We start from the raw sequence: 57,671 nt of genomic DNA, 5'->3' as shown, positions 1-57,671 counted from the left end.
TGTCGACCCGAACTCGATTTTCGATGTTCAAGTCAAACGTCTGCACGCGTACAAGCGTCAGCTCATGAACGCGATGCATATTCACGCGCTCTATCAAAAGATTCAAGCAGACCCGACGTTCACGATGGTCCCACGGACGTTCATCTTCGGAGCGAAAGCGGCGCCAGGTTATTATTACGCGAAAGAAGTCATCCGCTACATCAATGCCCTCGCGTCGATGATTAACAAGGACAAACGGGCGAGTCAGTTCATCAAGATCGTTTTTCTTGAGAACTACCGCGTCTCGATGGCCGAACGGATCTTCCCGGGCTCGGACGTTAGTGAACAGATCTCGACGGCGAGCTACGAGGCGTCAGGAACCGGAAACATGAAGTTCATGATGAACGGAGCGCTCACAATCGGTACGCTTGACGGGGCGAACATCGAGATTCGCGATGCGGTCAGTGACGACCATATCTTCATTTTCGGATTGGCGCCGCAAGAAGTCATGAACTATAAGAAATTCGGCGGGTATCATGCGGCCGACATTTATCATGCCAACACCGAAGTACGTAACGTCGTCGACAGTCTCGTCAACGGGACGTTCGATAAGGTCGGGGAGTATCAATTCCAAGCGATCTTTGATTCGCTTCTCGTCTATAACGATGACTTCCTCGTCTTGAAAGACTTTATGTCCTACATGCAGGCACAGCGACGCGTCGATGAAGCGTTCGCAGATAAGGCGCGTTGGGCGGAAAGTTCAATCGTCAATACGGCTAAGTCTGGTATTTTCTCGAGTGACCGAACCATCACGGAATATGCGAACGCGGTTTGGAACATCAAGCCGACGAGTGTGAATTGAACTACCCCCACCTAGGCCTTGCTTAGAGGTGGAGGATTCCTGAGTTATCCGGCCTAACGACCGGAACATTATCAGGCTACCCCCGTTGTCCCGACGGTTGAAAGTTGATCTTGTTCGTTTCTTTAGTGCGGATGCCTACTTTGCTTGGTTTTCGCTACTTCGGTCATCCGCTAGGTGAACGTTGAAGATTTTACGTGACAGACGAACTTCCTGTCACAACCCTATATCTTCAGTTTTCAAGGAACGTGACACTTATTTTTTTACCTGATTTCAGGAAGTTCAAACACGATGTCGAACCATTGACGTATCGAAAGACACGCCTGGTTCGAAGGCGATTCATCTCCCACTTTCACTAGGGCTTCGCCCGCGTCGTTTAGAAGTGGGAGTATTCTCGCCTAATTTTGATAAAAAAATCCACCCGTTATGGGTGGACCTTGTTGTCTGGATAACTGATCCAGTCAGAGTATGAACCGGGATAGAGACGGACATCGTCTTTACCGAGCGCGTGCAACGCCAAAATGTTCACGCAAGCGGTGACACCGCTGCCGCAATAAAAAATCGGGTTCGGGACATCGAGCACGTTGGTGTAAAGTTCGCGCAAATCGTGAAAGTCTTGAAGCGTCCCGAGCTCCGTGACAGCGTCTACGTATGGGCAGAGCAGGGCGTTCGGAATATGCCCGGCTTTTTTATCGATCGGTTCGTGGCTTCCGTCGTAACGGTCGGCCGTTCTTGAGTCATATAGGCCGCCTGTTGTCGTTGCGGCGCGCACGTCTTCGATCGTGGCGATCATATCGTCGTGGAAATCAGGGACGTATGTCGAAGCAGGGTACGTCGGAATCTCGGTCGTTGTCTCACCACAGTAAGTGATGCCGGCCTGAATTCCGCCTTCGAGCACGATGACGCGCTCATGGCCGGCCCACTTGAATAACCACCAAGCACGTGCGGCGTATGGGAAACCGTCGTCGTAAATAATGATCAAGTCGTCCTTTTGGATGCCGATGCGTCGGAGCGTCTCCGTCCACGCTGCTTTTGACGGGAGCGGGTGACGTCCGCCGTGAACGGACACAGGGCCTGACAAGTCTTCCATCAAGTCGAGATGGACGGCATTCGGGAGATGTCCTTGACGGTACACGTATTTTCCGTATGAAGCGTCGTTCAATGAATAGCGGCAATCAATAAATCGGATTGAGTCCGTATGGACGATTTGTTTCAATTCTTGGGCACGCATAGTTGGAAACATAGTATCACCTCGAAGTTTCGTTACTCCCATCGTATACAAGATGGAACAAATTGGCGAGTACTTCGATTGAATTTGAACGTCGAAAGGGGAATTGACCATGGCATGGCAACAAACATATGAGCGTTGGAATCAATATGAGGAACTTGAACCTTATCTTCGGACCGAATTAGACGAGATGGCAAAAAATGAGACGACACTCGAAGAAGCGTTTTATAAGACGCTTGAATTCGGAACGGGTGGTATGCGCGGTGAGATCGGACCAGGTGCCAATCGAATGAACGTCTATACGATTCGTAAAGCGGCACAAGGATTTGCCGACTTTATTTCGGCGTCAGGCGAGGAAGCGAAACGGCACGGTGTCGTCATCGCCCATGATCCACGTCACTACTCACCTGAATTCGCGCTCGAGGCGGCACGGACGTTTGCATCGAACGGGATCAAGACTTACTTGTTCCCGAGCTTACGGACAACGCCAGAGCTGTCATTCGCCGTCAGACGCTTAGGCGCGTTTGGAGGAGTCGTCATCACGGCGAGTCATAACCCGCCTGAGTATAACGGCTTTAAAGTGTATGGCGCCGACGGCGGGCAATTACCGCCGGCCGAGGCGGACGAGCTCGTGTCTTACGTCAACGCGATCGAGGACGAGTTAAGCATCCCGGTCCAAGACGAAGCAACACTCCGCGCCGACGGGACGCTCGTCACTGTCGATGAGTCTGTCGATGCTGCTTATTTGGAAGCTCTTCAAGCGATTCGAATCCATAAGGACGTCCCAACAGACGCCCTGAAAATCGTCTTCTCGCCCCTTCATGGCACGGGACGTCGACCAATTATGGAAGGACTCAAGACGTACGGGTTTGACCATGTTACGATCGTCGAAGAGCAAGCCGAACCAGACGGCGCGTTCCCGACGGTCAGTTCCCCGAACCCGGAAGAGCGGGCGGCGTTCAAGCTGGCGATGGAATATGGTGACCGTGTCAGCGCTGATCTGCTCATGGCGACCGATCCCGATGGTGACCGCGTCGGCTTCACCGTGCGTGACCGCGACGGGGAATGGTTCGTCTTGACGGGGAACCAGACCGGAGCGCTCTTGATGGATTACATCCTATCGCAAAAAGTCGAGACCGGCACGCTGCCAGCGAACGGATTCGTCGCGAAAACGATCGTCACGTCCGAGCTCGGGGCGGCCATCGCCAAAGCGTATGGCGTGCATCTCGAGAACACGCTCACCGGCTTTAAATTCATCGGTGAGAAGATTAAACAGTATGAGGAGTCAGGTGAGTACGAGTTCTTGTTCGGTTATGAAGAGAGCTACGGTTATTTGATCGGCGACTTCTGCCGTGATAAAGACGCTGTTCAGGCGTGCGTGCTCGGCGCCGAGATGGCAGCTTTCCATAAGGCGCAGGGGCGAACGTTGTATGACGCGCTCCAAGCGATTTATGAGAAGTATGGCTTTTATGAGGAATCGCTTCAATCGATGACGTTGAAAGGGAAAGCCGGGCTTGAACAGATCGGCCGGATGATGGAAGCGTTCCGTGCCAACCCGCCGCAAGAAGTTGCCGGCTATGAAGTCGTCCGCTTCGAGGATTACAAGCAACAAGTCGCAACCGAGCTTCGTCAAAATACGACCGAGGACATCGACTTGCCGTCTTCGAACGTGCTCAAATTCGTCTTCGAGGACGGGTCATGGTTCTGTCTCCGCCCGTCTGGCACAGAGCCAAAGATCAAGTTCTATTTCAGTGTTCACGCGGATAGTGCCGAGACGACGACGGCGAAACGTGAAGCGATTGAACGAGACGTTATGAAGCAAGCAAAAGCAATCGACTGACTAGTGTACCACCGCTCAACTGGGAGCGGTGGTTTTTGTTTGACTTCTTTTAACCTCGTCAGTATGATGAGTATATTGCTCAAAACCATGTAATCATATAAGGATTATCAGGAAGGCGGAAATAACATGAAAAAATCATTAACGGCAGTTCTCGCAATCGGCGCATCGTTCGGGGTGCTCGCAGCTTGCGGTACAGAGACGGACAGTGGATCTGAAGAAACAGTCATCACAGTCGGGACGGAAGCGACATACCCGCCATTCACGTACAAAGATAAAGGTGAAATCACAGGGTATGACATCGACGTGTTGAACGAAGCGGCAGAACGTGCCGGCTATACGGTCGAATATGAGCCGATGGACTTCAAAGGACTCGTCCCGGCACTCGATGCGGAACGCATCGATATGATCGCGAACCAGATGAGCATCACACCGGAGCGTGAAGAGAAGTATGCGTTCTCGGATACGTACGCGGTCTCAGGTGCACAAGTCATCGTCGCTTCAGATAATGAAGACATCCAAGGCATCGACGACCTTGACGGCAAAGTCGTCGGTTCGACGCAAGGATCGGTCTATGCCCAGATGGCTGAAGAAGCTGGTGCTGAAGTGAAGTTCTACAAAGGCGCGAACCAAGTGCTGCAAGACCTTCAAGTCGGACGTCTTGACGCAGCGCTCAACGATCGTCTCTTCATCTTTTCAGAGCTCGAGAAGACAGGTTATGACGTGAAAGCGGTCGGTGACGTCTTCAACAAGAGCGAGGCGGGTTATATGACGCGTCAAGACAGCGACGTGCTCGACCAGTTGAACGAGGCGCTTGCTGAAATGAAAGAAGACGGAACGATGGCTGAAATCGGTGAGAAGTACTTTGGTGAGGACATCAGTCAATGAATGAACTGATCACGACCGTCATCGAGAACCGTTCGGCCTATATCGAAGCCGTACAATTGACGTTGATCGCCAGTATCCTGTCGATTATCCTCGCCTTGGTGCTCGGTCTGATCATCGCGTTACTTCACAGCAGTCCAATCAAAGTGTTGCGGTTGTTCACTCGGACGTACACCTCGTTCTTCCGGGGTACGCCGCTGCTCTTACAACTCCTCATCTTGTACGTCGGATTGACCGGGTTCGTCCAACTGAGTGGGATGCAGGCGCTCATCTTCGGATTGGGTCTGCACTTTGCGGCTTATATCTCGGAGGCGTTCCGGGCAGCCATCAATTCGGTCGATCGCGGACAAGTCGAGGCGAGTGTCGCCCTCGGGATCCCGCGGGCAAAACGTTTTAAAGACATTATCTTCCCACAAGCGTTATCACGGGCCATACCCCCGGTGTCGAACTCGGTGATTGATATCATCAAGTCGACGTCGCTCGGGTCGGTCATCGCCGTGCAGGAGTTGACGTACGTCTCAGACCAGATTGCAGCGACGACCTACTTGGTCATGCCGCTCCTCTTGTTCTCGGCCTCGATCTATTGGATCTTGTCGACACTCATTCAAGCAGGGCAGCATCGGCTCGAACGTCGTTATGCGACCCGCTAAACGAAAAATCCCCTCGATTCCAAGAATCGAGGGGATTTTGTATTAACGGATGACGAGCTCTGTCTCAGTGTCGAAGAAGTGTGCTTTCGTCATGTCGAGCGCGAGTTCTACGTCGTCACCCATGCGGATGTTCGAGCGGCCGTCGATGCGGGCCGTGAACTGGTGTCCGCCGAGCTCGGCGTAAAGGTACGACTCGGCACCCATGAGTTCAGATACGTCGATGTGTGTTTGGAACGTGTGTGTTGTCGGAGAGTCGATGTAGATCGGCTCATCGTGGATCGATTCTGGACGAATCCCGAGGATGAGCTCTTTACCGATGTAGCCGCGGTCGCGAAGACCTTTCATCTTGCCTTCAGGCACGTTGATTTCTTCGCCGTTCACGACGAACTTGCCGTCTGCGAGTGTTCCGCGGAAGAAGTTCATCGAAGGTGAACCGATGAAGCCGGCAACGAAGATGTTATCTGGGTTGTCGTATACTTCTTTCGGCGAACCGACTTGTTGGATGATCCCGTCTTTCATGATGACGATACGAGTCGCGAGTGTCATCGCTTCCGTTTGGTCATGGGTAACGTAGATCGTCGTCGTATCGAGACGGTTGTGCAACTGGATGATCTCTTTACGCATTTGTACGCGAAGTTTTGCATCCAAGTTTGAGAGCGGCTCATCCATCAAGAACACTTTCGCGTCACGAACGATAGCGCGACCGATGGCGACACGTTGGCGCTGACCACCTGAGAGTGCCTTCGGTTTACGTTGGAGGTATTCTTCAAGTCCGAGGATGCGAGCCGCATCTTGGACGCGACGGTCGATCTCTTCTTTCGGGAACTTCCGAAGCTTCAAACCGAATGCCATGTTGTCATAGACGCTCATGTGCGGGTAGAGGGCATAGTTTTGGAAGACCATCGCGATGTCGCGGTCTTTCGGCGCCACGTCGTTCATGCGTTTGCCGTCGATGATGAAGTCGCCGCTCGAGATTTCTTCGAGTCCTGCGATCATGCGAAGTGTTGTCGATTTACCGCAACCAGACGGTCCGACGAAAACGATGAACTCCCGGTCTTTAATGTGCAAGTTGAAGTCGCTGACGGCTTTCCCGTCACCACCGTCGTATATTTTATCAATGTGATTCAATTGAATTTCTGCCATTGTCGTTAGCCTCCTGAGAATGTGTTCTTGTATAATAGCGCTTACAAGATTGATTATAAGATGAAACCGCTTGCACTAGCTATGTACACGTTGCACAAAAACAGCTACTCAGATTTGTGCAACGTGACAATCAGTTGGAGTAAACTCGCATCATAAAACTGACGAGCGTCATATCCTGTCAGTTCATAGAGCCGATCGAGCCGATAATTGAGCGTGTTCCGATGCATGAACAGCGCCTTCGCCGTATGAGACACGTTCAGCGAGTTGGCGAACAGCGCCTCTAACAATTCTACACTCGTCTTATCGAGTATCGAATACGCCGCCTCGGTCAATTGGAGACGTGTGGCAAAAGTCTCATGGTCTTGTAGCAAGTAATGGTATAATAATTGACTAGCAGGGTAAGTTTTAGTAGGGAGTTTCGCGAACGGGCGCAACGTCATGTGTTGATGGTAAAGCGTCCCCAACACACCGAGCGGCCGTTCACTAAAGATGACGTGCGCTTCGACGTAGCAGTCGCTCGCGCCGGCACGCAATACGTCCTCGAAATCAGACAAGTCGACGAGTTGGTTCATCTCAATGATTTCAACGTGATGTCGCGTCATGACGACAATCTCCGCTTCTGGCATGAAGTCGTGTAAGATCTCTAAAAATTGCTCGAGCGATTCCCTCTCTTGATAGTGGAGCGATAGCGACAACAGACGGAACGGTTGCGCGATCCGATACGAATCGGTGAGCAGGCGGTTTTGCCATTTTTCTTGACGGGGGTCGGCGGTCGTCAAAAACGGTGTCGCCGACCATTCGAGCAGTTGCCGTTCACGCTCGTTCAACTCGGTTTTTGGCAAGCCGAACACTGTCCCGTCATGTGCTTGATACCAAGCATAGTCTCCGGATGCGTCTTCCGACCGATGGACAACGGTCGGGAAAATCGATTTAATACGATCAAACGTAGTCAACACAATCACCTCTTCAACAATGTATCATATTTCAGAACGGGGGCAGGCAGTTTGGATAGTCTACTAAAAATATTCATCATGATCGCCATCGGGGCGACAATCGGGGGAGTAACGAACTTCCTCGCCATCAAAATGTTATTTCGGCCCCACGAGCCAAAGTATATCGGAAAAGTCCGAGTACCGTTCACACCGGGGTTGATTCCGAAGCGCCGCGATGAGCTGGCGACGAGTCTCGGCAAGACGGTCGTGAAACACTTGTTGACGCCTGAAGGGATGCGGAAGCGCCTGCTCGACGAACAAGTGAACGGCCACATCACCTATTTCGTCCAAGAGGAAGTCCGGACGATGCTCCGTTCGGACAAGACGATTCGTACACTAGTCGAACCGCTTTACCCGGACGCCGAGTCGCGTGTGTTGACGGAAGCGGACACGAAACTCCGTCAAGAGCTCCGGCTCGTGCTTGCTGACGTCAAGTCACGCAAGCTGTACGAACTGCTCGGTGAGGACGGGATGGACCGTGTCCGTGACGTGATCCCGGAAATCGTCGACGCGATGCTCGTCAAATCAGAAGAGTATTTCTATTCGGCGGAAGGAGAGGCTCAATTGCGGTATATGGTCGACTCGTTCGTCCAACGCCGGCTCGGTTTTATCGCCGGGTTCATTCAAAATATGAACTTCGTCGAGATGATCCGCCCGGAGATTGTCAACATTTTACGTGGCGGATCGACTCGGTCCGGAATGGCGACGATGATCACGCGCGAGTTCGAACGGTTCAGTGAGCGTACGGTCGACACACTCTTAGATGAGCGGTTAGAAAACCGATTGATCGATGGGGTGACGACAGAAGTCATCACCCGTCTTCCGATCGGCGAATTGCTCGACCGGACCGTCTATTCGTATACACGAGACGTCGAGACGCGCATCGTCGACGATCTCGTCCCGAACGGGGTTCGGCTCGTCATCGAACGGTTCACCGATCAAATGGAGACGGTGATGGACCGTCTGAAAATCGATCAAATCGTGCAAGAGCAAGTCCAGTCGCTCGATACGTCGTACCTCGAGGAGATTGTTTTGTCGATCTCGAAACGGGAGTTCCGGGCAATAACATGGCTTGGGGCGCTGTTAGGTGGTATGATTGGGTTGATTCAAGGGTTGATTGCCATCGTTTGATCGGCCACGGCCCTAATAGTATTTAGGAGGACGTCACATGTCACAAACAAACTTGTACGATCATGCTAACCAATTGGAAAAAGCACTTCGCGAATCTGAGGAGTTCACAAATCTCTCTTCATTATACGATCGTGTCAATGCGGATGCAGAAGCGAACCAGTTGTTCGCTGACTTCCGTGATATCCAAATGAAGCTTCAGCAAAAGCAAATGCAAGGCGAAGAAATCTCAGAACAAGAGATGATGGATGCTCAAACGAAAATGATGAGCGTGCAACAGAACGAATTGATCATGGAGCTCATGCAAGAAGAGCAACGCATGCATCAACTGGTCACAGAAGTGACAAAAATTATCATGAAGCCACTTGAAGAGCTATACGCTCCGATGGTTAATGAAAACGAAGTTCAATAACACCTGTGCGGATGGCTTTCGAGCCATCCGTTTTTTGTTGACCGACTTGTCATATTCCTAATGATAGCGTTTACATAATGTGGGGTATAATAGCCTTGTACATCAATTCACAAGAGAGGGTGGGCGTCATGGTCACCTTGTTCATATTAGCGGTCATGATCATCTTTTTCATCGGGGGCTGGTTGCGGGCCGATCTCGTCGCACTCGTCGGGCTCGTCGCGCTCGTATTGACGCAGCAACTGTCGCCTGTCGAGGCGATGGCAGGTTTCTCGAATCCGGTCGTCTTGATGATCGCCGGATTATTCATCGTCGGAGCGGGCCTGTTTCATACAGGACTCGCCGAACGGCTTGGCGCTGGGCTCATTCCTTATGCGAAAGGGAGTGAGGTGCGTCTATTTCTCGTTCTGATGGTCACCGTGACGTTTCTATCTAGTCTCATGTCGAACACGGGGACGGTCGCGCTCTTGATCCCGGTCGTTCTCGCCATGTCGAGACAAACCGGTACGAATCCGGCAAAACTGTTAATGCCGCTCGCGTTCTTTTCAAGCATCGGCGGGACGATGACACTCATCGGCACCCCACCGAACCTTGTCGCCGCTGAGGCGCTCCGTGGTGCCTCAGTCGGAACGCTCGGTTTCTTCTCGCTACTACCGATCGGGTTCGCCGCCGCCGTCGTCGGGCTGCTCTACTTTTATGTCATCGGGAACCGGCTGCTCGATGCGGGCGAGGTTCGTTCGGTCGTCGTCGCTCGTCTGCCGATGCCTGACTTGAACATCTACGCGCTCACGCTCACGAAAGGTCATCCGCTTGTCGGGAAAGCACTCCGAGACGTGAAGTGGTCACGTGACGGTTTGATCGTCCTCGGCGAAAAGCGAAAAGGGCTCGCGCATCGACTCGTCACGGCTCGAGCCGATACGGTGCTCTATGAGGGACGTGTCCTCGTCAGCGGGGCAGAACCGGATGTTCGACGCGTCGCCCGTCAAGAAGGGTTGATCGTTGAACCGATGGAGCTGAAAGACGTCTACGGGAAAGGGTCAGGCGTCGCCATTTTCACCGTCCCATCTGATAGCCCGCTCATCGGTCACTGTCTCTCGGAAAGTCGTCTGCGAAATGACTACCGCTTGAACGTGCTTCAAGTCATCCGCCCGAACGAAGAAATTGCGATGACACGGCTGAAAGACGTCCCGTTAGAGCGAGGTGATATGCTCGTGGCCCAAGGCGAGTGGAGCGATTTAGAAAAAGCGGGTGACGAGACACACTTGTTGCTCGCGAACGAGCGCGTGACCGATGTCGCCAACCGAGCTGTGTCCGAGCGCCATCAACTCGCAGCCGGTCTCATCATGCTCGTCATGGTCGTGCTCCTCGTCTTCGAATGGGTCGACCCGACCGTTGCCGTTTGGCTTGCGGCCATCGCGATGGTGCTGACGGGAGCGGTCCGGCATATGGACGTTGCCTACGAGTCGGTCCAATGGTCGTCGCTACTGTTGATTGCCGCCATGATTCCAGTCGGGACCGCACTCGAAAACGCGGGTGTCATGGCCTGGCTTGTCACATGGATCAGTGAGTCGTTCGGGCGCGCTGGTCCGGTCTGGGTGCTTGTCGCCATCTTCGTCGCAACGATGGTGCTCAGTCAAATCATCTCCAATACGGCAACGGCCGTCTTGTTCGCACCGCTCGCCTTATCGCTCGCCGCGTCACTCGAAGTCAGTCCGGTGCCGCTCGTCGTCGCGGTCGCCGTCGCGGCATCACTCGCGTTTATGACGCCGTTCGGCTCACCGACGAACGCGATGGTGTTCAGTATCGGCGGCTATCGCTTTTTCGATTTCGTTAAAGTCGGTTTGCCGCTACAAATGATTGTCGCGGTCGTCGCGATGTTTTCGATTTTATTCCTCTTTCCATTCTGAAAGAGGAAATTTTTGTTAGTTGACGAATAAGACGAATAAGTTGAAAACAATGAACTAATGAGGTGAAGAGATGATGTGGAAACGAATCGGTATCCTCCTGTGCGTCTTCTTCCTGGCAGCTTGCTCGAACGCCAGTGAAGAACCGACGCTCGGAGAGGACGCGTTGCTGGCCAAAAGGTATTTGGAGGAGAAAGGTTATGAGATCGTCTCTTACAAGGGAGGGGACACGTCACGTTTCGAGAAGGAAGACCTTCTCGATTCACCTGTGCGAGATACTTGGAGCGTCCAGACGACGCCACCGGACGACTATATCGGGCGTGACATTAAGCGAGAGCATTTCGTCGTCCGTAACCATCTGCTCGATGATCAGTACGAGCTCGGACAGACGAACGTCTTGGTCCTAATTGATGACGGGGACATCATCGGCGGGACCTCATTCCCTGATTCAAAGGAACCGCTGATGGGGGCACCTTATTCACTGGATGGGAAGACGGCGGAAGAGCTACATCCCGATTATTGGACGTGGCGCGAACAATGGGAGACTAAATATAGCGAATAAACAAGCGCCTCGGGGTTCCCGAGGCGCTTCTGTTATGAGGCTGTGCTTTTCAGTTTTCCGGGAAGTTTGCACCGCTCGAAATAGATGAGTTGTCCTTGGCGGACGATGCGCGCCCCTTTATGGTCGTGACCGGCCTCCTGGAGCATCGCTAGCCCTTTCGCTTTTCCTTCTTCGTCGTTCGCTGCCTCGAATGAATCATTAAGTAAAATCGTGCCGTCATTCTCGAACGCGGTGACTGTGTACATGTTCAAACGGATCCCCCCCTTTTTTTCATTGTACTGAATCACCATTCATTCTTCAAGCGGTGGTTTCGTCAGTTCGTCGAACGTGAGCTGACGGGCTGTCTCCGTTCGGGGGATCAAATCGGAGACGGTCATGCCGATCAGACGGACCGGCTCGTTGATTGACATCTCATCGAACAAGCGTCGGGCGAGCCGTTTGATTTCGTCATGGTCATGGGTCGGATGGTTCAGCTTGATTTGGTGGCTGCGTGCTTGGAACTCGCTCGTCTTGATTTTGATCGTCACGGTTTGACAACTCAATTCACGGCGGTCGAGCTGTTGCAATACGTCTTCGATTTCAGGGATGACGCGCTCATACACTTCCTCCGGGTCGTCGAGGTCAAAGGCGAACGTCGTCTCCGAGCCGATCGACTTGCGTTCACGGGTCGGGACGACGGGACGGCTGTCACGTCCGTGGGCGAGTTCGTATAACTGGACACCACGGTCATGGCCGAGGATGGCCTTCAACTGTTCAGGTCGCGCCTGCTGGATGTCGGCAATCGTTTCAAACCCGTGCTTGAACAAAGTCTGGGCGGTCACTTTTCCGACACCGTGCATCGTCGTGATCGACAGCGGGGCGAGGAACGACTCGACTTCGTCCGCGGCGACGATAGTGAGGCCGTTCGGTTTGTCGAACCCGGAGGCGATTTTGGCGACGAACTTGGACGGGGCGACGCCGGCGGAAGCGGTCAGTCCGGTCCGGCGTTTGATCTCGCCGAGAATGTAGCGCGCCACGTAAGGAGCCGACGTGCTCATGAGCGAGTTCTCGGTGACGTCGAGGTACGCTTCATCGAGCGATAGCGGCTCGACGAATGGCGTCACAGACTTGAAGATCTTCATCACGTCTTGGCTCACTTGCCGATACGCCTGAAAGCGCGGCTTGACGAACGTCGCTTGCGGGCACAGGGCGAACGCACGGCGTGACGACATGGCGCTATGCACGCCGTATTTCCTCGCCTCATACGAACAGGTGGCGACCACTCCACGACTGTGAGGGGCGCCACCGACGATGACGGGCTTATTTCGCAAATGAGGACGGTCTCGTTGTTCGACGGATGCATAGAACGCATCCATATCGACATGTATGATTAAACGTTCCATCGGCATCTCCTTTCTGTTTCAATCGACTCCTTTCATTATACCGAACTTTTGTTCGTTTTTTTACTTCTTTGTTTATCGAGACGTTGTTGAGTTCGAGGCTGACTTGGGAATTGGAGCAATGAGCCGATCCAATTTTTTCGCTTTAACCAAATTTGAATCAACAGCGTGAACAGGATAATCATGAACCAAGCGAACAAATAGCCGAGCGGCCACTCGAGTTCAGGCATTTGTTTAAAGTTCATGCCCCAAACGGCACCGAAGGCGACGACCGGCGTCGTCAGTGCCGTGAAGACGGTCAACGCCTTCATGATCTCGTTGCCGCGAAAGTTTGACAGCGTCGAGGCGAGATCGGTCATCGCGATGACATCTTCCTGGTAGTGTTCAATTAACGTTAACAGCCGGTCGACACGGTACTCAGCAAGGCGATAAGACTTCAGCTCATTCAACTCTATGTCGAGGAACGCCTCTCGTCCCGCCATCAGTAGCTCGCGGTACGGGACGACCGTATCTGACCAACGTTCAATCTCACTCCGCAGCCCAAATATCTCGTTCATGAATTCAGGCGGAACTTGACCGCTCATTTCACGCTGTGACATCATCAGGCGTTCCTCATATTCATCGATCCCATGGAAGTAATAGTCCATCTTTTCGGCGAGCAGGTCATAGAACGCTTCAATCGGTGTGGCATATTGTTTCGCTGCGACGATCTCGCAGTACAAATCGTCAAACCCGATCGTCCATAAAAAGTCGCGCGTCACGAAATAGTGACCGATTTTCTGCGGTTCGCGTTCGAGCTGCTCATAGTCGAGCGTGAGCGAACCATACATATAGTCCTGCTCGACGATGATTTTCGTCACTTTGGCCGTCGTCAGTTGTTCGAGCCAATACGTGTACGCCTCCGCATAGTGGTCGTCAACGTGTACGATTTCCTCAGGTCGCGTGTACCAAGTCCAATTCATCCTTCATTCCCCCAATGTTCTTCTCTCCTCAAGTATTCCCGATTTACCGAGAAAGTTGGCATCTGGGGCGAACTTTCGTTAAGATGGAAGTACTGACAAGAAGAGAGGTGCTTTCATTGACGACTAAAATCGGTCAGCTCAAAGTGGGCGACACGTTAAACCAATATGTAATGATCAAACAATCATATCGAGGGCTCGCCGGGAACGGGAAGCCTTATCTGACGCTCGTTTTATGCGATGAGAGCGGCGAAATCGAGACGAAGGTGTGGGATAGCGCTGATACCGAGAAGTACGGGACGAAAAAGATCGTCCACGCCTCAGGAGAAGTCATGGACTATCGGGGCCGGACGCAGCTCAAACTGAAGCAGATCTCGATTATCGAAGGGGAGACGGACATCGCACCGTACGTCCGCTCTGCGCCGATCCCGAAGTCGGAGCTCGAGACGACGATCCGGGCGTATATCGACGCGATCAGTCACGAGGGCATGCGGGAACTCGTGACGACGATTGTCGACCGAAACGAAGAGGCATATTTCACGTATCCGGCGGCGGTACGTCATCATCATGCGGTCTATTCAGGGCTCGCGTTCCACGTTATGTCAATGCTCAAACTGGCCGGAACGATGTGTGACTTGTATCCACAGTTGAACCGGGACTTGCTCGTCTCAGGTGTCGTCTTGCACGATTTGGCGAAAGTCATCGAGCTGTCGGACGCGATCACCCCGGAATATACGCTCGAAGGCAAACTGCTCGGTCATTTGTCGCTCATGGCGTCCGAGATCGAAGTCACAGCCCGCGAGCTCGGGACAGATCGTGAAGTCACGACGCTGTTACAACATCTCGTCTTAAGTCACCACGGGAAGCCGGAGTGGGGCTCGGCGAACGCGCCGCAACTTCCGGAGGCCGAGATGCTGTTCTTCATCGATAACATCGACGCGCGGATGAACATGTTCGATAAAGCGTTCGAAGGTGTCGAGCCAGGAACGTTCACAGAACGGGTCATGGCGCTTGATAACCGGGCGTTCTACAAACCGAAGCTATAAAAAAAGGCAGGCATCCCGCGGGATGCCTGCCTGTTGCTTATTGTTCTGTCGACTCTTCAGCCGGTGCTTCTTCTTCCGCTTTGAGAGCGTCTTTTACTGCGTCGAATTGTGTTGAGGCTTTCGCGTCTTTCACGTCAACGTTGTATTTTTCGATCAACTCAGCGTAGATTTTGTTGGCGTCGACTGAAGCTGCTTTTTCAGTCGCCAATTCTTCACGGATGCGGTCTTTCTCGTCCTCGAGCTTGAGGTCTTTTTCTTTACGGTCTACGACTTTGATGACGTGGAATCCGAATTGTGATTGGACCGGCTCTGAGACTTTACCGACGACATCTTCTTGGAACGCGTATGCTTCGAATTCAGGAACCATGGCACCGGCTGAGAAGTAACCGAGGTCGCCGCCTTTTTCGCCTGAACCAGTGTCTGTTGATTTTTCTTTCGCAACGTCTGCGAAATCAGCGCCATCGTTCAACTCTTTGATGATCGCTTGCGCTTCTTCTTCCGTCTCGACGAGGATGTGGCTCGCCTGGACTTCGACGTTCTCTTTGGCGAATTGTGCTTCGATTTCTTCATCCGTCACGTCGACGAGTTCAGACTTGGCAGCATCGACGAGCATCTGCCCACGGAGCGCTTCTTTGAATTCGTCTGTGTCAGCCATACCAGCCTGTTGGATCGCTTGTTCGAACTCTTCTTTCGAGTTGAACTGCTCTTCCGTCTTGCTGAACTCTTCGTCGACTTTCTCTTGCTCGACTTTGTCGCCATACTCTTTTTCAAGAAGTGCGTTCATCGTTTCTTGGAAAGCGAGTTGTGGGACCATACGGTCGTAGCTCATGTCCGCGATTTCACCGCGCGTGATTTCGCCACCTTCGAAAGAGACAACAGCTGAGTTGTCAGAAGATCCGCCGCTCGTTGCAGCGTACGTACCGCCTACACCGATGAGAAGCGCGATTGCCGATGCGCCGACAAGGGCACCAGTTGAAAACTTTTTGTTTTGTTTGTTTGGTTCATTCGTCATTCCGTTTGACATATATTCCACCCCTAAAAATCTATAAGTTTCTATGTTCGACTATACCACATTTTGTTAATGCTGACAGCTGTTCGATTACCTGTGTAGTATCATAGCACAGAAACGTGTCGTATAATGATGAAAGAGAATGTGAAATGATGGGGTGGGAAACGTGTCGTTAGAAGAGAAAGTTAATCAGTTGTCTTTTCAGATGGAGCTGTTGCTCGGACTAGTCGATTGGTCGAGTCGGCCGTTTGAATATGAAGTCATCAAAGCAAACTTGACGAAGGAAGAAGTTGCGGACTTCTATAAACTACTCGACGAAATCAACAATCAACAAAATGAGCAAAGGCGTTACGGCTTGTCGTCCGTAGAGCCTTTGCTCGTCAGTTTCGTCGGGATGTTGCATCCGTCGTTAGACCCTGGGGTCATCTTGGCGGCGTGCGTCAAACAAGGGATCGCTCTCGAAATCACAGAGCCCCTTTACGCGCACGTCAAGCTTCTTTAGTCAGCTCGTCATCTTCGGGACGACGGCCTGCCTCTTCAGAAATCATTTTTGATGTTTCGGCGAAGATGTCCATAAAGTTGTCGCCGTACAGGCGGCGGACGATGGCCGTGATGTCCGTCAAGTCCGGGAACTTCCCATATAACTCCTGCAACGGGAGCGAGGCACGGAACACACCGTTCTCTTCAGGGTCGAACGCATGGATTGTTTTGAGCAAGAGCGCTTCACCTTCAGGCGTCAACTGTACATAAGTATTACGTTTGTCCGTTTCTTTTTTAGAGAACGTGAGGAGACCACGATCTTCTAATTTTTTCGAAAAGTTGAACGCGGTCGATACGTGCATCACGCCATATTTCGCAATCTCAGAGATTGAGGCGCCACCGAGCGCGTGGGCAATCCATAAAATATGATGCTCGTTTATGTTCAAATCGAAAGGCTTGATCCAGTTCTGCCAGTCTTTTTCGACCGTCTTCCACAATGCTTTACTGAGCTGAATGATTTTATGGCTATAGAGCATGGCCTCAGGGCCAGAGAATTCTTTTTCATGTTCCATCTCAATTCATCCTTTCCGGATACAAAGTGACTAAAACGACGGACGATGCCTAAAGACCGGTCAGTCGGTCTTCTTCGCTTTCGCTTCGGTCATATCTGACTGTACGTTTGAAAGCTCGTTTAGGTTTCCTTGGATCTGCTCGATTGAAGGCTGAATGTCTTGTTGATAGCGTTCGACCTCGGCTTTCACTTGATCCGTCAATTCTTTGCCTTGCAACTTACCAGCCGCCACCACTTGTGAAGCATCTTTGGCAACTTTTTGGAATTGTTCTTTCAACGTAGTGATTGTAGACGCCCGATGCTGATTCGATGCGGCATCGTTGGCCGTTCCACGAGCAATCTTTTTCACTGTCGCCACGCCTAAAAACGCTACGACAAAGCCAAAAGCAACCCACTCGCGACGATTGTGACTCGACAATACATTCCCCTCCTCAAGCACGATAATGCTAGAATACATTCTTTTCATATTATTTTACCAAAAAAGAGAGATTAAAAACCTATATCTCAAATAAAATTTTTCAGAACATTCAATTTTGACCGAAAAATCATTTTATTTTAAAATGAGGTCAAAGGAAGGTGACCTCCAGTGGACAAGCAAAAGCGTTGGTTCGATGACATGCTAGACTTGTACAACGCGGCGAAACAACTGGGAGATGACCCTTGGGCACATAAAATAATGGAAGCACTCGAGGCGGGATACGAAGCGTCAGAACAGAACGAACAGACGCGTAAACAAACTTTGCTTGAAAAGCGACTTTTTGAAATCGACACCCGTCTAAATGAATTAAGAAAAGAGTTCGAACAAGCGGAGTCTGTCAAATCTCGTCAGCAACTGTATGAGCAGGCGATCAAATTGCAAATAGAGCGGGCTCAAATTGAAGAAGAGCGGAAGCGGCACTTCAATTCGATCAACTCGTCATGAAAGACATGAAAGCGGACCAGGCTCTCGGAGGAGTCTGGTCCGCTTATTTTGTTCAAACACGTTGTTTGATTTGAGCCGCGAGCGTGTTCATTTCTTCTGGCGTGTACGCATCGTTATGGGTTTCCCATTTCGCATCGAAGCCGTCTTCTTGGCCGTAGCGTGGAAGCAAGTGAATATGGAAATGGTACACCGTCTGACCGGCGATCTCTTCGGCGTTCGAGAGGACGTTCATCCCGATCGCGCCCGTCTCGCGTTGAAGCGCGCTCGCGATTCCCGGGACCGCTTTAAAGACGTCACTTGCGACGTCACTCGGCAGTTCGTAAATGTTTTTGGCATGATGTTTCGGGATGACGAGGGTATGGCCTTTCGTCACTTGGGAAATGTCGAGAAAAGCGACGACGTCATCATCTTCGTACACCTTGTAAGAAGGGATGTCGTTGTTGACGATTTTACAAAAGATACAATTGGCATCGGTATGCATCGTATTTCCTCCATTCATGAAATGACTGATCGATTTCATCATAACACGGAAGTTCAGGCGAAAGAATGATTGTCCTCGTTCTCACGTCATCCTACAATAGAAGGACAAGAGAAAGTGATAGGAGTGGAGAGAATGGCGTATGAACGATCGAAAAAGACGACAAGGCAGCGCAAGATTCGCCTCGTCATCGTCCTAGCCGTTTTGCTCGTCTTAGCGACGGGGGCAATCTATATATGGGGCTATAAGCCGGCGGAGGCGAACGCGCAAATCCACGTTCGATTTAAAGAGGCTCTGTTGACGGAAGACGTCGCTTTCTTTGAGCAGACGGTTGAATATGAGACTGAGCCGCTCACGCGCGCCGAGGCACTCCGGTTCATGCGTTGGCTGAACGAAGAGAAGTCGATTCGAGGTGAGGCGATCTCTGAGGTGGCGGCGGACCGCGCCGATGAACGTCAAGGTATGGAGTCAGTCGGGTTGTTCCGCTTGCTTGATACGGGAGACGGCCGGTTCGGCTTTGCGGATTATCGAATTGAGCTGTTACCGCAAACGTTCGTTGCGACGTCAGACGTGCCGTTGACGAACATATGGGTCGATGGGACACAAGTAGGCCGGATTGATGCGGCGGGCGACAGCCTGACGGTCGAGCGGATGCCAGGCCGGTACGACGTCAAAGCCGTCGCGGTCGTGAACGGGGAGACCGTCACGCGAACGGAGACGGTGACGCTCGTTCGGGAGGAACAGCTCGCTTTCGCGCTACAGCCCGAAGCGAACGAGACGATTGCCGGTCAGTTCGATATCGAGCGGGTCGAGCTGATCGAGATTGAAGTCGAGGCGAGGACCGGGCATTCGCTTGAAACGATTGAGTCGGTTATGAACAAGCGGGAGAAAACGGTCGTCGGACAGCTCGGTGAACCGCTTGAACGGGACGGCGACGTGTGGCGGTATGCCGGTATGGATGTGACATTTGTTAAAAAGAAAGTGAACCAAATCGACATCGATTTGGACAAACGGACGGACGATATGGTCGCCCTCCTCGGTGAACCGAATGAACGAATCGAGACAGAGCTTGGGATCGAGTGGCGTTACGATCGCTCGCTGTTCGAATCGATTTTCACGCTGCTCGGCCTAGAAACGGAAAAACGCTTCATCGAACGCGACGGGGCGATGTATTTATTGTTAAGTTGAACGAAAAAAACGGGACCCTCGTGTCGAGGGTCCCGTTTTTGTAGCACTGGATTAGCGCTTTTTGTTCATTGATTTCATAACGAACGATACGATCAAGATCAAGATAATCGCACCAAGAAGTGCTGGAATAATCGCGATGTCAGCGATGATTGGTCCGAAATCAGGGAAGATCAATCCGCCAAGCCAAGCACCAATGATACCGGCGATGATGTTACCGATGACGCCGCCTGGTACGTCTTTACCTAAAATAAGACCTGCTAACCAACCGATGATACCTCCGACGATCAAATAAAGAATAAAACCCATGCAAACATTCTCCTCTCTGTTTTGTCCATTGTTCTTAATAACAATTTTATGGAACAATGGAAGTGATGAATAAGTTTTTAAAATGCCTTACAGTAGAGAATATTCCCATGTGACAATTTTTAAAACATATATCACAAAAAAAAGTTGAAAATAAGGGGTGGAGTTTTCATGTTACACGTCGAACACTTGAACGGCGGTTATATAGGTAAACAAGTGCTGCATGATGTTTCGTTTGAAGTAAAAAAAGGTGAGCTCGTCGGGCTGATAGGGCTAAACGGTGCCGGGAAGTCGACGACGATTAAACATATTTTAGGATTGCTTGAACCGATTTCGGGATCGGTCGAAGTCGACGGCGAAACGTTGCAATCGTCTGAAAAAAATTATCGCAAGAAAATAAGTTATATACCTGAGACGCCGATTTTGTATGACACGTTGACGTTACGTGAACATTTGTTGTTGATGGGGAAAGCGTACGAGATTGACAGCCGTGACCTCGAGATGCGGACGGAACGCTTGGCCCGCGACATGCGCATGGAGAAACAGTTGGACTGGTTCCCATCCGTCTTCTCGAAAGGGATGCGCCAAAAAGCGATGATCCTGAGCGCGCTCGTGACGAAGACGCCGCTCTTGATCGTCGACGAACCGTTCGTCGGGCTCGACCCGCTCGCAATCCGTCAACTGCTCCGCCTGTTTGATGAGTATAAACAAGAGTGTGCGATTCTCATGTCGACGCACATCCTCGAGACGGCGGAACGTCACTGTGACCGGTTCGTGTTTCTCCATCAAGGAGTCGTGATCGCGACCGGTACGGCAGCGCAGTTGCGTGAAAAATATGCGCTCCGTCCTGACGCAACGCTCGATGACATTTATGTCGAGGCGATCGAGGCTGAGGAGCGGGCGCAATGAGGGTGTTCAACGCGCGGTTTAGTAGTTGGATGGAAGAAGTCGTGAAGTATAGCCGCTATGTGGCGAACGGGGGTCTCTTGTTCACGCTCTACTTCACGCTCATTTACGGGGGGTTCGTCTACAATCAATTTTTAAACGGACTCGACCCGGCGTTTCCGAGCGAATGGATCGTCGCGCTCGTGTTCTTGTTCTTGCCGCTCGGGCATCGGCCGCGGACGTTGCTTCAAGAAGCGGATCAAGTGTTTTTGTTGCCGGAGCTCGGGGATATCCGTTCGTATATGAACGGGGTTCGTCTGTTCAACGTCGTGTTCGCGAGCGTTCGGGCGCTCGTTGTCATGCTCGTGGTCTTGCCGCTCATCGTCCGGACGCAAGCGCTCACGCCGGCAGAAGTAGGCGCCATCGTCGCAGCGAGCGTGTTGCTTTCGGTGGCGGGTCGCCTCGCAAAGCTCGAACTGATCTCAAATGTGGTGCTCTTCAGTGCGCTCGCGAGTGGAGTCATCATGATTTTCGGTGTCCCGTTATTGACGCCGGTGCCGGCGCTTGTCGCGCTTGTCTTGCTTCATCTAAGACGGCACGACCGCATCCCGCTCCTTGATTGGCTCACGCTCGAGCAGAAGAGCAAGGCGCAGTTCGACCGTGTCATCAGTTGGTTCGTCGACTTGCCGGCGATGCGGGAAGAAGTGAAGGAGAGAAGTGTCATCGTGCGAACGCTCGAGCGTTCGGTGCTCAGACGCGCGGATGCCGCGCGTTATGTCTATGGCTTACGCGTCATCCGTTCGAAAGACTCGCTCGACCTCGTGTTCCGCCTTTCTGTCGTGGCGTTCATCGTCATGTGGCTGTCGGGTGGCTGGTATGTCGGCTTGGTCGTCCCGCTGTTCGTCGGTTTGACCGCACTCCAACTCGTGCCGCTCTTCAAACGGCTCGATACGATGTCGATCGCTTCATGGTTGCCGATCACGCGTCTTGAACGGCTGGCGGGTTACAAATGGTGGATGAACCGCTTGCTGATTGGTCAGTTGGTCGTCCTGACGGTTGGGTCGGTCGTGTTCGGTGCTAGAGTTGACGCGGTCGCGGGAGTCGTGCTCGGCTATCTCGTCATCCGTTACTATTTAGGGCGGTTGAAATGAATAAGGGCCACCCTTCCGCATATGGAGGGTGGCCCTTTGACTGCTATTATTTTTTTGGTGACATGACCGACACGCTCGAGCCGAGAATCTTCGGCAGGCGAGCCGGGGTGTTAGTTTCCGAATCGATTTCACCGTACGCCGATACACCGTGCTCGGCGATATCGAGTCCGACGTCTTCTTGCTCTTCAGTGACACGGAGACCGATCGTCACGTCGAGTAGTTTTAAGAAGACGTAGCTTCCGCCTCCGGCGATGACCATTGCGATCAAGACACCAAGCGCCTGGACGCCGAGTTGTGACAAGCCGCCACCGTAGAAGAGGCCGGCCGAACCGATGCCGGTGATCTCGACGAGACGCGGTGATGCGAAGAACCCGAGTGCGAGTGTTCCGATGATGCCAGCGACACCGTGGACCGAGAAGGCACAGAGTGGGTCATCGATATATTTCGCCATGAGGATACTCGTGCCGTATGTTGCGATGGAAGCTAGGGCGCCGATGACGACAGCGGCCCATGGTTCGACAAAGGCACAAGCGGCTGTGATGGCGACGAGCGCCCCGAGAACACCGTTGACGACTGAAGGGATGTCGGCCGTCTTCTTGTGGATCATGACGATGGCGAGCGCGCCGAGCGCACCGGCAGCCGTAGCGAGCATCGTCGTAAGAGCGACATAACCGAAGAATCCGTCAGCAACCGACATTGTCGATCCCGCGTTGAACCCGAACCAGCAGAGCCAAAGGACGAGTCCGCCGACGACCGTCAAGACGTGGTTATGACCGGCGAGTGATTCTGTTTTCCGTCGTGGTTTCAAGATGATCGTCGCCATGAGGGCGGCCATCCCACCTTGGAGGTGGACGACGGCTGAACCTGCGAAGTCTTGCATCCCCATTGAGCCGAGGAGTCCACCCGCCCAAACCGAGCGAGCGACGATCGGATAGAGAATGGCGACGAAGAAGATACCGAATAAGACGTAAGCCGACAGTTTAGCCCGTTCCGCAAATCCGCCCCAAGCGATTGCGAGCGCAACGGCGACGAATGACAATTGGAACAAGAATTTAATGTCGAGCGAGACGTTGGCCCAGTCGAGGCTCGTGAACGATCCGTTTAAAAAGAATCCTTCAGTCCCGAACCAGCGGGTACCATCCCCGAATGAGAGGCCGAACCCGACGGCCCAAAAGGCGATTGCCGCCACAGAGAGGCTGATGATTTGTTTGACAGCGACATGCCCGGCGTTTTTAGCCCGGAGCGTCCCAGTCTCGAGTAAGCCGAAACCAAGTTGCATCGTCAAGACGAGCAGTGCAGCGATGAGTACGAACAGCGTGTCCATATAATACATAATTTCTTCCATGTTGCGATTCCTCCTTTTAGCAAGTGTGATTTCAAAAGTTGGTTTCAGTTTAAGACGAAATGAACGGGTTGGATTGCAATTTGTCAGATTATCTGACATAGTTTTTTTGAGAAGGGAGATGGCGGACGATGGACTACAAGTCGAAGAAAGTGATTGGAATGGGCATCATTACCGAACTGACCGGGCTTTCTGAACGACAAGTGCGCTATTATGAGGCGAAAGGACTCGTCTTCCCGGAACGGACAAAGGGAGGCTCACGTAAATATTCTTTCCATGACGTCGAACGGTTGATCGACGTGGCGTCGAAGCTTGAGGACGGATGGCGGATTCAAGACATTAAAGAGCGCGAGAAACGTCTGTCGACGAGACAGCGTGACGATTTGATCCGGGGTCAGCTCAATTCGGCGTTCCGCACGTACCCGACAAAGAAATGACACAATGAAAACACAATGAAAATGCTTCACATTAGCATTATTCTAATTAATTTCTGTATAATGTTTTTGAGTTCACATACCTATAGAAGAAGAGTGTAGGAGAATTATAGAGGGGAATGACGCGACGTATGAACGATACTATTTTGAAGGCGTTTCGAGGAGAGGCGACAGACTATGTTCCGGTCTGGTATATGCGCCAAGCCGGACGCTACCAACCAGAATATCGTGAGATCAAGAAAACGAGGACGTTGTTCGAAATCACACACGATTCAGAACTATGCGCCTACGTGACAGAACTCCCGGTCAAGCAACTTGGAGTCGACGCGGCCATTCTGTACAAAGATATTATGACACCACTCCCATCGATGGGTGTCGATGTAGAAATTAAGAGCGGGATTGGCCCGGTCATCGATAATCCGTATCGGACGATGGAGGACGTCGAGCGCTTGAAACCGCTGAATATCGACGACATCTCGTACGTGCTCGAGACGATCCGTTTGCTCCGGGAGCGTCTTGAAGTGCCGCTCATCGGATTCTCGGGAGCGCCGTTCACGCTTGCGAGCTATATGATTGAAGGCGGTCCATCGAAAAGCTATCATCGGACAAAAGCACTCATGTACGCTGAGCCGGACGTTTGGAACGCGCTCATGGACAAACTTGGAGACATGGTCATCACGTACGCCAAAGCGCAAGCTGAGGCCGGGATCCAAGCGTTCCAATTGTTCGATTCATGGGTCGGGACGCTCAGCCGCAAAGATTATGTCCGCTACATTAAACCGACGACTGAGCGCATCTTCACTGAATTGCGCACGCTCGACATCCCGCTCATCATGCACGGTGTCGGAGCGAGCCATCTTGTAGAAGAATGGCAGGATCAGCCAATCGACGTCGTCGGGCTCGACTGGCGCTTGTCGGTTCAAGAAGCGCGCGATCGCGGCATTACGAAAGCGGTGCAAGGAAACTTGGACCCGTCGTTCTTGCTGGCACCATGGCCGGTCATCGAGGAGAAAGTGAAAGAAATCCTCGATGAAGGGATGAAACAACCGGGCTACGTCTTCAACTTGGGACATGGGGTGTTCCCAGAAGTCGACCCGGCCGTACTCGTCAAATTGACGGCATTTATCCATGACTATTCACGTGAAAAAATGGGAGGCAAATCATCATGAAAACAGTCGGATTACTCGTAATGGCTTATGGAACACCATATAAACCGGAAGACATTGAACGATATTATACGCACATCCGTTACGGACGCAAGCCGGCACCGGAAGCGCTCCAAGACTTGACGGAACGTTATGAGGCGATCGGGGGCGTATCTCCGCTCGCGAAGATCACGATTGACCAAGCGGAGACGCTTCGAGACATTTTGAACGAGCGTCACGCTGGTGAAATCGACTTCAAATTATATATCGGTCTCAAGCACATCGAACCGTTCGTCGAGGATGCGGTCGCGCAAATGGCGAACGACGGCATTAAAGAAGCGGTCTCAGTCGTTCTTGCCCCTCATTATTCGTCATATAGCGTCAAGTCTTACAACGGACGCGCCCATGAAGAAGCGGCGAAATACGACATCGAGATCCGTTCGGTCGAGTCGTGGTACGATGAGCCGAAATTTATCAATTGGTGGGCCGAAGCGATCAAAGACACGTTCGCGAACTTGCCGGTCCCAGCCGAAAAGGCGTGCTTGATCGTGTCGGCGCATAGCTTGCCAGAGAAGATTTTGGCCGGTGGCGATCCGTACCCGGATCAGTTGAAAGAGACGGCAGACAAGATCGCGCAAGCTGCCGGTGTCATCAACTATGAGGTCGGTTGGCAGTCTGAAGGCAACACGCCGGATCCTTGGATCGGGCCGGACGTCCAAGATTTGACGGCTGAACTTCACGAAAAACATGGCTACGAGGCGTTTGTCTATACGCCGGTCGGTTTTGTCGCTGACCACCTCGAAGTGCTCTTCGACAACGACGTGGAATGTAAAGTCGTTTGTGACCGCCTTGGCGTTCACTACGCACGTCCAAACATGCCAAACGCAGAGCGGAGCTTCATCGAAGCCGTCGCAGATCGGATGGAAAGCGTGATCGTGCATCATGCGTAATTTGACGATTGTCGGTGGTGGGATCACAGGTCTCACCGCCGCTTTTTATGCCGAGCGTTATTTGCCGGAAGACGTGTCGATCACGCTGTTAGAGGCGAATGACCGGTTAGGCGGAAAAATCGATACGTTCGAGACCGGTGAATTCGCGGTCGAGCGCGGTCCTGACTCTTACGTGTTCAGGAAGACGGCGATGACCGAGTTGATCCATGACGTCGGTCTCGGGGACGAGCTCGTCCGGAACGGGGTCGGCCAAGCGTACGTCTTGCATCATGACGGGTTACATCCGATTCCGAAACAGACGGTGATGGGCATCCCACTCGACGTCGACGTGTTCAAGCAGACGTCGCTCTTGTCAGAAGACGAGCACGCGGCATTGCGGGCCATGCTGTTGTCGCCCCCGGACATCACGCCCCCGGAGACGGACGTCTCACTCGGCCTCTATCTTCGAGAACGGGTCGGGGATCCGATTGTCGACCGATTGATCGAGCCGCTATTGTCGGGCATTTATGCCGGCGATATCGACAAGATGAGTGCGCTGTCGACGTTCCCGCAGTTTATCGAAGGTGAGAAGAAGTACGGCAGTCTATATGAAGGGATGCGCCATCTTCGTCCCGAACAGCGTGTCGCTGAAGTCGGCGCGAAGAAAGTCGGACAGTTCGCTTCGCTCCGGCGAGGTTTGAAGTCGCTGACGGACCGTCTCGCGGAACGGCTCGAGCGGACAGAGGTCATCTTGAACTGTTCGGTCGAACAAGTCGAGGAGACGGAGACAGGCTATCGTCTGCTCACGAATCGTGGCGATATGGATTCAGAGCGTCTCGTGATGACGGTCCCGCCGCGTCTCATTCGTCAGTTCTTACCGAAAGTCGACAGTGATTTCTTGGCCGATATGAAGCCGCATGCGACCGCGACGTGCTCACTCGTCTTTAAAGAGACAGATATCGAGCTCCCGTTCGTCGGTACGGGCTTCGTCACGAGCCAAGAAGCGGACGTGATGATCACGGCGTGTACGTTCATCGATCAAAAATGGCCACACGCCGTGCCAGACGGCTATCACGTTCTCCGTGTCTTCCTCGGTCGTCCGGGTGCTGACGAGATCGTCGATGCGCCGGATGAGGACATTGTGGCGACAGCGCTGCATGACTTGGGCGGTTTGATGAACATCAAAGCCGCACCGCTCCAGGCGGTCGTCAGCCGGCTGCGGGACGGATTGCCACCGTACGCGGTCTTCCACGCCGACCGGGTGCGAGCGCTTCGGGCCGAGATGAGCCGAGTTTATCCGGGCGTGCTGCTCGCGGGGATCGCCTACGACGGGATCGGTATGCCGGACTGTATTAAGAGCGTCCACGAGCAGATCAAACAGTTAGCAGAACTTGGTTAAGGATTTGTGAAGAGCGGTGTCGGATTTTTCCGTCGGCCTCTCTTTTTGTTATAGTTAGAAGCGAAAGAGAAAAAGAGGGAGTGGATGTTGATGACAACGTATAAACTGTTCGTATCCGATATGGATGGCACGATTCTGCACAACCACACAAAAATCGCACCGGAGACGGCGGAAATCGTCCGCGCCGCCGAAGCGCAAGGGATTCGCTTTGCGATTGCGACGGGACGCAATTACTTCAACGCGAAAGGAATTCTCGATGAAGCCGGTCTCACGTGCCCGATCGTCTCGTCAAACGGGGGCCGCGTCTTGACTGAAACGGGAGAGGTGCTCCATGAAATCGATTTGACGGTAGAAGAAGCGCTCGAAGTCGTGTCGGTGCTTCATCAAGACCATAAGTATTCGGATATCTTTTATGAGATGTATTCGGAAGCGGGACTTGTCGCAAGTCGCCTCGATTTGATTGAAGCGACGATGGAAAACTTGAAGCAAAATGGTGACGACCGGTCGCTCGAGATGTATGAGTTCTTCCGGAAGCGCTATTACGTCAACGAAGACGTCCGTCTCGTCGAGGACATCGAGGACTTCATCAAAAACGAGGCCGGACGCGTCTATAAATTCATCGCGTTCTCAAGTCATTTTGAGAAGATGTCATCACTATGGACTGAAATCGATGAGCGTGTCGACGGGGTATACGTCACGTCATCGGGGAACGACAACATCGAAGTGATGGCGAACGGGGCCGACAAAGGTCACGGCGTCAAGAAGCTCGCCGAGCACTTCGGTGTCGATTTGTCAGAAGTCGTCGTCATCGGTGACAACTTGAACGACGTGCCGATGTTTGAAGTCGCCGGCAAAGCGATTGCGATGGGCAACAGTCACGAGGAGTTAATTGCCATCAGCCACCACGTCACGGAACGTCATGATGAGTATGGCGTCGCGAACGCGTTGAAGCGCATCATGAGCGGTGAGTGGAAGTAAACAAGTTGTAGAGCGGGTGATTCGTCTCGTATAATACAACTAACGAACATCCGATTAGGAGGAAACCGACTGTGAAATTTATCTTTAACCCGGACATCCGGGACCCAAAACTCAACTTGGCGGTCGAGGAGTATATCCTCAAGCATTTGAACGTCGAGCATGAGGACTACTTCTTGTTCTATATTAACGGCCCGTCGATCATCATCGGCAAAAACCAGAACACGTCAGAAGAAGTCAACTTGAAGTATATCGAAGAGAACGGGATCGACGTCGTCCGTCGCTTGTCTGGCGGCGGTGCCGTCTATCACGACGAAGGCAACTTGAACTTCAGCTTCATCACGAAAGATGACGGCAATTCGTTCAATAACTACAAGAAGTTCACACAGCCGATCGTCGATGCGCTCAAACAACTCGGTGTCGAAGCAGAATTGACCGGTCGTAACGATATTCAAGTCGGCGAACGGAAAATCAGCGGGAACGCCCAATTCACGACGCGTGGTCGCATGTTCAGCCACGGGACGCTCATGTTCAACTCGAACATCGAGGAAGTCGTCAACTCGCTCAACGTCTCGGAAGAGAAGATGCGCTCAAAAGGCATCAAGTCGGTTCGGAGCCGAGTCGCCAACATCACGGAATTTTTAGAAGAAGAGATGGAGATGGAACGGTTCGTCGAGGCGCTTCTCCACTCGATCTATGATGGTCAAGACCCGGAACGTTACGTGCTCCGTGACGAGGACTGGGAAATCGTTCAAGACATCTCGAAAGAACGCTACGCGAACTGGGACTGGAACTTCGGGAAGTCACCGAAGTTCGATGTCGAATCGAAGCGTCGTTTCCCGATCGGCACGATTGACGTTCGTTTGAACGTCAATAAAGGGACGATCACGGAAGCGAAAATCTACGGCGACTTCTTCGGCGTTGGTGATATCCACGACGTCGAGCAGGCACTCGTCGGGACGCGGTTCGAACGGGTCGCGATTCGGGAACAATTGTCACACCTCGACGTCAAGCATTACTTCGGTAACGTCGACTTAGAAGAATTGGTCGATCTCATTAGCTGAGGCGATTTTGCAGGAGGATGGTCTGTTTCAGAGACCATCCTTTTTGGCGTTTTCGTGAAACCTCGTGTGTAGCGTTGCGAGTCGTTGCGGGAAGGCGTATCATAATTATTGCAAGCGCTTTCGTTAACGGAGATGAGCCAATAGGAGGAATGAAGATGTGCCGTTTCATCACAGAATGGATGGACACGAACTGGATGTGGGTGACCGATCAACCGACGTTCGAGCGAGCCATGCTCGCGATTGGTCTTGAGCTAGAAGGAAAAGGAATTGTCGATGATACGTTCGCGCAAGTCATCATCGAGCAGGAGCGCACGATCCCGTCCGGAGTGACGGACGTCGCCATCCCGGTCGCTGTCATCGACGTGCCGAACCAGGTCTCAAAGCGCGATGGCATCACGCTGCTCCACTTGAACCGTCCGTTCGACGTGCGGACGATCGCCGGGGAATCGGTCTGTGCAGAACTGATCTTTATCATCACAGCGACGACTGACGAGAAGAAACAGACGTTCCATAAGTTGATCGATGATCTGCTCATGGACGACGAAGCGTTGCAAGCGCTTGTTCACGTCCAAAGCCGGGCCGGGCTATATCATTTGCAGACGATGGATTTGAAAGCGTTTTCTTCCTGAGATGTTTCATGTACAATAGAGGTAACTGAAAAAGAGCGCGGTTGCCGTGCTCTTTTTTACGGCTCAAGAGTGAATCGTCATTCATTTCCAAAGGGGGATTACCATGGCAAACTTAGTCACAGCGTTACAAGGGGTTGTGGCCGCGCATCCAAATAAGGCGGCCTACGTGTTCGGGGAGGACACGGTCAGCTACGAACAGTTTTTCGGACAAGTCCAAGCGATGGCATCGACGCTTGAACAGAAGGGGATCGACAGAGGGGACCACGTCGCGCTCGTCCTTGGGAATAGCCCGGCGTTCTTGATTTCTTATTTTGCGGTCCTCGCGCGAGGGGGAATCGTCATTCCGATCAACCCTACATATACGCCGGACGAGATGGCTTACATTTTACTCGATGGAGACGTGAAAGCGATCGTCGCCTTGTCGCCGCTCGTCGCGCAAGCCGAAACGGCGCTCACGAACTTGCCGCAGTTGAAACTCGTCATCTCGGTACCGTATGCGGATGTGCCCGCAATCGAGCGCACAGGGGATATCGAATTTATGCCGTTTTCAAAAGCGTTCGCCTCGGGCGTGACGGCGCTAGTCGAGGTCGATGAACAAGACGTCGCCGTCATCTTATATACGAGCGGGACGACAGGTAAACCTAAGGGAGCGCTGTTGACCCACCTCAACTTGTTCTCGAACGCGCACTCAATCGGAGAATATCTCGAGATCACACCGGACGATAAGGCGCTCGCGGCGCTACCGATGTTCCACGTCTTCTGTTTGACGGTCATCGTCAACGCGCCGCTCCTGCGCGGGGCGACGATCATCATCTTGCCGAAGTTCTCGCCGCAAGACGTATTCGATCTCATTCCGAAGCACCAGGTCAGCATTTTTGCCGGTGTGCCGACGATGTACAACTTCTTGTTACAAACGGCGCTGAAAGTACCGGCTTACGCGTCGGCGCTCAAGCACGTCCGCGTCTTCGTCTCGGGCGGGGCGAGCTTACCGGTCCAACTGCTCGAATCGTTTGAACAAAAGTTCGAGTGTAAGATCCTCGAAGGGTATGGCCTGTCAGAGGCGTCGCCGGTCACTTGTTTCAACCCGCTCCACGGGGAACGGAAAGCGGGATCGATCGGTCCGTCGATCGTCCACGTCGAGAACAAAATCGTCGACGAGCTCGGCGAAGAAGTCGGTGTCGGCGAAGTCGGGGAACTCATCGTCCGCGGTCCGAACGTCATGAAAGGCTATTACAAACTGCCTGAGGAGACGTCGATGACGCTTCGGGACGGCTGGCTCTATACGGGCGACTTGGCGAAACGTGACGAGGACGGATATTTTTACATCGTCGACCGGAAAAAGGATATGGTCATCGTCGGTGGTTATAACGTCTACCCGCGGGAAGTCGAAGAAGTGTTGTACCAACACCCGGGCATCGTCGAGGCTGCCGTCATCGGCGTGCCCGATGCCGAGCAAGGTGAAGCGGTGAAGGCGTTCATCGTCACCCGCGATGAGCTTTCGGTCGACGAGATCCGCGCGTTCGCGGCGACGAAACTTGCCAAATATAAACAGCCGAGCCACATCGAGATCATCGATGAGTTACCGCGAAATACGACCGGTAAAATTTTGCGGACGGTTTTGAAAAGCGAAGCGTTTCAACGCAACTGAATCAAGCAAGGGCGACACACAATTGTCGCTCTTTTTTTATTTCATACGTTTGACACCATTACGGGGTAGGGGTATATTAGACGTGAGGTGATAACAATGGATGAATTCTTGCACGAACAGCCGCTCGTCCCGCGCGAAGACGCCGAGCGAGTTGCGCTCAGTAAACGGCTGCGCCGGATCGAAGGCCAAGTCCGTGGGATTCAAAAGATGGTCGAGAGCGACCGATATTGCGTCGATATCTTGACGCAGACGTCGGCTATTCAAGCCGCGTTAAAGCAAGTCGAGATGCAGCTGCTTGAGCGTCATATGCGTAAATGCTTGGTCCATGCGAGTGAAACGGAAGATATGGATCCATACATTGACGAATTGATGACAATTGTCAGCCGCATTAAAAAGTAAGGAGGTGCTCGTATGAAGACTGTCGAACTGTCGATTCAAGGAATGACATGCGCCGCATGCTCAGCCCGAATCGAGAAAGTATTGAATAAGATGGACGGGGTCGATGCGACCGTCAACTTGCCGCTCGAGACGGCGACAATTCGCGTCGAGGACGGCATCACCGAAGAGGAGCTGATCGCCCGGATCGAGAAGATCGGCTACGGGGCGGAACGAAAAGTCGAGCGCACACCGAAACATGACCTCCGCCCACTAGAACGGAAAGTGCTCATTTCGGCGCTTCTTTCGGCGCCGCTCTTACTCGTCATGATTACCCATATCCCTGGGTTAATGTTCCATGCCGATTGGCTCATGAACCCGTGGTGGCAATTCGCGCTCGCGACACCGGTCCAGTTTTGGATCGGGGCCCAGTTTTATCAAGGGGCGTATAAGAGCCTGAAGAGCGGGGCGGCCAATATGGACGTCCTCGTCGCGACGGGGACATCCGCCGCCTACTTCTATTCCGTTTTCGAAATGCTCATCCATCCGATGAATCCGTCCCTTTACTTCGAGACGAGCGCTGTGTTGATCACGCTCGTATTGCTCGGGAAATGGTTGGAGGCACGGGCGAAAGAAAAAACGACAGATGCGCTCAAATCGCTTCTGTCGCTGCAGGCGAAAGAAGCAATCTTACTCGTCGACGGGGAAGAGCGGTCGGTGGCGATCGACCTTGTCAACGTCGGCGACGTGATCGTCGTCCGTCCAGGTGAGAAAGTGCCGGTCGACGGTAAGATCGTTGAAGGTGAGACGGTCATCGATGAATCGATGTTGACCGGCGAATCGATCCCGTCTGAAAAAGGCGTCGGTTTTGATGTCGTCGGTGGGACGATCAATCGAACACACCGCTTCTTGATGGCGGCAGAGCGTGTCGGCAGCGAGACGATGCTTGCGCAAATCGTCCGTGTCGTCGAACAGGCACAAACGGATAAAGCACCGATTCAACGGCAGGCCGACCGAATCTCTGGCGTGTTCGTACCGATCGTCGTCGCCATCAGTGCCGTCACGTTCGCCGTTTGGTTGTTCGGGTTTAATGATCTCGATATGGCGATTCGGTCTTCAATCGCCGTCCTCGTCATCGCTTGCCCGTGTGCACTCGGACTTGCGACCCCGACCTCGATCATGGTCGGGACCGGCCGTGCGGCTGAACAAGGCGTCCTCTTTAAAGGGGGCGGTCAACTCGAATCATTGAACGGTGTCGATGTCGTCGTGTTCGATAAGACGGGGACGCTCACGAACGGGACGCCTGAAGTCGTGGCGACGTTCGGGGACGAGTCGTTCTTACAACGGGCGGTCATGGCCGAGCGTCAGTCGACGCATCCACTTGCGGAAGCGATCGGTCGTGGCGTCGGCGTCGGGCACGTGGAACGGGTCGAAGAATTATCGGGCCGAGGATTGAATGCGGTCGTCGATGGGAAAGAGCTTCTTATCGGTTCGGTCCGGATGATGCGCGAGGCCGGATTCACGTTGCCTGATTGGGACATGCAAGCGATGACGCCGGTTTACGTGGCGAGTGAATCTGAAGTCGTGGCAGCGTTCGGTCTTCAAGACCGGTTGAAAGAAGGTAGCCGGGAAGTCGTGCAACGACTTGCGACGACGAGACAAGTGTATGTCTTGACGGGAGACCGAAAAGAAGTCGCGCTCGACGTGGCGCGTGAACTAGGCATCGCTGAAGCGAACGTCATTGCCGAGGTGTTGCCCGTCGAGAAGGCAGACCACATCGAGGCACTGAAACAACGTGGCCGCGTCGCCATGGTCGGTGACGGGATGAACGATGCGCCTGCGCTCGCCGTCGCGGACGTCGGTATCGCCTTCGGCAGCGGGACGGACGTCGCTTTAGAAGCGGCGGACGTCACGATCATGGGTCGGGACATCGAAGGCGTGGATCGGGCGATCGAGATGAGTGCGCTCACGATGCGAAACATCCGTCAAAACCTATTTTGGGCGCTCGCCTATAATAGCTTCGGTATACCGATTGCCGCGGCCGGTTTGCTCGCTCCATGGATTGCCGGGGCGGCGATGGCGTTCAGTTCGGTTTCGGTCGTATTGAACGCACTGCGATTAAAAAAACAAGGAGGACATCAAAAATGAATGAGACAGTCTTGAAAGTAGAAGGTATGACATGTAACCATTGTAAGGCAGCGGTTGAAGGGGCTTTGACCGAATTAGAAGGCGTCGAGTCAGCCATCGTCTCGTTGCAAGATCACCGGGTCGATGTCATCCATAACGATAAGATTTCCGTCAAAACGATGATCGAAGCTATCGAAGAACAAGGTTACGACGTCAACGCATAACGACCGGATCCCGCCTGTGAGGCGGGATTTTTTTGTGATGTTCTCATACTAAAAACTATGATATAGTATAGATGATAATGAGAATCGGTATCAGCGGGAAGGTGGGGTTACGATGGAACTCGTCATGATCAGCGGCGTGTTGGCGTTACTTAGCGGGGGGACGGCCTTCCTCGCTCAACAATTGCGGACACGGCCGACACGGTGAGGAGGGGAAACCCTTCTTTTTTTTCGTCAACTTAAGAGATTGACGGTACATCCAGACGGCTCAAAACGAGTGATTTCCCATCATTCGTCGACAATTGTTTGATATGATAGTGAAAAATGTTGCAGAGGTGACTAAAATGTACACGATCTATTTAGTCGATGATGAGGTCAATTTAAACAAAATGCTCGTCACGTATTTAGAGCAAGAAGGCTACCAAGTCCGTTCGTTCACGGATGGTGTATCAGCCCAAGCCGCGATTCAAGACGAACCTGACTTATGGGTGCTCGATATTATGCTACCGGACCTCGATGGCTTTCAGTTGTTGAAGCAAATCAAGGCGACGAACGCCAATACACCGACGATCTTCATTTCGGCCCGTGATGAGGACATCGATAAAATCATCGGACTGGAGATGGGTTCGGATGACTACATCGCCAAACCGTTCTTACCGCGCGAGCTCGTCATCCGGGTCAAAAAATTGATCGATCGGGTGTACGGGTCGAAATCGAACGAACATATCGAGTACGGGGAATACACGATTTATCCGGACAAACGACTGATCAAGCATGCTGCGGATGATATCGATTTGACGTCCAAAGAGTTCGATTTGTTATTGCTCTTCCTCGAGCATCCGGGCTCGGCGCTGTCGCGTGAGCAAATATTAGAAGGCGTTTGGGGTCGCGACTATTTCGGCTCAGACCGTGTCGTCGATGACTTGGTCCGACGCTTACGGAAGAAGTTGCACCGACTCGAACTTGAGACGCTGTATGGGATCGGTTATCGACTCGTTAAGCCATGAGACTTCACGATCTTAAGCCGAAACGGCTCATGTGGAAAATCTGGGTATTGATTTTGCTCATCATCGTCACCTTGGCGTTGATGATCTTGTTGACGGTCCGCTCCTCGATCACGCAGTTCATCGATGAACAAGTGTATGAGACGCTTCAAGATGTCGATTATTACCTCGGAAATACGAACGAGCTCGAAAATATTCCGAGCAACCCGATCGAGTACGATCGGCGTCAACAAGAATCACGTTCGGTCAATCAGCTTATCTTTTTGCCGAACGGACGCATCATTTACGGCTCGGCCCCGCTCGAGCTGACGAATCGGATGTATCAAGAGGCGCTCGAACAGACGAGTGAGGTCGCCAAATATCAGACGACGATCGATGGGGAAGACGTCTACTATACGATTCGTCAAAACGAATATGACGGTGCCCTCATCTACCAGGCGTCGTACGCCTGGGACGCTTATCGCCGTGAGCTCGTCTCGACATTGTTCTGGCGTATCTCGATTTTAATTGGTGTCATCAGCCTCCTATCACTCATCCCGGCCCTTTGGATGTCGAGAGAGTTGACGAAGCCGATCGTCGAGATGGAACGGGCCGTTGAGAAAATATCGAACCGCCAATGGGAGACGGTGTTACCACTCGCCAGGGAAGACGAGCTCGGGCAATTGGCGCGGTCGATCGACGCGATGCGCCAAGAACTGCAAGAGCAAGATTTGGCGCAACAGGCGCTCTTACAAAACATCTCTCACGATTTGAAGACGCCGATCATGGTCATTCGCGGCTATGCCCAGTCAATCGGGGACGGCATCTATCCGACCGGAGACTTGAAAGGGTCGGCCGAAGTCATTGATGAAGAAGCATCGCGTCTCGAGAAAAAAGTGGTCGACTTGTTATACGTCACCAAGTTGGAGTATTTCAAAGGGCAGGAGATGAAGCTTGATCCGATCAACCTCGATAAGTTGGTCGAATTGCTCATCGACCGCTTCAAGCTCCGTGGTAACCTCGAGTGGACGTTGACCGGACACGCGGGCGAGATGCTCGGTGACGGGGAACAGGTTCGGGTCGCGCTCGAAAACGTGCTCGACAATGCGATTCGTTACGCCGAGTCGACGATTCAGGTCGAACTCGAACGAACGGATGCAGGAATCGACATCGTCATTAAAAACGATGGCCCGTCGGTCGATGAAAACCTTGACCTGTTCCATCAATTCTCCCGTGGGAAACAAGGCAAGTTCGGTCTCGGCTTGTTTATCGTCCAACGCATCGTGACCCTCCATGGCGGGACCGTTACCTTGGGTAATACAAACGACGGAGTTGCTGTCCAATTCCACTTCCCCCACCTGAAAGACACACAAAAATTAAAAACGGATGACAGATTTTAAAAACCAGCCTGCGAACGGCTGGTTTTTTTAGTGGGAAATGTCGCCGAGCCATTTGCATACGTTTAAGGAACTTGTTATGAATAACGTGTAAGTCATATCATACGTTTTGGAGGAAGAACAGATGACACAGTTGACGAATGATACAAGAGCGTTGGTTCCGGTATTTAATGAGTACGGTGAGGCCGAGACACTCGTCTATCAGCCTGATGGCGTGCACCGTCTGAAAGGTTCGCCGATTCACTTGCTCGAATCGGCTTGTCTCTATTATGGATCGAGTATCCAAGGGCGAATCGAAGCGGCCCGTCACGTGCTTGGTCCTCATCGAAAAACCCCTGTCGTCATGGATTGGCACGCCGATGCCGTCTTTTTCCCGACGATCGCCAAAGAGAGTCCTGATTGTGCGTGGATCAATTTTCAACATGTCACGGGCATCAAAAAGTTTGGCAACGGGACCCGGATTCAATTTCTGACCGGGGAATCGATTCAAGTCCCTGTCTCCGATCATACGGTCCAACGGCAGAAGCAGCGGTCGATTGAATTATCGTATGCGTTCCAAAAACGTTTCCATAGTAGCACATTGCATCACGTTTAAGGATTGAAAACCGATTCAAACCCCTCTATGATAAAGAAGAATAGTTCATATGTGTATTTGCACATCATCCGAAAGCGAGGGGTCAATATGTTTTTTCAGAAAATGATTGAGCGAGGAAAATTGATGATTGTATTTTTACTCGTTGCAATCGTCGTCGGGGTACTCACGTTTTTCCAGCTCCCGAAACGTGAAATCCCAGAGACTAGCGTCAATATCATTCTCATTCAGACCCCATATCCAGGGGCGACCGCTGAGACGGTCGAACGGAACGTCACGAACATCCTTGAAACCGAGTTAAGAGGGCTTGAAGGGGTGGAGAACGTATCGTCGCTGTCGGCGTCGGAGTTCTCGAATATCACCGTCGAGTATGAAGACGGATTTAATCAAGGCGAGCTGCAAGCGAACGTGAGGCAGGCAATCTCAGACGCGGCGCCTCGGTTACCTGACAACGCCTTAGCACCGACGGTCAACGATTCGATCGGTCAGCTTCCGGTCGCTTCCTATTTGTTGACGTCGAGCGACCGCGAGTCGCTTGAAGCGGTTCGAGAACAGGTCGAACGGCTAGAAGACCGTTTGTTACGAACAGATGGTGTGACCGGGTTCACGATCAAAGGGCTCCCGGAAACAGAATTCGTCGTCTCACTTGATTCCGAAGCGCTTGGGGAACGCCAACTCGCATTCCCAGACGTCTTGACGGCAATCAACGAAGAATATAAGACGACACCGCTCGGTCGCCAATCGACGGACGACGGTATTTATCAATTGGCGATCGATAACTTGACGAACGTCAACGACATGGATCAAGTCATCGTCGGTTCTGTCGACGGCGATCCCGTCCGCCTTGCCGATGTCGGTACGGTCGAAGAGACGACAAAAGCAGTCACCGACCTCGTCTCACTCGACGGCGAACCGGCAATCTCGCTCACGGTGACAATCGAGCCAGGTCAAGACATCCCGACGCTGCAACAACGCGTCGATGAAGTCGTCGCTTCTGAAGTGGGAGACTTAGACGGAGTCGAACTCGTTACTTATTACGATCAAGCGAAAGCGGTCGATGCGATCTTCTCGTCACTTACGAAAGAATTCATCATCGCCATGATCGCAGTTATCGTCGTCACGACGATTGGGTTGACGTTCACAGGGTCACTCATCGTCAGCTTGGCGATTCCGTTGTCCTTCTTGATCGCACTCATCCCGCTACGCTTCACGGGAGTCGATTTGAACCAAATCTCGATCATCGGGGCGATCATCGCGCTCGGTATTCTCGTCGATGACGCGATCGTCGTCAACGACAACATTTTGCGTCGCTACCGGAAAGGCGATACAGCCATGGTCGGTGCCGTTCGCGGAACGAAAGAAGTATGGGGATCGATCGTCACGTCGACGCTCGCCGTCGTCTTCGCGTTCTTACCGCTGACACTCTTGTCAGGCGCGAACGGGAACTTTATCCGAGCGTTACCGACAGTACTCGCCTTGTCGGTGCTCGCATCGATGGTCATCAGTTTGACGCTCGTGCCGATCGCACAGTATTGGTTGAACCGGAAGAAAGTGAAAGTGTCGAAGCGGGAGCCAGGATGGCTCGGCGGACCGCTCAACCGTCTCAGTAATTTTTATGCGGATCGGTTGCTCCCGGTCGTCGCCAAACGGCCGTGGACGTTCGGGTTGGTCGGATTTGTCATCACGACGGCACTATACGGGCTGATTCTGTTGACACCGTTCGAGTTCTTCCCGGCTGCGAACCGGCCAGAAGTCGTGACGAGCGTTACGTTCCCGGTTCAAACTGACTTAGAGGAAACAGAACGTCGCCTCCAACAGATCGAAGCCGAATTCCAACAGATTGACGGTGTTACCGAGACCGCCATTTTCGCTGGCGGTGGGCTTCCAAGCTTGTTCACCGGTGGACTCAATCAGTCGGGTGACAATGCAGGACAAGTCGTCGTCCGAGTCGACAACGAACAAATCGATGCGATTCAGTTGATTGATGAGTACACGTCGCAAATACGTGAAAACTATCCGGACGCTGAAATCTTCTTAGATACGCAGCAGCAGGGACCACCAACGTCTGCCCCGGTAGAATTCACAATGCGCGGTGAAACGATCGAAGAACTTGTCGCGGCACGTGATACGGTCAAGGCAGACCTCGAAGACATCGATGGCGCGCTCGTGCTCGATAACATTAAAGAACCGTTCCAGACACTCACGTACGAATTGAACCGCGAAGCGATGGCCGCCTCTGGAGTGACCGCGAAAGCAATTAGCGATCAGATCCGGTTAGTCACGGACGGCATCCCGATTGGTACGTTCGACGATGGTGTCGAACAACGCGATGTGAAAATCGTCGTCGATGCGGTCGCAAACCGCGAGGCGCTCGCCCTTGACGAGATTCTTATCCCGGTCGACACGGAAGCCGGTCCGCCGGTCGCACCGCTCAGTACGTTCGTCACCGAAACGACGACTGAACAGATCCAACAGATTCCGCGTGAGAACGGGGAGCGGATCGTCACGCTTCAAATCTATTCGACTGAAGGGATGGACGAAGATGCGTTTAAACAAGATGTTGAACAGATTCTCGATGACGCAAAATCAGACTTGACGAGTGATGGCATCTCGTTCGAACAGTCGGGAGCGAGCGATACGCAAAATGAGTTCTTCGTTGAACTCGCGACGTTGTTTATCGTCGTCTTGTTCTTGATTTTCTTAATCATCGCATTCCAGTTCAATTCACTTTCATTACCGCTTCTCGTCTTGTTCACGATTTACTTGGCGATTGCCGGTGCGGTCGTCGGGCTGTTCATCACGCAGACGCCGTTTAGCTTCATGGCATCGATGGGGATGGTCTCACTTGCCGGAATCGTCGTTCGAAACGCGGTCGTCTTGTTCGAATTCATCGAGCAAGGGATTCGTAGTGGAATGTCGGTCACGACGGCGGTATACGAGGCGGGACGTGCTCGGATCCGTCCGATTCTCCTGACGGCGTTGACGGCGGTCGTCGCGTTACTGCCGGTCGCGTTCGGTGAAGACCCGCTCTTCAAACCGCTCGCCATCTGTATCGTGTCGGGAATTCTGTTCTCGACCGTACTGACACTCGTCCTTGTTCCGGCCTATTACTTGATCTTGGCGAAACGTCGCCATCGGGATAAACCGTTCACGGATTGATCAGCAAACGAATCGGCGCCCGGTCCAAATTAGGACCGGGCGCCTGTTTGTTTGTCTCGTCAAGACTGATGTTTTCGTCAGATGTTGTATGGGTATAATATGAAGAGATACTTCAGCATATTGGAGGGAATATAGATGAACGATTCATACACTTGGTTAAATCGTCGTAAGATTCGTCCGGCCTATAGCGCGACCGGTGCCCGCACATGGACGAGCGAACGTGTCGTCCGGCCGGATGCCGCTCGTGGAAAGACGGTAACAGACGTCAAGCGGGTTCGCCGGCCTTACACGGATGAACATGGAAACCGCCGCTATACGACAGGACGTGTCGTCGTGACGGACGCGGCCCGCAAAGCACGGGCGAACGGTCACGGTGAGACGGCCGTTCAACTCGAATTGTCGGTTCCGACACCGTACGAACGTGTCAAAAAGATGCTTCCGACGAAGAAAATCCTCGTGCCTGCGATGGCTGGGATCGCCGTCGCCGGAGGAATCGCCGGAGTGATTTACGCGCTTCGCAAGAAAAAACGAAACAAGAAACAATAAAAAAATCGCCCGCGGGCGATTTTTTTATTTGAGTCGATCGGCAAGGATCCGCTTGAGCTGTTTCTCGCCGAGTTTCTGCATCTCTGCTTCGTTCTCTTCATCGTAGGCATCATCTGTGAAACGCCCGACAAATTCGACTTTCCCGTTTCCAAGTTCACGGAACACGAGGTTTTTACGGTCGTGATAAAAGACGACACGATATTCCCGTCCGTTCTTTTGTGTATAGTTGAACACACCTTTGATGTGGTCCATGTTCTTTTCTTCGGGTAAAGCTTCTTCCTCATCCTCTTCAAGGACTTCGGCGAGGACTGCCGTAGGTTCTACTTCTTCCGTTTCCTCTTTAGCTGAAACGGCCTCTTTTTTCTCTTCTTCTGTCATGAAAACCGACCTCCTTTGCTTACTTTCCTATCATACCCGCTTTTTTAAATGATGACTACTCAAAATGGTGCGAGCAGACGCGGATGACGTTTGACGACGACATGATCAGACGTTGAAACAACTGTCGCTTGATCGCTTCCGGTGCCTCGACCGTCTTGAGCGCTTGTTCCATGCACCCGAGCCAATGACCGGCATGTGTTTCTGAGATCGGGTGATCGCGGTGGATCATCGCCAGGTTGCCGCCGCCGTGGCGTTCTGTATACAGTTTTGGTCCCCCGAGCAGTTGCGTCAGAAATTCGAACTGATGTTGTTTTACCCGGTCTTTGTCGTCTGGAAACAGTGGCAACAGTACGGGATCAGCGTAAACGAGTTCGTAAAAAGCGTCGACGAGCTGCTGGACGCCGCGTTCGCCTCCGAATTGTTCATATGCACTCATAGTATTCCCCCTCATACGTTCAGTCTAATCGATTTTCGAAGGAATGGGATACGAGAAGGCTGTGTTTTTTTCTTGCAAGGTAGCCGGCAGGTTTCCCTCTACAAACAGCAAGCGATACGTCATAATAAAAGAAAAAGGGAAGGGGTGTTCGCCTAAATGACGGTCACTTTTCATGTCGGACGGTCGGGTAGCGGTAAGAGCGAGCGGATGATCAATCAAGTCATTCAAGAGCTGAAGCGCGATCCGAGCGGCCCGACCATCTATATGCTTGTCCCAGACCAAATGTCGTTTGAAATGGAACGGAAGATGGCGATGACAGACGGTTTAAACGGATCGACGCGGATTCAAGTGCTGTCGATGCGCCGTCTCGCATTCTTGATCATGCGCGATCACGGTGTCGCGACCGAGCAGTTTTTAGACCAGACAGGGACCCATCTTTTGTTACGGCGTGTCGTCGAGATGAACGAGGAACGGCTGACGCTGTTCCGGCGCACGATGAACCAGTACGGGTTTTACGAAGAACTGAACGAGTTGATCACGATGTTGAAACGCGGCCTCGTCGAGCCGGAGCAGTTGCTTCGCCTGAGCGAGCAAGACCAACATCGGGCCTTGAAACTACAAGACCTCTCCATCCTCTATGAGGGCTTTTTGACGATGACGGCCGGCAAAACGCTTCACGCCGAAGACTACTTCAAAGTGATGTTGCAGTTGTTACCGGAAGTCGATTTAACAGGGACTCACTTTTATGTGGACGGGTTCAACGAGTTTTCGGAACAAGAGCTCGCGGTGCTCGTCGCTTTAGCCGAGAAGGCGCCGCTGGACGTCTTGTTGACTGTCGACCCGGACTCGCTCTATCGCCCGAACCCGTTGTTCGGACCGACACAGCGGACGCTGATGCGCTTTAAAGAGCTGCTCTCAGAACGTCAACTTTCATCGACGGATGAACTGTATCATGGGGTGCATCGCTTTAAACATCCGAGTCTCGCTTATCTCGAGGCGACGTTCGGTCAAGTGACGGCAGCGCCGTATACGCGGCCGGATAACCAAGTCGCCTTGAATGCGGCCGTCGACCGGACCGTGGAAGTGGCGGCCGCTGTACGCGAGGTCACACGACTCGTCCGCGAAGACGGCTACCGCTTCCGAGACATCGTGTTCATCTCAAGGTCACTTGAAGAATATGGAGATTTGGCGTCACAAGCGCTTCAAAAAATGAACTTGCCGTTCTTCCTGGATGAACGGCAGCCGATGCTTGATCATCCGGTCGTCGAGTTGTTGAAGGCGACGATCGAAGTCGCGCTCCGCGGCTACCGGGAAGAAGCTTTATTCCGCGCGTTGAAGACTGAGCTGATCTTGCTCGACCGAGAACATCGGCGTACGTCTGTCGATCGGCTCGAGGCGTTCGTGATTGAGCGGGGCATCAAACATTATCACTGGCATGACGAGTGGCAATTAAAACGCCGGGCCGAAGATGAGGCCAAGTTGACGGGGGAAGAACTCGATATAGAGACGGCACTCAACACCTATCGTCAAACCGTCATCGAAACGTTCGATCCACTCCTCGCCGACTTGAAAGCGGCCAAGACGATGCAGGCTTACACGCACGCTATTTACGCTTTTCTAGAACGAATCGACGTCTCGTCATGCCTTGCCCATTGGCGCGAAGAAGCGCTTGAGGCATCACGCCTGATTGAAGCAAGAGAACATACACAAGTATGGGACGCCGTCCTCCATCTTCTCGAGCAACTCGAGGCGGCTGCGCCGGAAGAGACGCTCTCGACGGAACTGTTCCTGCAAATGATGGACACCGGCCTCGATAGCCTCCGCTATGCACTCGTCCCGCCGTCACTCGATCAATTGACGGTGACCGATTACGTGCGGGGGCGTTTGATTGATAAAAAAATCGTCTTTTTACTCGGTGCCAACGAAGATCAAATCCCACTCGTCGCGACGCAATCGAAACTGTTGACGGACCACGATATGGACTTCATGCATGAGAACGGTGTCCGGGCGGGGAAAGCGACCGAGCACTTGTTCGACGATGAGACGTACTACTTGTATAAAGCATTGACGGCGCCAAGTGACCGGTTGTACGTCAGTTACGCGCTCGTCGACCGGAGCGGGAAAGCGATTCAACCGGCGAGTTTCATCGCTGACGTCAAGGCGAGACTCGGTAACGGCAAGGCCGTCAAGACCCACTTCGCAGAAGCGGGAGAGCATCGCCCGACAGATCAGCTCGCCTTCATCACGAACGTGAATCAGACAGCGGCCGTGACGGCGCTCGAGTTGCAGCGGCTCAGTCGTCACTACCCGATTCAAGAGACGTGGTTCACGGTGTACAACGAACTGTTGAAGCACCCGGAAGGACGCGAGCGAATCCGACTGTTGACGAGCGCGCTGTTTTATCAAAACGTTCCCGAGCCGTTACCGGATTCGGTCGCGAAGTCCCTTTATACGAACTCGATTCGGGCGAGTGTGTCCCGCCTCGAGACGTTCCAAGCCTGCCCGTTCCGTCATTTTGCGAACTACGGCTTGCGTCTGAAAGAACGGCGGCTCTATCGGCTCGAGGCACCGGACATCGGTAACTTGTACCATCGGACGATCGAGCATATGTCTCAAACCGTCAAGATGGACGGGAAAGAATGGCGTGACGTGTCGCCCGACCAATGCGCCTCACTCGCGGAGTTGGCTGTCGAACTCGTCACACCGGAGATTCAAAATGCGATTTTGATGAGTTCGAACCGCTACGGTTACTTGAAGAAAAAGCTGACGGACGTCGTCAGTAAGACGGCCGAAGTATTGATCGAGCAGTCGAAACGTGACGGGTTCGATCCCGTCGCGTTCGAACTCGCGTTCGGGAGCGGCAACTTCCCGCCGGTGTCGTTCACGCTCAGCAACGGGGCGACGTGTGAACTTGTCGGCCGGATCGATCGGGTCGATACGGCACAAGTGCATGATCAGCTGTACGTCCGCATCGTCGATTACAAGTCGAGCAAACGGGAGATCGACTTCGCTGAGATTTATTATGGTTTGGCGATGCAGATGCTCATCTATTTGAAAGTGTTGATCGAGCAGGCAGATGCTTGGGCGAAAGGTTCCGTGGCACCTGCAGCCGCGCTTTATTTCCACGTCCACCGACCGCTCGTCACGCCGGCCGAGACAGATGCCGAAACCGAGCGGAAAGTGCTCGAGTCGTATCAGATGCAAGGGTTGCTCGTCGACGATCCAGCCATCCTTGAGGTGATGGATAAGACGGCGAGAGGGGATCAGAAAAAGTCGATCGTCATTCCGGTCAAATATAAGAAAGACGGGACGCTCGATGCGAACACGACGAAAAAAGTCGTCTCACCTCCTCAGCTCGAGCAGTTGATGGACCATGCGCTCGACCTTGCCGAGACGAGTGTGGAGGCGATGTATGATGGGAAAATCGGTGTCGAGCCTTATGAATATAAAGAGCGGCGTCCGTGCCAGACGTGTCCGTATCAAAGTGTCTGTCATTTTGACGAGGCGCTCGCCAACGAGCCCCGTCAGCTGAAAAAGTTAGATAAAGAAGAAGTTTTGTTTAAATTAGGAGGTGACGCCGATGAAGTGGACGAGTGATCAACAAGCAGCCATCGACGCACGGGGGTCTCATGTACTCGTCTCGGCGGCAGCCGGTTCAGGGAAGACGGCCGTGCTCGTCGAACGGCTCGCCAGCCGTTTGCTCGATGAAGCGGACGAGTTGACGGCGGACCGTATGCTCGTCGTGACGTTCACGAACGCCGCAGCGGCCGAGATGAAACGACGGATCGCCAAAGCGCTCGATCAGGCGCTGCGGGAACATCCGGAAAACGACTATATACGAAAACAACGGCAAATGCTGAACCGGGCCCTCATCACGACGATTCATTCATTCTGTTTAGAAGTCATTCGTGAGAATTACTACTTGCTCGACCTCGATCCGGCCTTCAAGATCGCCGAGGAGCGGGACTTGGTGCTCTTGCAAGACGATGTGCTCGAAGACGTGCTCGAGGCAGAGTATGGCAAACAAGACAATGCCTTCTTCGCGCTCGTCGATGCCTATACGTCTGACCGTGGTGACAGTGAAATCGAAGAGCTGATCCTAGGTTTGTATCAATACGCGCGAACCCTTCCGGATCCGGAAGCGTATTTAGATGAGCTGGTCTCCCTTTATCAGTTTGAAGGCGACCCTGACGAGGAACGGTTGCTCGTCGAGTTCGGGCAGTTGCTCTGGGTCGATATTGAAAAGGCACTTCGTCAACTCCGGCGTGTAGCGATCGAACTCCGGCTTGCCGGTTACGAGGCGCAATCGGAAAATGTGTCCAAAGCGATTTTCCCGTTCCAAAACATCGACGAAGACACGCTCAAATGGAGCGAACTCGAGACGGCGTCCCGAGCGGTTAAATTCGGGACGATGAAATCGGTCCAGAAAAAAGACGAGCATCACATCTATCACACGGTGTTGAAGCCGGCCTATGACCAAGCGAAAAAACGGCTTGTCGATGCGGTCGGTCAAGCGAGTGTCAGCGGAGCTGATCATTTAGACGTCTTGCTGTCACAGCGCCCGCTCGTCGAGACGCTCGTACGCACCGTCCGAACGTTCGGGGCCGCTTACGAGCAAGCCAAGCGGGACCGCGCCTTCGTCGACTTCAGTGATCTCGAGCATTACGCGCTCGCCATACTACGGGACGGGGACGCCCCGTCCTCGGTCGCGTCGCTCTACAAACAGCGATTCGCCGAAGTGTTGGTCGATGAGTATCAAGATACGAACGAGATCCAAGAGACGATCATCGGCCTCGTCAGCAATGAGAGTGAACAGCTCGGCAACTTGTTCATGGTCGGGGACATCAAGCAATCGATCTACCGGTTCCGGCACGCCGAGCCGAGATTGTTCATCGAGAAAGCGACGCGGTTCAAACAAGCCGGGTCGGGGCAACGGATCGACTTGTCTCAAAACTTTAGAAGTCGCTCCGAAGTGCTGCACGGAATCAATGACCTATTCATTCAGTTGATGGACGAAGAAGTGAGTGAGATCGAGTACGACGAGGCGGCACGTCTCGTACCGGGTCGGGCGTATGAAGAGCTCGAGGCAAGTCCTGAACTTTTGATCGTCAACGGAGAAAGCCGGGACTTGTCGAAACAGGAGCTTGAAGGCCGTGCCATCGCCACACGTATATTAGAGCTCGTCTCTGGGGATGAGCCGTTCAAAGTGACGGACGAGGCGACCGGATTGCTTCGTTCCTGTGAGTACCGGGACATCGTCATCTTGGTCCGTTCGAAAAAAGAGCGGGTCGAGCAGCTGATGGATATTTTGACACAGTATAATATCCCGGCTTATACCGATTCGGACGGCGGCTATTTCCAAGCGACGGAAATTCGAATGATGTTGTCGCTCTTGAAGTTGATCGACAACCCGCTCCAAGACATCCCGCTCGCCGGGGCGCTCCGGTCACCGATGTTTGGTTTCACCGATCAAGAGCTGGCCAAGATTCGCTTAGAGTCGGAAGCGTCGTTTTTCGATGCACTCAAGGCGAAAGCAGACGATGACGACGAGCTTGGATTGAAATGTGGAGACGTGCTCGATCAGTTGTCGGAATGGCGTACGTTCGCCCGCAACCACAGCTTGTCGGAGTTGATTCAGCAAGTATTCAACGACACCGGGTTTTATGATTTTGCCGGCGGACTGCCGGGCGGGAAAGGGCGTCAAGAGAACTTGAAGGCGCTCTATGACCGGTCCCTCTCCTATGAACGGAGCGGCTACCGTGGGTTGTATCGCTTCTTGCGGGTCATGGACCGTCTCCAAGATAACGGCGAAGATCTATCGGAAGCACGTTCACTCGGAGAAGAAGAGAACGTCGTCCGCATCATGACGGTCCATAAATCGAAGGGGCTCGAGTTTCCGGTGACGATCGTCGCCCAACTCGGCAAACAGTTCAATAAACGTGATCAAATGCAACGTGTCATCTTCCATAAACGATACGGCATCTCCCTCGATGCGATCGATGTCGTCACACGGACGAGAACCGAGACGTTCGTGAAAGAGATGATCCGTCGGGATCTCGATGCGACGATGAAAGCCGAAGAGATGCGCGTCTTGTACGTCGCGCTGACCCGGGCGAAAGAGAAATTGATCTTAGTCGGTACGGTCGCAGAACCGGTTAAACAGATCAACCAATGGCTGCAGGTCGAAGCGACGGGTGAGACGTTATCCGCTGACGCACGACGCGAGGCGAAGACGTATCTGGACTGGGTCGCGCCGGCGCTCCTCAAACTAGAAGGCGCCGTACCGTTCATCGAGGAGATGGGCTTACCGGTCTTTTCGCCGATACGGGAAGCGACGAACTGGACGTATCGCATCATCGGACAAGACGATTTGGCGGAAGTGGCCACACTCCAAGCGATGATGGCCCAGCTTCATCATGTGCAACAGTTCGAGGCGATTGATTTTCCGGTCAAAGACGAAGAAGCGACGATTCAAGTCGTCAATCGAGCCTTTTCGTACAGTTATCCGGCCCAAGCCGCGACCGAGACGGCAGCGAAACAGACCGTGACGGAATTGAAACGAGCGATGCAACTCGAGCAAGCGGCGTTCGAAGACACGTTCCGCCCGAGCGATACCCCGTATCGGGAGCCGAAATGGAAGCAGACGAAGCAGACAGGTGCCGAGCGCGGGACGACGCTCCATCTCATTTTCCAATTGTTTGAGCCGACTGAACCGCTCGACATACAAATCGACCGATGGGAAAATAATGGGATGCTCGGTCCGATCGAGGCGGAGACGGCACGGCTGGCGCTGCCTGAAATCGAGTCGTTCTTCAACTCGGAGATCGGTCGGGCGCTGTCTGAAGCGCTACAAGCCGGACGAGGATGGCGCGAGCTGCCGTTCACGTATACGGTGCCCGCGGAGCGAGTGAATCCGACGGCGACGTTCACGGACGAGCACGTGTTGATTCAAGGGATCATCGATTGCCTGTTCTTCGATGGTGAGACGTACGTCCTACTCGACTATAAATCGGACTCGGTCTTGTTCACGAGTGCATCGCGAGAAGAGGCAAGACAGTTGCTTCGTGACCGCTACACTGTTCAGCTGTCGCTCTATCGCGAAGCGATCGAGTCGATTTGGAATATCCAAGTCGGGACGACGGTCATTTATTCTTTGGAATTGCAGGAAACTGTTGTACTATAATGTAGACGATATGATTGTAAAGGTGTACGGTTATAAACCGTGCATCTTTTATTTTTGTGATTACAAAATAGATTAGGTAAAATAATGAAATGAGATAATAATGGAGGAAACGTCATGGTGAAAATTCTACTAGCAGAAGATGAAGAAGTATTGCGCATGCTCGTATTAGATACGTTAGAAGACGAAGGATATGACATTGATGAAGCGCCAGACGGTCTTGAAGCCTATCGGCTGATCGAACAGAACGAGTACGACCTCGTGATTGTCGACCATATGATGCCAGGAATGACAGGTCTTGAAGTCATTGAGAAAGTGAGGAAGTTGCCGGGACGTCAACATACGAAAGTGATGATGTTGACGGCGAAGAGCCAACAATCTGACCGTGATTGCGCGAATGAGATTGGGGTCGATTATTTCATTTCGAAGCCGTTTAGTCCGCTTGAACTTGTGAAGATCATAGGAGGCATCGTTAAGTGAATAAATGGTTTAAACAAAAACTCGGACGTGACATCACGACCGTCCTGTATTCGTTCCTCGCGCTCGCGCTCGTCGGATCGATGATCATGTACGTGCAGATGGAAACCCGGGTCAGAGAGAACGAAGCCCGTCTCCAACAAGTCGATGAACGAATCAACCGATTGAATACGTTTTGGGACGAATGGCAGAGCGCGCAGTATGACTCACGAGGCTACTTGCTGTTTGGTGATGTGGAAGCGCTCGAGCGAGCCCAAAGTAAAGAAAATGAGTTCCAACAAGAAATCAACTGGTTCAAGGCCGCTGTCGAATCAAAACAAGGTGAGATTTTCGCAGCCGATTTACAAGCCTTTCACGATTTTTACTTCAATGTGATCATGCCGGTCACGGCGGAATATGGTCAACTGCGAGCGTCCGGGGAAATCACCGAGAGCACGATTGATCCTGAAACCATATTGACGTTGCCGACAGCCGAACGATTGATTGAGCAAGGCGTCGTACCGTACGATCCGGAACGCGGTATCGATACGCTCGCTCCGATCCAACAGATCGAATCGTCACTCATGGACTACAAGGCGTTGATGAACAGTGAGAAAAACAGAGTGTACGCCGACTGGAAAGTGAACAATGATGTTTTACAGTTCTTATGGATTGCGAGTATCTTCTCGTTCGCGGCGTTGATTTTACTATTCGTCCAACCGTTCTTGCGTCGTCAAACCCGTCTGATCTCTCGCCTGTCGGTCGCATCTGACCGCTTACTGAAAGGTGAGATCGTCGACTTGAGCGATCAAATGGAGCGCGAAGACGAGATCGGGACGATGTCCCGTTCGTTCAACAAGATGGCGGAGACGCTCCGTGAAAATGAACGTCACTTGATTGAGAAGAACCATGAGTTGCAGGCACAACAAGAAGAATTGATCGCCCAGCAAGAAGAGCTGCAAGCGCAGCAACAAGAGCTTGAAGAGATCTTGGAACAGACGCAACAGAACGAACAGCACTTGGCGTACCGAAACGAATTGACCGAGACGCTCGCGGCTCGCGATTCGTTGACGGCTTACCCGGAAATCATCGAGAAACTTGTCGCCATCACCGACTCAGAAGTCGGGGCGCTCGTCTTCCTCGATGCGACAGGCTCGTTCTCTATCACGAGCCACGGGCTGAACGAGACGTTGTCGCGTAAATTGCTCGATAGCGAGAACTCCGTGTTGACGCGGGCGATGACGTTGCGGACGACAGTCCATTCGTCGAAACAAGTCGCAAGCGACCATCCGCTGCCGTATCCGTACTACATGTACGAGACGGCCGTACCGGTCCACGACCCGACGGATGATTCAATCATCGCCTTCATCTATCTCGTCCGTTACAAAGACCGCTTCACGCAGACGCAAATGGGCGATATCATGTCGTTCGCACGTCAGCTGTCATTGTCGTTGCTTCGGATGCGTCTATTTGAAGAGATGACCCGTGAAAAAGGCAAGACCGAACGGATTCTCGATTCAATCCGTGAAGCTGTCATTTACGTCGAACATTCGACCGATGACGTGTTCGTCAACCGACCGCTTTACGAGATGTTCCCAGAGCTCGATGCGATCACATCGCGTCAGCTCGCAGAACTGTCTTGGAACGAGTGGCGGGAGACGATCGCGACGACGGTCGACCAAGACGATGACTTCATGACGTATACAGACCGTCTGTTCACAGACGACTTCCCGCACGACAGTGTCAGCTTCTCGATCCGTAAAGGGGAGATGAACTTACAGATGTATGCCGAGCGGATCGTCGTCGGCGGATTGTCGAAAGGGACGCTGCTCGTCTTCCGTGATATTACGAGTGAGACCGAGGCTGAGCGCTTGAAGAGCGAGTTCATCTCGACGATCTCGCATGAGTTGCGGACACCGTTGTCTTCGATTTATGGGTTCACCGAGCTCATGGTCAAGAAACAGTTGCCGAACGAGAAACAGGCGAAATATTTGCAGACAATCCACGCTGAGACGGAGCGGTTGACGCATCTCGTCAACGACTTCCTCGACGTACAGCGCATGGAATCAGGTAGCCAAATGTATGACCGGGAACAGCTCGATATCGAGCCGGTCATCCATGACATGATGACGTTCTACGAAGCGTCGTCATTGAAACACCAGTTCGAGCTTGTCACGGTCGACGACCGACCGTACGAACTGTTCGCAGACTGTCAGAAGTTCAAACAGCTGATGAGCAACTTGCTCTCGAACGCCGTGAAGTACTCACCGCGTGGCGGGAAGATCACGGTCGAGCTCGCCCATCACGACCAATCGATCTCGATTAAAGTGAAGGATCAAGGGATCGGCATTCCGAGCGACGCCCTCGATCGTCTGTTCGATAAGTTCTATCGGGTCGACAACTCAGATAGTCGTGAAATCGGCGGCACGGGACTGGGTCTCCCGATCTGCCAAGAAATCGTGCGCGGTCACGCCGGTCAGATCCATGTCGAGTCCGTCCAACATAAAGGCTCGACGTTCACCGTTGTGATTCCGAGCTTCGAACACGCTATTCGGGAAGAAGAACAAACGACGGCTTGATCAAAACAAGAGGAGGAGACGTGCCGTTCAATCGTGACCGGCACGTCTTTTTTTGTGGTGTAAATGCGGGCTTGACCGAAAAGTGGCTTGTTCGTGTACAATAGTAGTTGTACATAATCAAAAGGGGGATTTTTGAATGCCATTGACAGCATTTCTACACACGCACGTGACGAGTTGGATTTTACTACTCGTCTTGTTCGCTGTCGCCTATATCGGCTACAAGAACGGAAATAAGAGCGGCAAGATCGCGCATATGGCGTTTCGCCTCATGTTGCTCATCGCGTTCGGTACAGGACTTTATTTGTACTTGCAACTGAACGGAGGCGGCATGTTCTACCACGTGAAAATCACAATCGGATTACTCGCACTCATCTTCGGTGAGATGACGCTCATTCGTTTGAAAAAAAGAAAACCATCGGGCGCTATGTTTGGCGGCTTCGTGGCACTGTCACTCGTGACGATCTTTATCGGTTACGCGTTGCCGTACGGTCAGTCGTTCTTCAGCAACTTTATTTGAGTCACATCCCACTTCACACATCGGAGTGGGATTTTTTTGTTTGTCCGCAAATTATTAGGGGAAAATAAAAAAATCAGGAATAACGATGATGAGGTGAAACGATGGATCAACAAACGAATGAATGGTCGCGTGTATTACATGCGCGTAGATGGATGAAGCAAACTGAATCGTTCTTGCCGTTATGGCACGGCTACATCGGCTACAAATACGGATTGTTCGATGCGCTTCAAGGCGGGGCGAGCTTCGCTGAAATGACGCTGCGCTTGAAGCAGCCGCTCACGAAACTCGCACTCGAGCGTTGGTTAGAAGTCGGGGTCGCCGTGCGCCACTTGAAGAAGAAAGGATGGCGCTATTTTCCAACGCGTAGCTTGAGGTATCAGCTCTCGCTCAAAGACGAACGCAGCATCGGATTCATGCTTCAAGAGATGATGGAACTTCATATCCCGGCACTCATCGCCTACCCAGACTTTTTAGAGTCCGGCAAACAGAAGACGTTCGACGGTGCGACACACGGGAAAGTCGTCGCTCAAACGTCGACGCTCGTCGAAACGGTCGCTTTTCCGGTCGTCCAACAGCTGCTCCGCCAAGCGGACGTCAAGACGATGCTTGATATCGGATGCGGCCACGGGGGCTATTTGCGGAAACTCCACGGTCTTGAGCCGGATTGGAAGTTGACCGGGATCGACCTCGAACAAAAAGTGATCGAAGAGGCACGTGAGCAAGATGAGACGGGTGAGATTCGTTACGAAGTGGCCGATTTCATGGAATGGGATCACGACGAGCGGTTCGATGTCGTCATGATGAACAATATGCTTTACTATTTCTCGCCCGAGCAGCGGATTGGACTGTTAGAGCGGATGCTCAGCAATCTTGATACGGCAGGTGTCGCCGTCCTCGTCACACCGCTCGCGGAGTCACCGCTAGGCGCCCGCTTCGCTTCGGCGTTCAACGCGTTTATGACGCTCCACGATAACCTCCATCCGCTCCCGACGACTCGTCAGTTGCGCCGGCAATTGGAACAGGTCGGCTTCGAGAAAGTACGTTTCGTCCCGTTTATTCCGGAAGGATCTTGGTATATCGTCATCGCCGAACGTGGAGATTGAAACGTCTAGCGTACAGCGAACCGATTCAGATTTGAACTTGTGTTCAGTCATTTCTATAATAGAATAGAAGTATAAGAGACTTTTCACATAGGGAGTTGTTCAACGTGTCGGAAAAAAGAGTCGCAGTGATCGGTGCCGGGCCAGGTGGGCTTGCTGCCGCAATGATCTTGTCGAGCCGTGGTGTGGATGTAACTGTATTTGAAAAACAACCGTTTGTCGGTGGACGGACGTCACGTCTGCAAGTCGGGGAGTTCGCGTTCGATCGTGGCCCGACTTTTTTGAATATGCCGTATATTCTTGAAGAGATGTTCGAGGAGACGGGACGGGATTTGGCTGATTATGTCGATATGAAGCGATTAGAACCGATGTACGATCTTTACTTTGATCGCGGACAAAGCGTGCTATCGATGACGACCGACCGCGACCAGATGCGTCAATCGATTGAAGAGATGTTCCCCGGCAACGGCGAAGGATACGACCGATTCATGGCAGACCAGGCGGTCAAACTATCGAAGCTCATGCCGGTGCTCCAGACCGCCCATGATAAGCTGACGGATTACGTGTCGACACGCGTCTTGAAGGCGTTGCCGTTCCTCTCGATCGGAAAATCGCTATACGACGTGCTGTCTGAATACTTTACGAGTGAAGAACTCAAATACTCGTTCACGTTCCAAGCGAAGTACCTCGGGATGTCGGCTTGGGACTGTCCGGGTGGGTTCTCGATCTTGTCGTATATGGAACATGCTTACGGCGTCCATCATCCGATCGGCGGGGTGAACCAACTCTGTTCGGCGATGGCCCGTGTCATCGAGGAGGAAGGCGGGACGATCCGGTTAGGTGAAGCAGTCGACCGTCTATTGCTCGACGGGAAACGTGTCAACGGACTCGTGGCGAACAACGTCCATTACGCGTTTGACGAAGTCATCGTAGGGGCGGATTTTGCCCATGCGATGACGACGCTCGTACCGAGCGATACGCTAACGCGCTGGAGTCCGAAACAGTTGAAGAAGAAGCGCTATTCTTGCTCGACGTTCATGCTCTACCTCGGACTTGATCGCGTCTACGATGAGGTCGGCCACCATTCGATTCACTTTGCGGATGATTATGAGCGCAACGTCAAAGAAATGACGCAAGACTTGAAGCTGAGCGAGGATTTCTCGTTCTACGTTCAAAACGCGTCACGGATCGACCCGACGCTCGCGCCAGCCGGCAAGTCGTCGCTCTACGTGCTCGTACCGGTGCCGAACAATCTGTCAAACCTTCCTTGGGACACGCTCGAGGAAAAGATGACCGAACTCGTCTTGGACGCACTCGAGACACGTTCGCCTTACCGGAACGTCCGCGACCATATCGAAGTGATGCAGGCGCTCACCCCGAACGATTGGGAAGCGTTTGGGGTCTATGAAGGGGCAACGTTCAACCTTGGACATAACTTGTCGCAAATGATGTACTTCCGTCCGCACAATCAGTTCGAAGAGCTCGACCATGTCTGGCTCGTCGGCGGTGGGACGCATCCAGGCAGCGGACTGCCGACGATTTTTGAATCGGCACGAATCACGGCCAACTTGCTTCGGGACCGGGCGGGTGTCGGACGATGAACATCAGTTTCGTTGGTGCCGGTATCGGGTCGCTTTACGCCGCCTTGCTATGGACTCATAAGCATCCATCGACCCAAGTGACGATTTATGAGAAAGAGGACCGGGTCGGTGGGCGGCTCAACTATGTCGAGTTCGAGAACGGTGCTCGCATCGATGAAGGACCGACAATCGTCTTGTTGCCGAGCAAGCTGAAGAGCCAACTGCAAGAAGCTGGGTTTCCCGAACAGGAACTCGAACTGCTCGAAGTCGATCCGCTCTATCGCCTCCGTTACGAAGATGGGACGACGTTTCACAAATATCACGACATCGATCGTCAAGCCGAAGAGATTGAACGATTTTTCGGCGAAGGTGAATCGTTCCGTCGTTACATGGGACAAAAGCGCGAGGAATACAAAATCGGTTTTGACACGTTTTTAAACCGTGGCTATAAAGGCAAGACCGACTTGTTCGAGCCGAGACTGCTCATGTTGCTCATGCGCCTGAAAGCGTATGAATCGGCTCATGAGAACATGAAGCGGTTCTTTAAAGATGAGCGGCTCCGGGTCGCCTATAGTCTGCAGACGCTCTACATCGGCGGCAACCCTTATGAGACGCCGTCCCTGTACGGCTTGATCCCATATCGCGAGCAAGAAGAAGGAATCTGGTACGTACGAGGAGGATATTTCTCGCTTGCGACGAAGTTAGAACAAGAGCTGAAGAAGCGGGGCGTCACGTTCAAGCTGAACACGCCGGTAGAACGCGTCCGCGTCCAAGACGGCCGTGCCAACGCCGTCGTCGTCGATGGCGTCCCTCATCCGTATGATGCGGTCGTCGTCAATGGAGACTTCCCGCTCATGGAACGTCTAATTGATGGAATCAAGCCGAAAGCGTACGAACCGTCGAGCGGCACGCTGCTCCTCTATTTCACGGTGGACGGCGAGATCGAACTCCCGGTGCATCAGTTCGATTTGCCGAACGATTTTGCCGGGTCGATGCGCACGATCTTTGAAGATGGTAAACTGAGCAAGTATCCTGCGATGTATACGTTCAATCCGTCGCTCATCGATTCGACGCTCGCACCAGTTGGGACGAGTGTGCTTTATGTCCTTGTGCCGGTACCGCGCAAGTTAGAGCGACAAGATTTTGAACAGAGCGGGGCAATTGAACGTCTCGTGTCCCGGATCGAAGGGATGGTCCCTAAATTTAGAGACCGTGTCATCGAGATGAAAGTCCGGACACCGATGGACGCGGAACGGTTCGGGTTGTTCGAAGGCGGGAGTTTTGGGATTGCCCCGAAACTTTCACAGTCGGCAGCATTCAAGCCGCAAGCCCGTCCATACGCCCAAATCGAGCGGCTCTATGCCGTCGGTGCCTCCGTACATCCATGCGGTGGTGTCCCGATCGTGATGATCGGCTCACAGTTGTTAGTGAAAAGAATGGAAGAAGAAATGGGGGCATTGTACCATGACGAGGCAAGAAGCGTATCGTCAATGTGAAGAAGTGATGAAGAAAGGCTCACTCACGTTTTATCGGGCCTTCTCCCTGCTTTCAAAACCGGACCGCCAGGCTGTCGCCGCGGTCTATACGTTTTGCCGGACGTTAGACGATGCGGTCGACGAGTCAGCGTATCCTGAGGAAAGTTTGACCGCATTTCTGGCGGAGTTCGACCGCTTTTTAGCCGGCAACGACCCAGACGGCGCTCTTTGGATTGCTTTACGCGACGTTTGGCAGCGCTATGACATGGACGTCGAACCGTTCTTCGAGTTAGCGGAAGGCATGAAGTGGGATTTACATAAGACACGTTACACGACACTTGAAGAGACGGAGCAGTACGGCTATTATGCGGCCAGCACGGTCGGTTTGATGTTGTTACCAATCCTTGTCCCGGACGCGAACATGGAAGCGCGGCAACAACTGAAGCAAGGCGCGATCGACCTCGGCATCGCTATGCAGTTGACGAACATCCTTCGCGACGTCGGTGAGGACTTGGACCGGGACCGGATTTATGTACCGCGTACGCTCTTAGCGCAGCACGCGATGTCAGAGACCGATCTGTTTGAACGGAAAGTGACACCTCAGTTCGTTGAAGTGTGGGAGACGATGGCCAACCGGGCGGAAATGCTATACCGCAGTGCCCGTGAGACGCATCACTTGTATCCGGCGACGAGTCGAAAGCCGGTCCAAGCCGCGGCGCTCCTCTACGAAGGTATATTAGATGCGGCCCGAAGTAACGACCATGATGTCTTTACGAAGCGCGCTTACGTATCGACACTTCAAAAAGGAAAGCTGTTAGCGAGACTTTGAAAAAGACCCGATTGCGAGAGGAGGGCACTGAAAAACCTCCGCTCTATCCGAGCGTGAACAGAAAAAAGGGCGATTGGACCGACTCAAGTCGGGACAATCGCTCTTTTTCCTTGCCCTTATCCTGTTTTTTCTTTTGAGAGGGTGATGATCCGCTTCAGGTTTACCGCGATGATCGCCATCACGCTCTGTAACGTCATGCCTTTCAGGTCTGACGTTTTGTTTCGCGCCA

Annotated in this window: 53 protein-coding genes (1 of these 53 running past the window's edge); 39 read left to right on the top strand and 14 right to left on the bottom strand. The window is 52.8% G+C overall.

The features are described 5' to 3' along the window. Positions 1-841, top strand: partial view of a glycogen/starch/alpha-glucan phosphorylase gene (locus EVJ32_RS10105; protein WP_131458143.1) — the final stretch only. The gene continues 1,592 nt to the left of window position 1, outside the view; only the last 841 of its 2,433 coding nucleotides appear in the window; the start codon falls outside the window, past its left edge; it ends in the stop codon at positions 839-841. Between the two features lie 421 nt (positions 842-1,262). On the opposite strand, the gene EVJ32_RS10100 is transcribed toward EVJ32_RS10105, so the two are convergent. After that, positions 1,263-2,081 carry a sulfurtransferase gene (locus tag EVJ32_RS10100; RefSeq protein ID WP_236634123.1) on the bottom strand — a complete coding sequence of 273 codons (819 nt, stop codon included), beginning with the start codon at positions 2,079-2,081 and terminating at the stop codon, positions 1,263-1,265. A gap of 97 nt (positions 2,082-2,178) precedes the next feature. On the opposite strand from EVJ32_RS10100, the gene EVJ32_RS10095 reads away from it, so the two are divergent. From EVJ32_RS10095 to EVJ32_RS10085, 3 genes are all read left to right on the top strand, one after another. Then, positions 2,179-3,906 carry a phospho-sugar mutase gene (locus EVJ32_RS10095; protein ID WP_131458141.1) on the top strand — a complete coding sequence of 576 codons (1,728 nt, stop codon included), beginning with the start codon at positions 2,179-2,181 and terminating at the stop codon, positions 3,904-3,906. Positions 3,907-4,032: 126 nt separating this feature from the next. Continuing rightward, the gene (locus EVJ32_RS10090; protein WP_131458139.1) at positions 4,033-4,791 is read left to right on the top strand and encodes a transporter substrate-binding domain-containing protein; all 759 of its coding nucleotides are present in this window, start codon (positions 4,033-4,035) and stop codon (positions 4,789-4,791) included. After that, positions 4,788-5,438 (top strand): amino acid ABC transporter permease, encoded by a 651-nt coding sequence (locus tag EVJ32_RS10085; protein WP_131458137.1) that lies wholly within the window; start codon positions 4,788-4,790, stop codon positions 5,436-5,438. The genes EVJ32_RS10090 and EVJ32_RS10085 overlap by 4 nt, the downstream gene beginning before the upstream one ends. A 42-nt stretch (positions 5,439-5,480) precedes the next feature. Here EVJ32_RS10085 and EVJ32_RS10080 read toward each other — a convergent pair whose 3' ends face one another. Together EVJ32_RS10080 and EVJ32_RS10075 are read right to left on the bottom strand one after the other, a co-directional pair. Further along, positions 5,481-6,581, bottom strand: coding sequence for an ABC transporter ATP-binding protein (locus EVJ32_RS10080; protein WP_131458135.1), 1,101 nt, complete (start codon positions 6,579-6,581; stop codon positions 5,481-5,483). 104 nt (positions 6,582-6,685) lie between these two features. Further along, a complete protein-coding gene (locus tag EVJ32_RS10075) occupies positions 6,686-7,537 on the bottom strand; it encodes a PucR family transcriptional regulator (protein WP_131458133.1) in 852 nt (283 codons plus the stop codon). 48 nt (positions 7,538-7,585) lie between these two features. Here EVJ32_RS10075 and EVJ32_RS10070 point away from each other — a divergent pair, with 48 nt between their 5' ends. The 4 genes from EVJ32_RS10070 (at position 7,586) to EVJ32_RS10055 (ending at position 11,576) form a co-directional block, all read left to right on the top strand. Next, positions 7,586-8,704, top strand: coding sequence for a DUF445 domain-containing protein (locus EVJ32_RS10070; protein ID WP_236634122.1), 1,119 nt, complete (start codon positions 7,586-7,588; stop codon positions 8,702-8,704). Positions 8,705-8,741: 37 nt separating this feature from the next. Next, a complete protein-coding gene (locus EVJ32_RS10065; protein WP_131458132.1) occupies positions 8,742-9,113 on the top strand; it encodes a YlbF family regulator in 372 nt (123 codons plus the stop codon). A gap of 128 nt (positions 9,114-9,241) precedes the next feature. Beyond that, the gene (locus EVJ32_RS10060; protein WP_236635570.1) at positions 9,242-11,017 is read left to right on the top strand and encodes an SLC13 family permease; all 1,776 of its coding nucleotides are present in this window, start codon (positions 9,242-9,244) and stop codon (positions 11,015-11,017) included. 70 nt (positions 11,018-11,087) lie between these two features. Then, entirely contained in the window at positions 11,088-11,576 is a 489-nt protein-coding gene (locus EVJ32_RS10055) for a hypothetical protein (protein WP_131458130.1), read from the top strand. Between the two features lie 32 nt (positions 11,577-11,608). Here EVJ32_RS10055 and EVJ32_RS10050 read toward each other — a convergent pair whose 3' ends face one another. The 3 genes from EVJ32_RS10050 to EVJ32_RS10040 are packed head-to-tail and all read right to left on the bottom strand — an operon-like array spanning position 11,609 to position 13,917. Further along, positions 11,609-11,821, bottom strand: a complete 213-nt coding sequence (locus EVJ32_RS10050; protein ID WP_236634125.1) for a YhzD family protein — start codon at positions 11,819-11,821, stop codon at positions 11,609-11,611. A gap of 45 nt (positions 11,822-11,866) precedes the next feature. Further along, complete coding sequence (gene dinB / locus EVJ32_RS10045; protein ID WP_236634120.1) at positions 11,867-12,958, bottom strand: DNA polymerase IV; 1,092 nt, start codon at positions 12,956-12,958, stop codon at positions 11,867-11,869. Positions 12,959-12,993: 35 nt separating this feature from the next. Beyond that, positions 12,994-13,917, bottom strand: coding sequence for a CorA family divalent cation transporter (locus EVJ32_RS10040; protein ID WP_131458126.1), 924 nt, complete (start codon positions 13,915-13,917; stop codon positions 12,994-12,996). An 83-nt stretch (positions 13,918-14,000) separates the two neighbouring features. Here EVJ32_RS10040 and EVJ32_RS10035 point away from each other — a divergent pair, with 83 nt between their 5' ends. Then, on the top strand, positions 14,001-14,960 hold the full coding sequence (locus EVJ32_RS10035; protein ID WP_201738374.1) for an HD domain-containing protein: 960 nt from the start codon (positions 14,001-14,003) through the stop codon (positions 14,958-14,960). Positions 14,961-14,997: 37 nt separating this feature from the next. Here EVJ32_RS10035 and EVJ32_RS10030 read toward each other — a convergent pair whose 3' ends face one another. Further along, on the bottom strand, positions 14,998-15,984 hold the full coding sequence (locus EVJ32_RS10030) for a peptidylprolyl isomerase (protein WP_131458125.1): 987 nt from the start codon (positions 15,982-15,984) through the stop codon (positions 14,998-15,000). A 151-nt stretch (positions 15,985-16,135) separates the two neighbouring features. Here EVJ32_RS10030 and EVJ32_RS10025 point away from each other — a divergent pair, with 151 nt between their 5' ends. Next, on the top strand, positions 16,136-16,471 hold the full coding sequence (locus EVJ32_RS10025; RefSeq protein WP_236635571.1) for a DUF1878 family protein: 336 nt from the start codon (positions 16,136-16,138) through the stop codon (positions 16,469-16,471). On the opposite strand, the gene EVJ32_RS10020 is transcribed toward EVJ32_RS10025, so the two are convergent. Together EVJ32_RS10020 and EVJ32_RS10015 are read right to left on the bottom strand one after the other, a co-directional pair. Continuing rightward, entirely contained in the window at positions 16,458-17,021 is a 564-nt protein-coding gene (locus EVJ32_RS10020) for an HTH-type transcriptional regulator Hpr (protein ID WP_131458124.1), read from the bottom strand. The genes EVJ32_RS10025 and EVJ32_RS10020 overlap by 14 nt on opposite strands. A 60-nt stretch (positions 17,022-17,081) precedes the next feature. Further along, entirely contained in the window at positions 17,082-17,438 is a 357-nt protein-coding gene (locus tag EVJ32_RS10015; protein WP_233589624.1) for a hypothetical protein, read from the bottom strand. 168 nt (positions 17,439-17,606) lie between these two features. Between EVJ32_RS10015 and EVJ32_RS10010 the strand changes: the two genes are divergently transcribed. Continuing rightward, positions 17,607-17,942, top strand: a complete 336-nt coding sequence (locus EVJ32_RS10010) for a hypothetical protein (RefSeq protein WP_131458123.1) — start codon at positions 17,607-17,609, stop codon at positions 17,940-17,942. A gap of 52 nt (positions 17,943-17,994) precedes the next feature. Here EVJ32_RS10010 and EVJ32_RS10005 read toward each other — a convergent pair whose 3' ends face one another. Beyond that, entirely contained in the window at positions 17,995-18,423 is a 429-nt protein-coding gene (locus EVJ32_RS10005) for an HIT family protein (protein ID WP_131458122.1), read from the bottom strand. 132 nt (positions 18,424-18,555) lie between these two features. Here EVJ32_RS10005 and EVJ32_RS10000 point away from each other — a divergent pair, with 132 nt between their 5' ends. Further along, on the top strand, positions 18,556-19,608 hold the full coding sequence (locus EVJ32_RS10000; protein ID WP_131458121.1) for a hypothetical protein: 1,053 nt from the start codon (positions 18,556-18,558) through the stop codon (positions 19,606-19,608). A gap of 51 nt (positions 19,609-19,659) precedes the next feature. Here the strand turns inward: EVJ32_RS10000 and EVJ32_RS09995 are convergent, their stop codons facing one another. Then, positions 19,660-19,914 (bottom strand): GlsB/YeaQ/YmgE family stress response membrane protein, encoded by a 255-nt coding sequence (locus tag EVJ32_RS09995; protein WP_070327866.1) that lies wholly within the window; start codon positions 19,912-19,914, stop codon positions 19,660-19,662. Between the two features lie 168 nt (positions 19,915-20,082). Here EVJ32_RS09995 and EVJ32_RS09990 point away from each other — a divergent pair, with 168 nt between their 5' ends. Both EVJ32_RS09990 and EVJ32_RS09985 read left to right on the top strand, forming a co-directional pair. Further along, positions 20,083-20,820: an ABC transporter ATP-binding protein gene (locus EVJ32_RS09990; RefSeq protein WP_070327865.1), complete on the top strand. Its 738-nt coding sequence runs from the start codon at positions 20,083-20,085 to the stop codon at positions 20,818-20,820. Further along, positions 20,817-21,947 carry an ABC transporter permease gene (locus tag EVJ32_RS09985; protein ID WP_131458120.1) on the top strand — a complete coding sequence of 377 codons (1,131 nt, stop codon included), beginning with the start codon at positions 20,817-20,819 and terminating at the stop codon, positions 21,945-21,947. Before EVJ32_RS09990 ends, EVJ32_RS09985 begins: the two co-directional genes overlap by 4 nt. A 46-nt stretch (positions 21,948-21,993) precedes the next feature. Here EVJ32_RS09985 and EVJ32_RS09980 read toward each other — a convergent pair whose 3' ends face one another. After that, entirely contained in the window at positions 21,994-23,292 is a 1,299-nt protein-coding gene (locus tag EVJ32_RS09980) for an ammonium transporter (RefSeq protein WP_131458119.1), read from the bottom strand. A gap of 128 nt (positions 23,293-23,420) precedes the next feature. On the opposite strand from EVJ32_RS09980, the gene EVJ32_RS09975 reads away from it, so the two are divergent. The 16 genes from EVJ32_RS09975 to EVJ32_RS09900 all read left to right on the top strand — a co-directional run bounded on the left by EVJ32_RS09975 (position 23,421) and on the right by EVJ32_RS09900 (position 40,912). Further along, positions 23,421-23,726, top strand: coding sequence for a MerR family transcriptional regulator (locus EVJ32_RS09975; protein WP_131458118.1), 306 nt, complete (start codon positions 23,421-23,423; stop codon positions 23,724-23,726). A gap of 116 nt (positions 23,727-23,842) precedes the next feature. Beyond that, a complete protein-coding gene (gene hemE / locus EVJ32_RS09970) occupies positions 23,843-24,892 on the top strand; it encodes a uroporphyrinogen decarboxylase (protein WP_131458117.1) in 1,050 nt (349 codons plus the stop codon). Then, the gene (gene hemH, locus EVJ32_RS09965) at positions 24,889-25,818 is read left to right on the top strand and encodes a ferrochelatase (RefSeq protein ID WP_131458116.1); all 930 of its coding nucleotides are present in this window, start codon (positions 24,889-24,891) and stop codon (positions 25,816-25,818) included. Before hemE ends, hemH begins: the two co-directional genes overlap by 4 nt. Beyond that, on the top strand, positions 25,811-27,196 hold the full coding sequence (gene hemG, locus EVJ32_RS09960; protein WP_131458115.1) for a protoporphyrinogen oxidase: 1,386 nt from the start codon (positions 25,811-25,813) through the stop codon (positions 27,194-27,196). The genes hemH and hemG overlap by 8 nt, the downstream gene beginning before the upstream one ends. Before the next feature lie 84 nt (positions 27,197-27,280). Beyond that, positions 27,281-28,174: a Cof-type HAD-IIB family hydrolase gene (locus tag EVJ32_RS09955; RefSeq protein WP_131458114.1), complete on the top strand. Its 894-nt coding sequence runs from the start codon at positions 27,281-27,283 to the stop codon at positions 28,172-28,174. Positions 28,175-28,245: 71 nt separating this feature from the next. Further along, positions 28,246-29,235, top strand: coding sequence for a lipoate--protein ligase (lplA, locus tag EVJ32_RS09950; protein WP_131458113.1), 990 nt, complete (start codon positions 28,246-28,248; stop codon positions 29,233-29,235). Positions 29,236-29,390: 155 nt separating this feature from the next. After that, the gene (locus EVJ32_RS09945) at positions 29,391-29,864 is read left to right on the top strand and encodes a PTS sugar transporter subunit IIA (RefSeq protein ID WP_236634118.1); all 474 of its coding nucleotides are present in this window, start codon (positions 29,391-29,393) and stop codon (positions 29,862-29,864) included. 103 nt (positions 29,865-29,967) lie between these two features. Next, the gene (locus tag EVJ32_RS09940; protein ID WP_131458111.1) at positions 29,968-31,512 is read left to right on the top strand and encodes a long-chain-fatty-acid--CoA ligase; all 1,545 of its coding nucleotides are present in this window, start codon (positions 29,968-29,970) and stop codon (positions 31,510-31,512) included. A 96-nt stretch (positions 31,513-31,608) separates the two neighbouring features. Continuing rightward, positions 31,609-31,911 (top strand): metal-sensitive transcriptional regulator, encoded by a 303-nt coding sequence (locus EVJ32_RS09935; protein ID WP_070327854.1) that lies wholly within the window; start codon positions 31,609-31,611, stop codon positions 31,909-31,911. 12 nt (positions 31,912-31,923) lie between these two features. Continuing rightward, positions 31,924-34,035, top strand: coding sequence for a heavy metal translocating P-type ATPase (locus EVJ32_RS09930; RefSeq protein ID WP_131458110.1), 2,112 nt, complete (start codon positions 31,924-31,926; stop codon positions 34,033-34,035). After that, the gene (locus tag EVJ32_RS09925) at positions 34,032-34,238 is read left to right on the top strand and encodes a cation transporter (RefSeq protein ID WP_131458109.1); all 207 of its coding nucleotides are present in this window, start codon (positions 34,032-34,034) and stop codon (positions 34,236-34,238) included. The genes EVJ32_RS09930 and EVJ32_RS09925 overlap by 4 nt, the downstream gene beginning before the upstream one ends. Before the next feature lie 341 nt (positions 34,239-34,579). Beyond that, complete coding sequence (locus EVJ32_RS09920; RefSeq protein ID WP_070327853.1) at positions 34,580-35,242, top strand: response regulator transcription factor; 663 nt, start codon at positions 34,580-34,582, stop codon at positions 35,240-35,242. A gap of 29 nt (positions 35,243-35,271) precedes the next feature. Beyond that, positions 35,272-36,618, top strand: a complete 1,347-nt coding sequence (locus EVJ32_RS09915) for a sensor histidine kinase (RefSeq protein ID WP_233589622.1) — start codon at positions 35,272-35,274, stop codon at positions 36,616-36,618. A gap of 121 nt (positions 36,619-36,739) precedes the next feature. Continuing rightward, positions 36,740-37,210: a competence protein ComK gene (locus tag EVJ32_RS09910; protein WP_070327851.1), complete on the top strand. Its 471-nt coding sequence runs from the start codon at positions 36,740-36,742 to the stop codon at positions 37,208-37,210. A gap of 27 nt (positions 37,211-37,237) precedes the next feature. Next, positions 37,238-40,366 carry an efflux RND transporter permease subunit gene (locus tag EVJ32_RS09905; RefSeq protein ID WP_370276250.1) on the top strand — a complete coding sequence of 1,043 codons (3,129 nt, stop codon included), beginning with the start codon at positions 37,238-37,240 and terminating at the stop codon, positions 40,364-40,366. A gap of 135 nt (positions 40,367-40,501) precedes the next feature. Next, positions 40,502-40,912 carry a hypothetical protein gene (locus tag EVJ32_RS09900; protein ID WP_131458106.1) on the top strand — a complete coding sequence of 137 codons (411 nt, stop codon included), beginning with the start codon at positions 40,502-40,504 and terminating at the stop codon, positions 40,910-40,912. Positions 40,913-40,936: 24 nt separating this feature from the next. On the opposite strand, the gene EVJ32_RS09895 is transcribed toward EVJ32_RS09900, so the two are convergent. Both EVJ32_RS09895 and EVJ32_RS09890 read right to left on the bottom strand, forming a co-directional pair. Further along, on the bottom strand, positions 40,937-41,290 hold the full coding sequence (locus tag EVJ32_RS09895) for a hypothetical protein (RefSeq protein WP_070327849.1): 354 nt from the start codon (positions 41,288-41,290) through the stop codon (positions 40,937-40,939). A gap of 55 nt (positions 41,291-41,345) precedes the next feature. Next, positions 41,346-41,726, bottom strand: coding sequence for a truncated hemoglobin (locus EVJ32_RS09890; RefSeq protein WP_131458105.1), 381 nt, complete (start codon positions 41,724-41,726; stop codon positions 41,346-41,348). A gap of 156 nt (positions 41,727-41,882) precedes the next feature. Here EVJ32_RS09890 and addB point away from each other — a divergent pair, with 156 nt between their 5' ends. The 9 genes from addB to EVJ32_RS09845 all read left to right on the top strand — a co-directional run bounded on the left by addB (position 41,883) and on the right by EVJ32_RS09845 (position 57,442). Further along, a complete protein-coding gene (gene addB / locus EVJ32_RS09885) occupies positions 41,883-45,323 on the top strand; it encodes a helicase-exonuclease AddAB subunit AddB (RefSeq protein ID WP_131458104.1) in 3,441 nt (1,146 codons plus the stop codon). Continuing rightward, positions 45,307-48,909, top strand: coding sequence for a helicase-exonuclease AddAB subunit AddA (gene addA, locus EVJ32_RS09880; RefSeq protein ID WP_131458103.1), 3,603 nt, complete (start codon positions 45,307-45,309; stop codon positions 48,907-48,909). The genes addB and addA overlap by 17 nt, the downstream gene beginning before the upstream one ends. Before the next feature lie 114 nt (positions 48,910-49,023). After that, a complete protein-coding gene (locus tag EVJ32_RS09875) occupies positions 49,024-49,386 on the top strand; it encodes a response regulator (RefSeq protein WP_070327845.1) in 363 nt (120 codons plus the stop codon). Further along, a complete protein-coding gene (locus tag EVJ32_RS09870; RefSeq protein ID WP_131458102.1) occupies positions 49,383-51,941 on the top strand; it encodes a sensor histidine kinase in 2,559 nt (852 codons plus the stop codon). The genes EVJ32_RS09875 and EVJ32_RS09870 overlap by 4 nt, the downstream gene beginning before the upstream one ends. A 136-nt stretch (positions 51,942-52,077) precedes the next feature. Then, positions 52,078-52,458, top strand: a complete 381-nt coding sequence (locus tag EVJ32_RS09865; protein WP_131458101.1) for a YisL family protein — start codon at positions 52,078-52,080, stop codon at positions 52,456-52,458. Positions 52,459-52,559: 101 nt separating this feature from the next. Then, positions 52,560-53,561, top strand: a complete 1,002-nt coding sequence (locus EVJ32_RS09860; RefSeq protein ID WP_131458100.1) for a class I SAM-dependent methyltransferase — start codon at positions 52,560-52,562, stop codon at positions 53,559-53,561. 104 nt (positions 53,562-53,665) lie between these two features. After that, positions 53,666-55,159: a phytoene desaturase family protein gene (locus tag EVJ32_RS09855; protein WP_131458099.1), complete on the top strand. Its 1,494-nt coding sequence runs from the start codon at positions 53,666-53,668 to the stop codon at positions 55,157-55,159. After that, positions 55,156-56,634 (top strand): phytoene desaturase family protein, encoded by a 1,479-nt coding sequence (locus EVJ32_RS09850; protein ID WP_131458098.1) that lies wholly within the window; start codon positions 55,156-55,158, stop codon positions 56,632-56,634. The genes EVJ32_RS09855 and EVJ32_RS09850 overlap by 4 nt, the downstream gene beginning before the upstream one ends. Next, positions 56,603-57,442, top strand: coding sequence for a phytoene/squalene synthase family protein (locus EVJ32_RS09845; protein WP_131458097.1), 840 nt, complete (start codon positions 56,603-56,605; stop codon positions 57,440-57,442). Before EVJ32_RS09850 ends, EVJ32_RS09845 begins: the two co-directional genes overlap by 32 nt. The last annotated feature ends 229 nt before the right edge of the window (positions 57,443-57,671 follow it).

Source organism: Exiguobacterium sp. SH5S4 (assembly GCF_004337045.1).
Classification (GTDB): Bacteria; Bacillota; Bacilli; order Exiguobacteriales; family Exiguobacteriaceae; genus Exiguobacterium; species Exiguobacterium aurantiacum_A.
The sequence above is the reverse complement of the archived record's forward strand: the minus strand, read 5'-3'. Positions and strand labels throughout refer to the sequence as shown.

Excerpts from the sequence above, each read along its gene's own strand:
- EVJ32_RS09975 (WP_131458118.1), top strand. The coding sequence starts at position 23,421 with ATGGACTACAAGTCGAAGAAAGTGATTGGAATGGGCATCATTACCGAA.
- EVJ32_RS09900 (WP_131458106.1), top strand. The coding sequence starts at position 40,502 with ATGAACGATTCATACACTTGGTTAAATCGTCGTAAGATTCGTCCGGCC.
- dinB (WP_236634120.1), bottom strand. The coding sequence starts at position 12,958 with ATGGAACGTTTAATCATACATGTCGATATGGATGCGTTCTATGCATCC.
- hemE (WP_131458117.1), top strand. The coding sequence starts at position 23,843 with ATGACGCGACGTATGAACGATACTATTTTGAAGGCGTTTCGAGGAGAG.
- EVJ32_RS10005 (WP_131458122.1), bottom strand. The coding sequence starts at position 18,423 with ATGCATACCGATGCCAATTGTATCTTTTGTAAAATCGTCAACAACGAC.
- EVJ32_RS09890 (WP_131458105.1), bottom strand. The coding sequence starts at position 41,726 with ATGAGTGCATATGAACAATTCGGAGGCGAACGCGGCGTCCAGCAGCTC.
- EVJ32_RS09845 (WP_131458097.1), top strand. The coding sequence starts at position 56,603 with ATGACGAGGCAAGAAGCGTATCGTCAATGTGAAGAAGTGATGAAGAAA.
- hemG (WP_131458115.1), top strand. The coding sequence starts at position 25,811 with ATGCGTAATTTGACGATTGTCGGTGGTGGGATCACAGGTCTCACCGCC.
- addB (WP_131458104.1), top strand. The coding sequence starts at position 41,883 with ATGACGGTCACTTTTCATGTCGGACGGTCGGGTAGCGGTAAGAGCGAG.
- EVJ32_RS09930 (WP_131458110.1), top strand. The coding sequence starts at position 31,924 with ATGAAGACTGTCGAACTGTCGATTCAAGGAATGACATGCGCCGCATGC.
- EVJ32_RS09905 (WP_370276250.1), top strand. The coding sequence starts at position 37,238 with ATGATAAAGAAGAATAGTTCATATGTGTATTTGCACATCATCCGAAAG.
- EVJ32_RS09940 (WP_131458111.1), top strand. The coding sequence starts at position 29,968 with ATGGCAAACTTAGTCACAGCGTTACAAGGGGTTGTGGCCGCGCATCCA.
- EVJ32_RS10100 (WP_236634123.1), bottom strand. The coding sequence starts at position 2,081 with ATGTTTCCAACTATGCGTGCCCAAGAATTGAAACAAATCGTCCATACG.
- EVJ32_RS09995 (WP_070327866.1), bottom strand. The coding sequence starts at position 19,914 with ATGGGTTTTATTCTTTATTTGATCGTCGGAGGTATCATCGGTTGGTTA.
- EVJ32_RS10095 (WP_131458141.1), top strand. The coding sequence starts at position 2,179 with ATGGCATGGCAACAAACATATGAGCGTTGGAATCAATATGAGGAACTT.
- EVJ32_RS10035 (WP_201738374.1), top strand. The coding sequence starts at position 14,001 with ATGGAAGTACTGACAAGAAGAGAGGTGCTTTCATTGACGACTAAAATC.
- EVJ32_RS10055 (WP_131458130.1), top strand. The coding sequence starts at position 11,088 with ATGATGTGGAAACGAATCGGTATCCTCCTGTGCGTCTTCTTCCTGGCA.
- EVJ32_RS10085 (WP_131458137.1), top strand. The coding sequence starts at position 4,788 with ATGAATGAACTGATCACGACCGTCATCGAGAACCGTTCGGCCTATATC.
- EVJ32_RS09925 (WP_131458109.1), top strand. The coding sequence starts at position 34,032 with ATGAATGAGACAGTCTTGAAAGTAGAAGGTATGACATGTAACCATTGT.
- EVJ32_RS10090 (WP_131458139.1), top strand. The coding sequence starts at position 4,033 with ATGAAAAAATCATTAACGGCAGTTCTCGCAATCGGCGCATCGTTCGGG.
- EVJ32_RS09910 (WP_070327851.1), top strand. The coding sequence starts at position 36,740 with ATGACACAGTTGACGAATGATACAAGAGCGTTGGTTCCGGTATTTAAT.
- EVJ32_RS09935 (WP_070327854.1), top strand. The coding sequence starts at position 31,609 with ATGGATGAATTCTTGCACGAACAGCCGCTCGTCCCGCGCGAAGACGCC.
- EVJ32_RS10080 (WP_131458135.1), bottom strand. The coding sequence starts at position 6,581 with ATGGCAGAAATTCAATTGAATCACATTGATAAAATATACGACGGTGGT.
- EVJ32_RS09980 (WP_131458119.1), bottom strand. The coding sequence starts at position 23,292 with ATGGAAGAAATTATGTATTATATGGACACGCTGTTCGTACTCATCGCT.
- EVJ32_RS09850 (WP_131458098.1), top strand. The coding sequence starts at position 55,156 with ATGAACATCAGTTTCGTTGGTGCCGGTATCGGGTCGCTTTACGCCGCC.
- EVJ32_RS10065 (WP_131458132.1), top strand. The coding sequence starts at position 8,742 with ATGTCACAAACAAACTTGTACGATCATGCTAACCAATTGGAAAAAGCA.
- EVJ32_RS09875 (WP_070327845.1), top strand. The coding sequence starts at position 49,024 with ATGGTGAAAATTCTACTAGCAGAAGATGAAGAAGTATTGCGCATGCTC.
- EVJ32_RS10050 (WP_236634125.1), bottom strand. The coding sequence starts at position 11,821 with ATGTACACAGTCACCGCGTTCGAGAATGACGGCACGATTTTACTTAAT.
- EVJ32_RS09895 (WP_070327849.1), bottom strand. The coding sequence starts at position 41,290 with ATGACAGAAGAAGAGAAAAAAGAGGCCGTTTCAGCTAAAGAGGAAACG.
- EVJ32_RS10040 (WP_131458126.1), bottom strand. The coding sequence starts at position 13,917 with ATGAATTGGACTTGGTACACGCGACCTGAGGAAATCGTACACGTTGAC.
- addA (WP_131458103.1), top strand. The coding sequence starts at position 45,307 with ATGAAGTGGACGAGTGATCAACAAGCAGCCATCGACGCACGGGGGTCT.
- EVJ32_RS10030 (WP_131458125.1), bottom strand. The coding sequence starts at position 15,984 with ATGTCAAACGGAATGACGAATGAACCAAACAAACAAAACAAAAAGTTT.
- EVJ32_RS09865 (WP_131458101.1), top strand. The coding sequence starts at position 52,078 with ATGCCATTGACAGCATTTCTACACACGCACGTGACGAGTTGGATTTTA.
- EVJ32_RS09985 (WP_131458120.1), top strand. The coding sequence starts at position 20,817 with ATGAGGGTGTTCAACGCGCGGTTTAGTAGTTGGATGGAAGAAGTCGTG.
- EVJ32_RS09990 (WP_070327865.1), top strand. The coding sequence starts at position 20,083 with ATGTTACACGTCGAACACTTGAACGGCGGTTATATAGGTAAACAAGTG.
- EVJ32_RS09945 (WP_236634118.1), top strand. The coding sequence starts at position 29,391 with ATGTGCCGTTTCATCACAGAATGGATGGACACGAACTGGATGTGGGTG.
- EVJ32_RS09860 (WP_131458100.1), top strand. The coding sequence starts at position 52,560 with ATGGATCAACAAACGAATGAATGGTCGCGTGTATTACATGCGCGTAGA.
- EVJ32_RS10000 (WP_131458121.1), top strand. The coding sequence starts at position 18,556 with ATGGCGTATGAACGATCGAAAAAGACGACAAGGCAGCGCAAGATTCGC.
- EVJ32_RS09915 (WP_233589622.1), top strand. The coding sequence starts at position 35,272 with ATGTGGAAAATCTGGGTATTGATTTTGCTCATCATCGTCACCTTGGCG.
- hemH (WP_131458116.1), top strand. The coding sequence starts at position 24,889 with ATGAAAACAGTCGGATTACTCGTAATGGCTTATGGAACACCATATAAA.
- EVJ32_RS09920 (WP_070327853.1), top strand. The coding sequence starts at position 34,580 with ATGTACACGATCTATTTAGTCGATGATGAGGTCAATTTAAACAAAATG.
- EVJ32_RS09955 (WP_131458114.1), top strand. The coding sequence starts at position 27,281 with ATGTTGATGACAACGTATAAACTGTTCGTATCCGATATGGATGGCACG.
- EVJ32_RS10060 (WP_236635570.1), top strand. The coding sequence starts at position 9,242 with ATGGTCACCTTGTTCATATTAGCGGTCATGATCATCTTTTTCATCGGG.
- EVJ32_RS10020 (WP_131458124.1), bottom strand. The coding sequence starts at position 17,021 with ATGGAACATGAAAAAGAATTCTCTGGCCCTGAGGCCATGCTCTATAGC.